A 57671-nucleotide genomic window follows, 5' to 3' on the forward strand; every position below is an offset into this window, starting at 1 on the left:
GGGCGGCGGGCCAACGCCCAGGGGCTCTCTTGCAGATCCCCTTTTTTTTACCCGGGGTTCAGCGTGCGGCGCGAGGCATCGCCGCAATGGCATCCACCGACTCTCGAATCAGCGCAGGGCCCTTGTAGATGAACCCCGAATAGATCTGCACCAGACTGGCCCCCGCGGCGATCTTCTCGGCGGCGTGTCGGCCTTCGGTGATCCCGCCTGCGGCGATGATCGGCAGACGCCCCGCGAGCTCACCGGCCAGGACCTTGACGATGTGCGTGCTTTTTTCCCGAACCGGCGCGCCCGACAAGCCGCCTGCCTGATCAGCATGCGGAAGGCCTTCGACGCCTTGGCGGCTAAGCGTGGTGTTGGTGGCGATGACTGCGTCCATACCGGACTCGATCAGGGCTGCGGCCACCAGCACGGTCTCTTCGTCGGTCATGTCCGGGGCAATCTTGATCGCCAGCGGCACACGCCTGCCATGCCGTTGCGTCAGCTCCTGCTGGCGCAGGCTTAGGGCCTGGAGCAGTTGCTTGAGCGAGTCGCCGAACTGCAGGCTGCGCAGCCCCGGCGTATTGGGCGAACTGACGTTGACCGTAACGTAGCTGGCATGGGCATAGACCTTGTCCAGACAGATCAGGTAATCGTCGACCGCACGCTCGACCGGCGTGTCGAAGTTCTTGCCGATATTGATGCCCAGAACGCCGCGATATTTTGCCGCTTCGACACGGGACACCAGGTTGTCGACACCCAGATTGTTGAAGCCCATGCGATTGATGATCGCCTCGGCGTTGGGCAAGCGGAAAATACGCGGTTTGGGGTTGCCCGGCTGCGGACGTGGCGTCACTGTGCCGATCTCGACGAACCCGAAGCCCAGTTGCGCGAAGCCATCGATGGCTGCACCATTCTTGTCCAGGCCGGCTGCCAGCCCCACAGGATTGGGAAATTCAAGGCCCATCACACTGACCGGCAACTTCGCCGGGGACTTGCTCAGCAGGCCATTGAGGCCCAGCCGTCCGCCTGCACCGATCAGGTCCAGCGACAGGTCATGAGAGGTTTCCGGGGAAAGTTTGAACAGTAACTGGCGGGCCAGGTTATACATGGCGGGATGGGCTCGTGAGCAGCTGAATTCAGGGTGGCGATTATAGACGTGTGCGGGCCTGTCAGGCGAGGCGCGCGACAAACTTGTTGCTCGCCCCTCCCCGGCGATGGCATATGCCTTGCTTGAAACCGCTATCGGCACTCACTCCAACGGCGGAGCGGTGCATGGACAACGGCGTCGCTTCGACACTTGCATTGCAATGGGTCGGACGACGCCTTTTTTCTGGACGGACCTTTGATGAAGCACGCGCGATGAACGAACGAACCGGTAATGCGCTGGACTGGGTGGCCGGTAGCGACGCCCCGGAAATGAACAGCCTGGACGTGGGCTTCATGGCATTGACCGACTGCGCCCCGCTGGTGGTCGCGGCCACTCAGGGTTTCGCCCAGCCTTACGGCCTGAGCCTGAACCTCGAGCGTCAGACCTCCTGGGCCGGGCTGCGCGACAGGCTGGTCAGCGGGCAGTTGCAGGCGGCACACAGCCTGTACGGTCTGATCTATGCGGTGGAACTGGGCATCAGCGGTGGCCCGGCGGCCGACATGGCCATCCTCATGGGGCTCAACCAGAACGGCCAGTGCATCAACCTGTCCCGCGAGTTGCAGCAGGCGGGCGTGATCACTCCTGAAGCACTGGACAAACGCGCGCACCAAAGCGGATCAAGGCTGACCTTCGCGCAGACCTTCCCCACCGGCAACCACGCCATGTGGCTCTACTACTGGCTGGCCAGTCAGGGCATTCATCCGCTCGATGATGTGACCAGTGTCGTGGTGCCGCCCACGCAAATGGCGCAACACCTGCAGGCTGGGCGCATCGACGGTTTCTGCGTCGGTGAACCCTGGGGTGCCAGTGCCGTTCAGCAGCAACTGGGCTTCACCATGGCGACCAGCCAGTCGATCTGGCCGGATCACCCGGGCAAGGTGCTGGGCTGTACCCGTGAGTTCGTCGAGCAGAACCCCAATACCGCCAGAGCGCTGATCATGGCCGTACTGGAAGCGAGCCGCTTCATCGAGGAAAACGATCATAACCGGCGCAGCACCGCACAACTTCTCAGCGGTGCCGATTACCTGGACACCTCAGTGGACTGCATCGAGCCGCGCCTGCTCGGTCAGTACAGCGACGGTCTCGGCAATCGCTGGCAAGACCCTCACGCGGTCAGCTTCCATGCCCAAGGACAGGTCAACTACCCCTGGCTGTCCGACGGCATGTGGTTCATGACCCAGTTCCGGCGCTGGGGCCTGTTGCGCGAAGACCCGGATTACCTGGCGGTCGCCAGTCGCGTCCAGCAACTCGACCTGTACCGTCAGGCGGCCAGCGCGCTGGGCATCGACGTACCCGCCGCAACCATGCGCAGCAGTCAGCTGATCGATGGCAGGATCTGGGACGGCAGCGATCCGGCGGGCTACGCGCGTAGCTTCAAGCTCCATTCGCTGGCCGACGACGCGCCCGCTGTGGCCAGTCGTTGACGGAGAACGTGACCATGCTGCGTATCCTGCTTATCAATGACACCGCCAAAAAGGTCGGTCGCCTCAAGTCAGCCTTGATGGAGGCCGGTTTCGAAGTGATCGACGAATCCGGCCTGATCATCGACCTGCCCGCACGCGTCGAAGCCGTGCGCCCGGACGTCATCCTCATCGACACTGAATCGCCAGGTCGCGACGTGATGGAGCAGGTGGTGCTGGTCAGCCGCGACCAGCCACGTCCCATCGTGATGTTCACCGACGAGCACGATCCAGGCGTGATGCGCCAGGCCATCAAGTCCGGGGTCAGCGCTTATATCGTCGAGGGGATTCAGGCACAACGGCTGCAACCAATTCTGGATGTGGCAATGGCCCGCTTTGAAAGCGATCAGGCGCTGCGTGCGCAACTGCATGCCCGCGATCAGCAACTGGCCGAGCGCAAGCGCATCGAGCTGGCCAAGGGGCTACTGATGAAGATGAAGGATTGCAACGAAGAAGAGGCTTATACGCTGATGCGACGTCAGGCAATGAGTCGTCAGCAAAAGCTGATTCAGGTGGCCGAGCAGATTATCGCAATGAGCGAACTGCTGGGCTGAAGCCAGGAAGAACGCCTGCCCGCACAGGCGTTCTTCACCGTTTACAGAGGCGCAGCCTGTCAGCTCAACTGCACATCCTTCATCGCCGGGACGTAGCCGTAGTCATACTCTTCCTGCACGAACGAGCGGTCGCCCTTCAACAGGATTCTGACCGTCGGCGCCTCGGTGCCGCCGATACGGTAGTCATCGCCGCTGGTGGGCACGCTGTCGATGAACGAAGTCACCAGGCCGTTGGGCATCACACAGTGGGAGTACGTCTGGAATGGCTGTGCAGGCGGATTGCCCAGCACCAGTCCGGAAGCGTTCATCGGCCGGTAAGGCCCGAACAAATGCTCGCCCACAAAACCGTAAACGCCGTCCGGCCCGGTCACACCGTCGGCATACGTAAACTTGTGACTAATGGTGAATAAATAATACTTGCCGTCCTGAAAGACATAATGCGGACGTTCAGTCTGGTCATTGACGCCCACCGCAGTCACCAATGGCGGTAGTATTTCCCACTCTTCTCCGCTGAGATCTTTCGCAACTGCCAGGCCGATACAGCCCACTTGAAAACGCGCACCCCCCACTTCTTCATGGCCGGGTGGCACCGGGCCAAGTTCTGCAGCGCCAACGGTATGCGTACCGCGTTCGCCGGCCACATTACCTTCAAAGACCATATACAACTTGCCATCATTGGGATCAATAAACGGACTCGGGTCGCGGAAGTTCCACGTCGAGTTCTGCGCTTCGGTTTGATAATAAGTGCCGTCGGCCTCGAACAGTTTTTTGACCTGGGTAAAGTCTTTCAACTCCACGCCCTGATCGGACGTCACAATACGGCCGCGCACTTTGGCAATGGTCGCCCCCGGTGTCACGCAGGTGTAGTAAAGATCGATATCACCCTTGTCATTCAATAATACCGGTGTGCCCGCCCACTCACGGGTGGTGGGCGACACGCCTTCGGCCATGACCCGGCCACCGAAGATCCAGTTCTTGCCGGTGCGCGAATACCAGTAGCACATGCGCGCCCGCCCGTGACGATCTTCCCAGTCGCGCTTGATGTCATAGCGGCCGTTGGCGCCGAGATACTGCGGGTCGTCGGGGTGGCGATCAGCCGTCAGTGTGACGATAACCGACCAGCCGTTGACTGAGACCACCGTGCCGTCAAGCTCTCGCAACGGCATGGTGTCCCAGATGAAGACCTTATCACTCATGACCGGAAAGTCCGCTTTTACCAATGGCTGCGTGGTGGTCGGGTCATTTTCATTGACCTTCAACGCATCGGCACGGGACCAGATGGTAGGTGCGTAATTGATGTTACTCATGATGATGATGTCCTTTGCTGGCGCCTGTACAAGCAGCGCGTATAGGAAGGCAACACGGCAGGCATGCGTGCAATGCCGAGGTGCAGAGTGTGTCGGGCATTCAGGTGTCGAGGACAGCCGGACGCCGATAAAAGAGCGAGTAGCCGATGACTTCTTTCGAAGTAAGCATTTATCGAGATTGACTGGCAAACTGCAACTACAGATTACCGGATTGAAAAGTGAAACTACCTTTTTTAATAAGCGTCACACGTCGCAACAGAAGCGATGCTCTCAGAGATGCCACGCAAAGTAAATTAAATATTTACAGCATTGCTATCGTACAACCGTGAGAGCTGCGCATTAAATTATATATATTAAGGCCACCATAGCTGCGTATCGAAACAGCATCACAATGACAGTACTTACACGCAAAACTGATGGCACATTAAATAATATTAAATAGTTTGAACTTTAATAAAATATACTTAAATCCTGTTAACTGCCTGTTTCTGTTGACTGATACGGACTGTGCAAGCCGTTATCTGGCTTTTCGCCGCCACGCCCTTTTTTGCAGCGCGCCTGATGGCCCACGCCCGGTTCGAGGTCATACATCAGTCTGCTCGCAGTCTCTGAAAGCCATACAACCTGCCTGCAACGTATGGCTGACGCGCCTGCACGACCATTGGCCCGTCTATTGCTAATGCAATCGCACCGGTAGCCAACGGCGGCTATCACCTTTTACGACAAAGACGTCGCTCATCTCTTTCCGCCCCGTGGACAGAGAGGCGACGTTTTTTGCGTTTTGGCCCCGGCGAAGGGGCCGGTGGAGTCGCCGTCATTCGGAACACTCCACCACAGCGTCTGAACCACCCGTGTCGCGGTCATGGCCCGACTGACTAACTAGCAGATGATGAGGTGTGCACATGGATACAAGCTTCTGGAAGGCAGGCCACAAACCGACCCTGTTCGCGGCCTTTCTCTATTTTGACCTGAGTTTCATGGTCTGGTACCTGCTGGGCCCACTGGCGGTACAGATTGCCACTGACCTGCACCTGACCACTCAGCAACGTGGCCTGATGGTCGCCACGCCGATTCTGGCGGGCGCGGTGCTGCGCTTTTTCATGGGCCTGCTGGCCGACCAGCTGTCGCCCAAAACCGCCGGAATCATCGGCCAGGTGATCGTTATCGGCGCGCTGCTGGGTGCCTGGCAACTGGGCATTCACACCTACGGCCAGGTGCTGGTACTGGGTGTGTTCCTCGGCATGGCCGGTGCTTCGTTCGCCGTCGCGCTGCCCCTGGCGTCGCAATGGTATCCGGCGCAGCACCAGGGCAAGGCCATGGGCATCGCCGGTGCGGGCAACTCCGGCACTGTACTGGCCGCGCTGATCGCGCCGGTGCTGGCCGCCAGTTTCGGCTGGGGCAACGTCTTCGGCCTGGCGCTGATCCCGCTGGTTCTGACCCTGATCGCCTTCACCCTGATGGCCCGCAACGCCCCGCAACGCAGCAAACCCAAATCCATGGCGGACTACCTCAAGGCGCTGGGTGACCGTGACAGTTGGTGGTTCATGTTTTTCTACAGTGTGACGTTCGGTGGCTTCATTGGCCTGGCCAGCGCCCTGCCCGGCTATTTCAACGACCAATATGGCTTGAGCCCGATCACTGCCGGTTACTACACCGCTGCCTGTGTGTTCGGTGGCAGCCTGATGCGTCCGTTGGGTGGTGCACTGGCCGACCGTTTCGGCGGGATTCGCACGCTGACCGTGATGTATGCGGTTGCCGCCATCGGCATTGCCGCCGTGGGCTTCAACCTGCCGAGTTCGTGGGCAGCACTGGCGCTGTTCGTGGCCGCGATGCTGGGCCTGGGGGCCGGCAACGGCGCGGTGTTCCAGTTGGTACCGCAGCGCTTCCGCAAGGAAATCGGGGTCATGACCGGCTTGATCGGCATGGCCGGTGGCATCGGTGGCTTCCTGCTGGCGGCGGGCCTGGGCAGCATCAAACAGAACACCGGCGACTACCAGTTGGGTCTGTGGCTGTTCGCCGGCCTGGCGATACTGGCCTGGTTCGGCCTGCTGAACGTCAAACGTCGCTGGAGAACCACCTGGGGTTCGGCCGCGGTCACGGCGGCCCGGGTCTGAAGCGCCGATGACCCTGCAACTGCAGTTTGCACAATTCAGCGCCAGCGGACCGCGAGCGGAGAATCAGGACGCCGTACGCCTGGTCACGCCAGTCCCGGCGCTGGCGGCCAGCAAGGGCTATCTGTTCGCCCTTGCCGACGGCGTCAGCCAATGTGCCGACGGCGCACTGGCCGCGCAGTCGACCCTGCAGGCGCTGGCCCTCGACTATTACGCCACGCCGGAAACCTGGGGCGTGGCGCAGTCCCTTGATCGCCTGCTGCTGGCGCAGAATCGCTGGCTGCTGGCCAACGGCCTGTTGACCACCCTCAGCGCTCTGGTACTGCGTGGCAGGCGCTTCACCCTCGCCCATGTCGGCGACTGCCGGGCTTACCGCTGGCACACCGGAACGCTGAAACGCATCAGTGAAGATCACGTCTGGGAACAGGCCGACATGCAGCATGTGCTCAAACGTGCGCTGGGCCTGGATCAGTACGTGGTCATGGATTACCTGGACGGCGAGCTGTGTGAAGGCGAACGCCTGCTGCTGGTCAGCGACGGCGTATGGGCGGCACTGGGCGATGCAAGTATCCGCTCGATTCTGGGCGAACAGCACGACCTCGACGCGGCAGTGAAAACCCTGGTCAGCGCGGCGCACCTGGCCGGCAGTCAGGACAATGCCAGCGCCCTGCTGATTCAGGTCGACACGCTCGGCGAGGACGATCTGGGCGATACGCTACTGCAATTGCAGCAATGGCCGCTGCCACCCGCACTCAAGGCCGATCAGACATTCGAAGGCTGGAAAGTCGTCAGCATCGTGGCGCAATCACGCCAGTCCATCGTTTATCGAGTCACCGATATCAATGAGCAGCCCTGGCTGCTGAAGACCCTGCCAGCCAGTCGTCATGACGAGACCGGTGCCGGTCAGGGCTTACTGCTGGAGGAGTGGTTTCTGCGTCGGGTCGCCGGGCGTTTTTTTCCCGAGATACACCCGCTGCCAGACCGTCAGCATCTGTATTACGTCATGCGCGAGTATCGCGGGCACACACTGGCCGAGCGCTTCACCGACAAAGGGCCGTTGCCGCTGGCCCAGTGGCAGGACTTGGCCACCCGACTGTTACGGGCCACGGGCCTGCTGCATCGACGCAACATCATCCATCGCGATATCAAACCGGAAAACCTGCTACTGGCCGACGACGGCGAGTTGCGCCTGCTGGATTTCGGCCTGGCGTTCTGCCCGGGCCTTTCGGCGGTCAACACCGAAGACCTGCCCGGCACACCCAGTTATATAGCACCGGAAGCCTTCAACGGCGCCGAACCGCATCCGCAACAGGACCTGTACGCAGCAGGCGTCACCTTGTACTACCTGCTGACAGGGCAATACCCTTACGGCGAGATCGAAGCCTTTCAGCACCGTCGCTTCGGCGCACCGATACCTGCCAGCCGTTACCGACCGGATCTGCCACAGTGGCTGAGCCAAAGCCTGGACAAGGCACTGCACGCCGACCCGAGCCAGCGTTATGAAACCGCCGAACAGTGGTTGCTGGAGCTGGAGCAGGCCGAGCATCGTCCGCTGGTGGCAAAGCCGCGTCCGCTGCTGGAACGCGAACCGCTGAAAGTCTGGCGAACACTGGCGTTGCTCTCTCTGCTGTTCAACCTGATGCTGGTGATCTGGTTGATGGGCCGCCACTGAGCCCTTGCGCGCCGCTTCTGTGCAACGCGCCTCAACGCAGTGCAGAAAGCGCCAGGGTTATCGACTGCACACCGCGCAGGCTGGCAAATCCGAGTTGGCACAAGCGCTGCATGGTCACTGGCAGATAATTCATAACACGCCGCCCTCAACGATGAAGGCTGCGTCTCCCGAGCGAACGGGACCGGACAAAGGCGTCCTCGTCAGGCCACTGACGGGACGCCTTTTTTTGTTTGCGCGAAACGTATCGAGCACGCGCTGCAGTGACTCGGAGGCAAGATGACCAAACTCAAACTGGTGATGATCGGCAACGGCATGGCCGGCGTGCGCACACTCGAAGAGTTGCTGAAACTGAGCGAAGACCTTTACCACATCACGGTCTTCGGCGCCGAGCCACACCCCAATTACAATCGCATTCTGCTGTCGCCGGTACTGGCCGGCGAGCAGAATTTCGAAGACATCGTGCTCAACGACCTCGACTGGTACGAACGCAACGGTATCCAGTTGTTGCTCAACCGTCGCGTGGTGAAGATCGACCGCATCAGACGCCTGGTGATCGCCGATGACGGCACCCAGGCCCATTATGATCGGCTGCTGATTGCCACCGGTTCGCAGCCGTTCATACTGCCGATCCCGGGCAACACGCTGAACGGTGTGATCGGTTATCGCGACATCGGCCACACGCGGCAGATGATCGACACCTCCGTCACGCACAAGCGCGCAGTCGTCATCGGCGGCGGACTGCTCGGCCTGGAAGCGGCCAACGGCTTGAGCCTGCGCGGCATGCACGTGACGGTGGTGCATAACGGCCAGACGCTGCTGGAGCGCCAACTGGACAAGACCAGCGGGCGCATGCTGCAAGCGGCGCTGGAAAAGCGCGGCCTGAGCTTTCGCCTCGACGAACAGACCAACGCCTTGCTCGGCGATGATCAGGGCCGGGTAACCGCGGTGCAATTCAACAATGGCGACAGGATCGACGCCGATCTGGTGGTCATGGCAGCAGGCATACGGCCCAACACCGAATTGGCCGAGCAAGCCGGCCTGCCCTGCAACCGTGGCATTCTGGTCAATGACACCTTGCAGACCTACGACCCGCGCATCTACGCGATTGGCGAATGTGTCAGCCACCGTGGCATCGCCTATGGGCTGGTGGCGCCGCTGTTCGAGCAGGCGCGGGTCTGCGCCAACCACCTCGCGCAACTGGGCTTTGCGCGTTATCCGGGCTCGGTCACCTCGACCAAGCTGAAAGTCACCGGTATCGACCTGTTTTCCGCCGGGGATTTCCTCGGCGGTGAAGGCACTGAAAGCATCACCCTTTCCGACCCCATCGGCGGTATCTACAAGAAGCTGGTAATAAAGAACGATGTACTGGTCGGCGCCTGCCTGTACGGCGACACCGCCGACGGCAACTGGTACTTGCAGCAGATCCGTGATGGCCAGGGTATCGACGCCATTCGCGACCACCTGATGTTCGGCAAACCCGTTGCTCCAGAGGCTGCCTGCGCATGAACAGCCTTGCCCTCCACACCCCCCGGGTCACGGCGTCTACCTGCTGCTATTGCGGCGTAGGCTGCGGCGTACTGATCGAGCATGACGGCGAGCATATTCTTGGTGTCAGCGGCGACCCGAAGCACCCGGCGAACTTCGGCAAGCTGTGCAGCAAAGGGTCGAGCCTGCACCTGACCGGCGACATTGAAGCCCGCGCGCTGTACCCGGAACTGCGCCTGAGCAAGAGCCTGGCGCGCAGCGTCACCGATTGGGATACCGCGCTGGAGCATGCGGCCAATGCGTTCGCCGAAAGCATTCGCGCACATGGCCCCGACAGCGTTGCCTTCTACATTTCCGGCCAATTGCTGACCGAAGACTACTACGCGTTCAATAAACTGGCGCGCGCACTGATCGGCACCAACAATATCGACAGTAATTCACGGCTGTGCATGTCATCGGCCGTGGCGGGCTACAAGCGCAGCCTGGGTGCCGATGCCCCACCGTGCAGCTATGAAGACATCGAACTGAGCGATTGTGTGATGATCGTCGGCAGCAACATGGCCTACGCACACCCGATTCTGTTTCGCCGTCTGGAAGAGGCAAAAAGCCGTCGTCCGCAGATGAAACTCATCGTCATCGACCCACGGCGTACCGACACCTGCGAACTGGCCGACCTGCACCTGGCGATTCAGCCCGGCACGGACGTCGCGCTGTTTCACGGCATCCTTCATATACTGATGAACGAACGGCTGATCGATCCGGCGTTCATTGCCGCGCACACGCAGGGCTATGAGGAACTGGCCACGCTGGCCCGTGACTACCCACCTGAATACGTGGCCGCCCTCTGCGGCATTACTCTGGAACAGCTGCACACCTGCGCCCGATGGGTGGGCGAAGCGCCGGCTTTTCTGTCGCTGTGGTGCATGGGGCTGAATCAGTCCACGGCCGGCAGCGCGAAAAACAGCGCGCTGATCAATCTGCACTTGGCGACCGGACAGATTGGCAAACCCGGCGCAGGTCCCTTCTCGCTCACCGGCCAGCCCAACGCCATGGGCGGACGTGAAACCGGCAGTCTGTCCAACCTGTTGCCTGGCCATCGCGACGCGGCAAATCCTCAGCATCGTCAGGAGGTTGCAGACTACTGGGGCGTCGATAGCCTGCCTGCCAATCCCGGCCTTTCAGCCATCGAACTGTTCGAGCAATTGCAGAATGGAACGATCAAGGCCCTGTGGATTGCCTGCACCAACCCGGCACAGTCACTGCCCGACCAGAACCGCATCAGGCAAGCGCTGGAAACCTGCCCGTTCGTGGTACTCCAGGAGGCCTTCAAGACCACCGAAACCGCGCGTTATGCCGATCTGTTGCTGCCTGCTGCCAGTTGGGGTGAGAAAGAAGGCACGGTGACCAACTCCGAACGACGCATCTCCAACGTGCGCAAAGCTATTCAGGCGCCCGGCGAAGCGCGCTCCGACTGGGCGATCACCGTGGATTTCGCTCAGCGCATGCAAAAACGCCTGCAACCCGGCGCACCCGCGCTGTTCGACTTCGCTACACCCAAAGCCTTGTTCGATGAGTTCAAGGGCCTGACGATCGGGCGCGATCTGGACATGTCAGGAATCGACCGCGAGCTCATCGATCAGCAGGGTCCGCAACAATGGCCCTTCCCGCGTGGCGCCAGCAGCGGCACGCCGCGCCTGTACAACAATGGCATCTTTCCCACCGATTCAGGTCGGGCGCAGTTTCTGTCCGAGCCTTACATCGCCGCCAGGGAAGTGCGCGATGCCGACTACCCGCTGACGCTCAACACCGGCAGGCTGCGCGATCAGTGGCACGGCATGAGCCGCACCGGCACTGCTGCCCGCTTGTTCGGGCATGTCAGTGAAGCGGTGCTGAGCCTCAATCCGCAGGACATGCTCAGCCATGACCTGCAGCCCGGCGACCTGGTCAAACTGATCAGTCGACGCGGCGAGTTGCTGTTGCCGGTCGGCAGTGAGGACAGCGTTGCAGTCGGCCAAGCCTTTGTGCCGATGCATTGGGGCGACAGGTTCCTCAAGGGGGGTGTCAACGTTCTCACCCAGCCAGCCTTCGACCCGGTTTCGAAGCAACCGGAACTCAAGCACGCCGGCGTCAGGATCGAAAAAGCCCGACTGCCCTGGCAGTTCTTTGCGCTGGTCGAGGGCAACGTGCAGCAACGGATGGAAAAGCTGCGCCCCTTGTGCGACACCTTCACCTATCTGAGCATGAGCCTTGCCGGACGCGAGCGACCGGCGCTGGTGATACGCGCCGCCAGCGCAGCAGCACCCGATTCAGCGCTGCTGCAGCAGATTGATCAAGTACTGGGCCTGGATGAAGGACCGGTCATGGCGTATGACGACCCCAAGCGCTCGATCGGCAAACGGGTACGGATCGACGGCGAACGTATTACTGCTGTTCGCCTGGCCGGTGAAACACTTGCCCGGCATTGGCTGCAGACGTTGTGGCTGGAAGAGCGCGTTGAGGCTTCGTTGCGGCGCTGGCTGTTGGCACCGTTGAGCAGCGAACCGGGCAAAGACTCGACACAGCCTCGCGACAAGACCTTGTGCAACTGCATGAACGTCAGCCAGAGCGCGGTAATGAGCGCTATCGAGCGTGGCCTGGACCTGAATCAACTCAAGACACAGTTGGGCTGCGGCACCCAGTGCGGCTCCTGCGTGCCGGAAATAAGACGACTGATCCATACCGTGGCGGTTACAGAATGAGGAATGCGGCATGAGCGCAAAAGTATGGCTGGTGGGCGCGGGCCCAGGCGACCCGGAACTGCTGACTCTCAAGGCAGTACGTGCCCTGGCTGAAGCCGACGTGGTGCTGATCGACGATCTGGTCAACCCCGCAGTGCTGGAACATTGTCCGGGAGCGCGGGTCATCGCGGTCGGCAAGCGCGGCGGTTGTCGTTCGACGCCGCAAGCGTTCATCCATCGCCTGATGCTGCGCTACGTACGTCAGGGCAAATGTGTCGTTCGCCTCAAAGGCGGCGATCCGTGCATCTTCGGACGTGGCGGTGAAGAGGCTCAATGGCTACAGGAGCGCGGTGTCGCCGTGGAGCTGGTCAACGGCATTACAGCGGGTCTTGCCGGCGCAACACAGTGCGGCATTTCGCTGACCCTGCGCGGTATAAGCCGTGGCGTAACGCTGGTCACCGCCCACACTCAGGACGACAGCACCCTCAACTGGCAGGCACTCGCGCAAGGCGGAACCACCCTTGTGGTTTACATGGGCGTGGCGAAACTGGCGGAAATTCGCGAGAGTCTGCTGGCAGGCGGAATGAGTGGCGAGATGCCGGTGGCGATGATCGAGAACGCTTCGCTGCCGTGGCAGCGCGAATGCCGCAGCACCCTGAATGCCATGCAACAGGACGCAGCCGCTTTCCAGTTGAAGAGCCCCGCCATCCTGGTGATCGGTGCGGTTGCCGCGTACAACAATGAGCTGATCGATCAAACCCTGATGGACCACGCGCAGTTGAATGCCGGCTGACCCCAGGCTCGTCTGAGCACACGCCCCGCCAAATCGCAGGCAAAGAAAAGCCCGGCCTGAGCCGGGCTTTTCAGTATAAGCGGCTAATTACTTAGCTTGAGCTTCTACTTCTGCTTCTACGCGACGGTTAACTGCGCGGCCAGCTTCAGTTGCGTTGTCAGCAACTGGACGGGATTCGCCGTAACCAACCGAGTTTACGCGGTTAGCGCCAACACCGTACTGGTTAACCAGAACCTGTTTAACGGCGTTTGCACGACGCTCGGACAGTTTTTGGTTGTAAGCGTCAGGACCGACGGAGTCAGTGTGACCTTCAACAGTGGTGGTGGTCTGTGGGTACTGCTGCATGAAGTCAGCGAGGTTCTTGATGTCGCCGTAGCTGTTAGGCTTGACTACGGATTTGTCGAAATCGAACTTCACGTCCAGCTCAACACGAACCACTTCGGCAACTGCTGGGCAGCCATCAGCGTCAACGGTAACGTTGGCTGGGGTGTCCGGGCACTTGTCGACGTTGTCGCACACGCCGTCGTTGTCGCTGTCGGAGCACACTTCAGCTACTGGAGCTGGCGCTGCTTCAACTTTCTTGCTGCCGCCGCCGAAGTTTACACCGATACCGACGCTAGGCGCCCACTCGGTGTTGCCTTGGTCGATGTTGTACTGAGCTTCAACGCCTGCACGGGCATAGAAGTTGTCAGTGAAGTACAGCTTGGCGCCGCCGCCGATGTTGGCGAAGGTGGAACCGTCACGGCCACGGCGAGCGTCTTGACCGATGCTCTGGTCAGAGAAACCGGCAGATACGTATGGACGCAGCATGTCACCTGGGTTGTTGAAGTGGTACAGAGCGTCCAGAGCAGTGTCTGCGCCCTTGATGTTCTTGCCGCTGTCGCTACGGACGTTGTGGACTTCGTCGTAGCCCAGACGCAGCTCAACATCGTCAGTCAGGAAGTAGCCAACGGAGCCGCCGAACAGGTTGCCGTCGTTTTTGAAGTTACGATCGCTGTCGTAGTACTCTTTCTTGGCGAAGCCTTCGATTTCGACCGCGCCTTGGCCTTGAGCCAGAGCGCCGAACGAAGTTGCGGCAACAATAGTACCAATGGCCAAGCCCAAGGTGTTTTTCAGTTTCATCCGTTAAATCCCCATCTGATGATTATTAAGCAGTCCCACACAGGGGGACAACTCAGCGGCAAGTCTACCAGACCTTGCCAGTTTGTTAGAGATATTTGCACCGTATTAAGTTTCGGCGATTCCCGCAAATTTCTCTCGTAATTTATCTAAAGCCCGCTTGTAACGCATTTTCGTTGCGCTCAAGCCCATGTGCATGATGTCAGCGATTTCCTGGAATTCAAGTTCTGCTACAAACCGCAGCACCAGAATCTCCCGATCGATCGGGTTCACATACACAAGCCAGCGATCAAGTCCGCCCCGTTCTTCAGGTTTGGGCGCCTTTTCTTCCGACGCTTCCTCAAGTGGATCCAGACTCAGCGCGTCCATCAAGCGACGCTTACGCCGTTCCTTCCTGTACTGCGTGATGCATTCATTGTAGGTGATGCTGTACAGCCAGGTTTTAAATTTAGATTTACCTTCAAAATTTTTCAACCCATACAACACTTTAAGCATCACCTCCTGACAGACATCGTCAGCATCGCGATCGTTCCCCAGATAACGTGCACAGACGTTAAAAAGTGTTCTCTGGTAACGGCGCATCAATTCTTCGTAGGCCCGCGTCACATTGAACAGCTCAACGTGGGCGCGCGCAACCAGCTCCTCATCTGAGAGCTCGCGTGGATCGTAGCGCGTCGAAAACGGTTGAGGTTTATTCAAAACAAATCTTGCCGACAGTCAGGTCAGTGTCCGCCATGGCCTGTATCGGCAACCTGGCGGCATACATTAGCAGGTTAACCGCTTAACGGCTGCTTACTCTCTGCTCGAGCAGGATGCGATTGGAAAACGACACCAGCTCCCCCTCGTCTGTCAGCAGCGTTGTCTTGACCGTACCGATTTCCTCGATCTGCCCTTCCGTATCGCCTATCTGTACCTGTTGGCCGACCTGAAACAATTCGCGGACGTAGATTCCGGCAATGATCTGCCCGGCAATTTCGCGACTTCCGAGGCCCAGGGCAAGCGCCACTGTCAGACCAACGGTAATCAACGCAATCACAATAACGTGGTTCAGCAGGTCGGTCTTGACCTCAAGCTGGCTGATGGCGACCGAAATACTGATGATAATGACCAGCCCCTGGGCAATTCGCCCCAGGCCGGCAGAGTAGTCGATCCCTACACCTTCGGCAGCACCGCGCACCAAACCATTGACCAGTTGCGCCAGCAGCACACCGACCAGCAGCACCAGCGCGGCACCAAATACCTTGGGCAAATACAGCGCCAGCATGTCCAGCGTCGCTGAGACCCGCTGCAGGCCCAAAGATTCAGCGGCCGATACGAGAAAGATAAGCAGAACGAACCAGTAGACGACCTTGCCGATCAGCGTGGAGACCGGCACCTTGACGCCAGCGCGGCCGATGATCTTGGTCAGGCCGGTACCGCCGACCAGACGATCAAGGCCCAGCTTGGCCAGTAATTTGGAAAGCAGTGCGTCGAGCAGTTTGGCGACGACAAAACCGAGCAGCACCACAACCAGGGCGCCGAACAGGTTGGGAATGAAGTTTGCGACTTTGGTCCACAATGCAGTCATTGCAGCAAGAAGGCTCTGGGTCCAGAGATTCAATTCCATGCTCAATCAGCCTTATCGATAGAACGCGCACCGTTCGAGGTGCGACGAGAAACGGGAGAGACGTGGGCCGAGCCGTTGTTCACGGCGATCATCAGCGCCTCCGACCAGCGGCCCAGCAAACCGAACAACACACCGGCGCCGACCTGGCGATTGGCGGTTTTCAGGACGCGTCCCAGACATGCGTCATCATCCCGGCTGGAGGATGAAGAATTGAGCATGTCGCGTAAAGATTCTTCAAACGGATCGTGCATCAGGCACCTCACGTAATGTCATTCAAAGACGCGACGCGAAAACAACAAGTCACACAGGCTCGCCAAATAACCATCACAGGCCCGCCCTATACCCAACGCAAACGGCGGAACAACCACCACTGCCCTGCGCCCAGCGCGACGATCAGCAGACAGGCCACCAGGAAGCCGTACGAACTGCTCGACCCCGGAATGCCGCCAACATTAATACCCAGCAGACCGGTGAGAAAACTCATCGGCAGAAAGATACAGGTAATGATCCCGAAGCGGTACATGGTGCGGTTCATGTGCTCGCGCAGGCGCCGGTCCTCGGACTCCAGCAGCAGCCCCACCCGCTCGCGGGTCAGCTCAAGCTCTTCCAGGTAACGGGTCAGGCTATTGTTCAGCTCATTCCAGTAGTCAGCGTCGTCATGCGCAAACCAGGACAGCTTGATGCGTGAAAGCTGGCCATAAATATCCCGCTGCGGCCCGAGGAACCGGCGCAGGCCGGCGGCGCGCCGACGAATATGCAGCAGCTTGCCGTGCTCGGGGCTGTACCATTCGTCGGCATCGTTCTTTTCTTCCTCTTCATCGACCGATTCGGTCAGCTCACCCACCAGATCCTGAACCTTGTCGGTGAGGTGCTGCGCCAGGTGCAGGATCAGCTCCGAGGCGCCCTTCGGGCCTTTGCCCTGCCCCAGCAGCTCAATCAGCTCCTCGGTGGCACGCAACGGACGCAGGCGCAGCGAGATGACTCGCTGCGCGGCGGCGAAGATACGCACCGAGACCATGTCTTCAGGTTCCGCACCGGGATTCAGATTCACGCCGCGCAGAAACAGCAGCAGTTCCTGCTCCGGCAACGGCAGCAAACGCGGCCGGGTGTTCTCTTCCAGCAACAGGTCGCAGGCAAACTCGCTCAGACCGCTGCCGGTGCGCAACCACGCATGTGTCTGCGGGTGACTACGATCCCAATGCAGCCACAGGCTTTCTTCTGGCTGCAATGCAAGGTCCTGCAACTCGGTTCGAGCGATGAAACGCGCCCCACCCTTACCGTCCAAAACGAGGGCATGAACCAGCCCCCACTGCGCGTTTGCTTCATCGAACATGGATACTTCGCTTATTCCGGCATGGTCAGGGGTGATGGGGAAATGATGACGCCATTGTTGTCGGCATACAGGTACTCACCCGGGCGGAACGTCACGCCGCCAAAGGTCACCGGCACATTCAGTTCGCCTATGCCGCGCTTCTCGGTTTTCTTCGGATGACTGGCGAGCGCCTGGACACCCAGGTCGGTCTGGGCGATGACATCCACGTCACGGATGCAGCCGTAGATCAACATGCCTTCCCAGCCGTTCTTGGCAGCCTTGTCTGCCAGCATGTCACCCAGCAACGCGCAACGCAGCGAACCACCGCCGTCGACGACGAGCACCTTGCCCTTGCCGTCGAGCTCGACCTGCTCCCTGACCTTGGAGTTGTCCTCGAAACATTTCAGCGTGACGATCTGGCCACCAAACGAATCGCGGCCGCCAAAATTGCTGAACATCGGCTCCACAACCTGGATCAGGTCCGGATAGGCGTCACACAGATCGGGGGTGAGGTAGTGCATGGGTCAACTCCTGTCATCGGCTATGGGGTCGCGATTGATACAGACGATTTATTGAAACAGACACGACCGGATGAGCATAACCATAGCGACTTTACCGGCTAACTGCCTACCGCGACCTGAAACTCTGCAACCTGTTCAGGAACGGAACGCTCACCCAGCCACTCGATCACTCGCGGCCAGACCTGCTGCTGCGCAGCCTTGCTGACCAGCATCTGCACATGGTCGAAATCCTCGCTGAAGCCGTATTCGCGGCCCAGGCAGAGGAATTGCCTGTGTGCGCTGCCGATCTGCTCGAACAGTTCACGGCAAGCCCACACCGGGTCCTGCTGGTCGCCGGCCGCAGCGACAGCCAGAAGCGGCACCTGAACCGCGCTCAACCCTGCCCACCAGTTGTTGTCACGCTCACCGAAACGTCCGAACAGCCCGTGCCAGCGCATGCTTTCCAGAACCAGACCGATCGGCTCGTCTTCCGGCCCGCGCTTGAAACGCGGGCCGGAAATATGTTCGAAGGACCTCAGCAGCAACTTCGCAGACCATTGCAGTGGCGGGACTTTCAGCGGCCAGTAGGTGCGGCTGACCTGGCTGCCGAACAGCGCCACGGACGCCGCAGTATCAGCACCCAGATACTGACCGCCCAAGGCTGCCGCCAGGCTGGTGCCGCCCAGCGAATGGCCGATCCAGTGCGGTATCTGCCCGCTTTGCTCGACGACGAATGCGGCAATGGCTGGCAAATCGAAACGCGCGTAGTCCGCCACGCAGTTGCTGCGGTAACTCAGGTTGCGAGCCGACAAGCCATGGCCGCGCATTTCGGGAATCCACACGTCATAGCCGGCCCGCGCCAGATACGCACCCAGACCGATGCCCTTGGGCGAATACCAGAAACGCCGGTTGGAAAAGCTACCATGCAGCAGTATGACTGGAGTACCACGCACATCGGGCTGATCGGCGCGCCCTAGCCGGGTCACCGCCAGTTCGACACTGGCGTCGGGACTGTTGGCAGGTTTGAGACGGTAGACGTCCTCGACCAGATCGCCACGACGCTCGGCGCTGATCAAGGCAACGGGAAAAAGCTGGCTGCTGCTCTGCATATCACTCTTTATCTGGCTTGACAGACGGGATGGAACCACGCGCTCCGGGATCTCGCGATGCGCCATAAAAAAGGCGGCTTCCGAAGAAACCGCCTCATTCAAACACCTGAACCACATGACGGCTCAGGCCGCGTTCGCGTCACACGGCGGCCCGCGCCTGCGAGGACCGCGCCTCAGGCGAGCCGCCTGTCAGACAGGCGACTGTGCTTCGGCGAGGAAGAACCAGGTCTCCAGTACCGAGTCGGGGTTGAGCGACACACTCTCGATGCCCTGATCCATCAGCCAGCGTGCCAGATCCGGGTGATCGGAAGGCCCCTGCCCACAGATGCCGATGTACTTGCCGGCCTTGTTGCACGCCTGAATGGCGTTGGACAGAAGCTTCTTGACCGCCGGGTTACGTTCGTCGAACAGGTGGGCGATCACGCCGGAGTCACGGTCGAGACCGAGTGTCAGCTGGGTCAGGTCGTTGGAGCCGATGGAGAAGCCGTCGAAGTACTCAAGGAACTCTTCCGCCAGAATCGCGTTGGACGGCAGCTCGCACATCATAATAATGCGCAGGCCGTTTTCGCCACGCTTCAAGCCGTTGGCGGCCAGCAGATCGATCACCTGACTCGCCTCACCCAGGGTACGGACGAACGGCACCATGATCTCGACGTTGGTCAGGCCCATCTCTTCGCGCACACGCTTGAGCGCACGGCACTCCAGCTCGAAACAGTCACGGAAGTTCTCACTGATATAGCGCGACGCACCGCGAAAGCCCAGCATCGGGTTTTCTTCTTCGGGTTCGTAAAGCTTGCCGCCAATCAGGTTCGCATACTCGTTGGACTTGAAGTCCGAGAGGCGCACGATGACCTTTTTCGGCGTGAACGCGGCGGCCAGGGTGCTGATACCCTCGACCAGCTTGTCGACGTAGAAACCGACCGGATCATGGTAACCGGCGATGCGCTTGTCGACGCTCTCCTTGATTTCCGGTGGCAGCACCGAATAGTTGAGCAACGCCTTGGGGTGCACGCCGATCATGCGGTTGATGATGAACTCCAGACGCGCCAGACCCACCCCGGCATTGGGCAATTGGGCGAAATCGAAGGCACGGTCCGGATTGCCGACGTTCATCATGATCTTGAACGGCAGATCAGGCATTGCATCGACCGAATTGGTCTTGATGTCGAAGCCCAGCTCGCCTTCGAAGATGTAACCGGTGTCGCCCTCGGCGCAGGAGACCGTGACGCCCTGGCCATCCTGAAGGGTCTGCGTGGCATTGCCGCAGCCAACCACTGCCGGGATGCCCAGTTCACGGGCGATGATCGCCGCGTGGCAGGTACGACCGCCACGGTTGGTGACGATTGCACTGGCGCGCTTCATCACCGGCTCCCAGTCCGGGTCGGTCATGTCCGACACCAGCACGTCACCGGGCTGGACCTTGTCCATCTCGGACACGTCCTTGACGATGCGCACCTTGCCCGCGCCGATGCGCTGACCGATAGCACGGCCTTCGACCAGCACCTTGCCGGTCTCCTTGAGCAGATAGCGTTCCATGACGTTGGCCGATGCACGGCTCTTCACCGTTTCCGGACGCGCCTGGACGATGTACAGCTTGCCGTCGTCACCGTCCTTGGCCCACTCGATGTCCATCGGGCACTTGTAGTGCTTTTCGATGATCATCGCCTGTTTGGCCAGTTCGGACACTTCGGCATCGCTCAGACAGAAACGCGCGCGATCGGCAGGCTCGACGTCGATCACCTTGACCGAACGACCGGCCTTGGCTTCTTCGCCGTAAATCATCTTGATCGCCTTGCTGCCCAGATTGCGACGCAGGATCGCCGGGCGGCCAGCCGCCAGCGTGTCCTTGTGCACGTAGAACTCGTCCGGGTTGACGGCGCCCTGCACAACCGTCTCGCCCAGGCCGTAAGCACCGGTGATGAACACCACGTCGCGGAAGCCGGACTCGGTGTCAAGGGTGAACATGACACCGGCCGTACCGGTTTCGGAGCGCACCATACGCTGCACGCCCGCAGACAGCGCGACCAGCTTGTGGTCGAAACCCTGGTGTACGCGGTAGGAAATCGCACGGTCGTTGAACAGTGAAGCAAAAACTTCCTTGGCCGCGCGGATCACGTTCTCGACGCCGCGGATGTTCAGGAAGGTCTCTTGCTGGCCGGCAAACGACGCATCCGGCAAGTCTTCGGCAGTTGCGGAGGAACGCACGGCCACAGCCAGGTTCGGATTACCCGCAGACAGCTCGGCAAACGCAGTACGAATCTGGGCGTTGAGCTGCTCGGGAAACTCGGCTTCCATGATCCACTGACGAATCTGCGCACCCGTGCGGGCCAGCGCGTTGACATCGTCGACGTCAAGGGCGTCCAGCGCAGCATGGATCTGCTCGTTGAGGCCGCTGAGCTCGAGAAAGTCACGGTAGGCCTGGGCGGTAGTCGCGAAGCCGCCGGGCACCGACACACCAGCACCTGCGAGGTTGCTGATCATCTCGCCGAGGGACGAGTTTTTGCCCCCCACGTGCTCTACATCATGGACGCCGAGCTTATCGAGGGAAACTACGTACTCTACCAAGGTGATCTCTCCACTAACTGTGTTTGTTGTTGGGAAAAGCTCATTCACCTGCGCCACATGCGGTGTGGCTTCAGGCGTGTCTGCCCGGACGTACAGATCGGGCGTTGAAAACCGTGCTTCAAAACCAGGTGTGCAAAAAAGCTGCACCTGCGGGCTCTCATGGCAGGCCAGCACGCCTATGATAGCCAGAATTCGTCAACTGCTTAAGGCCTGGGGCAAAAATGAAACGATCCGCTTTTTTCATCTCGGACGGCACGGGTATCACCGCCGAAACCCTGGGCCAGAGCCTGTTGGCACAATTTGAAAACATTACGTTCAACAAGTTCACCAGGCCCTATATCGACAGTGTCGAGAAGGCGCGGGCGATGGTACAACAAATCAATAATGCCGCCGACAAGGACGATGTGCGGCCGATCATCTTCGACACCATCGTCAATCAGGACATTCGCGAGATTCTGGCGACGTCCAATGGCTTCATGATCGATATCTTTTCGACCTTCCTGGCCCCGCTGGAGCAGGAGCTTAGTTCACACTCGTCCTACTCCGTGGGTAAATCGCATTCCATCGGGCATAACTCCAATTACATGGAGCGCATCGAGGCGGTCAACTTCGCGCTGGACAACGATGATGGCGCACGGACGCATTATTACGACAAGGCCGACATTATCCTCGTCGGCGTCTCGCGCTGCGGCAAAACCCCGACCTGTCTGTACATGGCCATGCAGTTCGGTATCCGGGCCGCCAACTATCCGCTGACCGAAGATGACATGGAGAGGCTGCAGCTGCCTGCGGCGCTCAAGCAGCATCGCGAAAAGCTCTTCGGCCTGACCATCGACCCGGACCGTCTCACCGCGATTCGCCACGAGCGCAAGCCCAATAGCCGCTACTCCAGCTACGCGCAGTGCGAGTTCGAGGTGCGCGAGGTGGAAAGCCTGTTCCGCCGCGAGAACATCGCGCACATCAACTCCACGCATTTTTCGGTGGAAGAAATCTCCGCCAAGGTGCTGGTCGAAAAAGGCGTGGAGCGACGTTTCAAATAGACGCTGCGGTCACCCCGCCAAACTGACCACTTCACTCGCCTGACTGCGGCACACGTACCCAGCCTTCCATCAGCACTCGGGCGCTGCGGCTCATCAGGGCCTTGGTGACTTTCCAGTCATCGCCCTCCTGAACAGCCTGGGCGCCGACTCGCAAGGTGCCGGAGGGATGGCCAAAGCTGACCGCACTGCGCGCCTGACCGCCAGCGGCCAGATTGACCAGCGTGCCCGGAATGGCTGCTGCCGTACCGATGGCTACCGCAGCCGTACCCATCATCGCGTGGTGCAGCTTGCCCATCGACACGGCGCGCACCAACAGCTCGATATCCTGCGCAGCGACAGGCTTGCCACTCGACGCCAGGTAATCGGCAGGCGCCGCCACAAAAGCCACTTTGGGTGTGTGCTGGCGTGCGGCAGCTTCATCGATATTGCCAATCAGGCCCATCCGCACCGCACCGTAGGCGCGGATGGCCTCCAGACGGGCCAGCGCCTGCGGGTCAGCGTTGATATCGCCCTGCAACTCAGTGCCGGTGTAGCCGATGTCAGCAGCGTTGACAAAAATCGTCGGAATGCCGGCATTGATCATGGTCGCTTTCAGAAGGCCGATACCGGGCACTTCCAGATCGTCCACCAGATTGCCAGTGGGGAACATCGAGCCGCCCGCGCCCTCTTCGTCCGCCGCCGGGTCAAGAAACTCCAGTGGCACTTCGGCTGCCGGGAAGGTCACGCCATCCAGCTCGAAATCGCCGGTTTCCTGCACCGCGCCGTTGCAGATCGGCACATGGGCGATGATGGTCTTACCGATGTTGGCCTGCCAGATACGCACCACCGCAACGCCGTCCTGCGGAACGCGGTCAGGGTCGACCAGACCGCTCGTAATCGCGAATGGCCCCACGGCCGCTGACAGGTTGCCGCAATTGCCGCTCCAGTCGACAAACGGCTTGTCGATGGACACCTGGCCGAACAGGTAATCGACATCGTGGTCGGGCCTGCTGCTGCGCGACACAATCACGCTCTTGCTGGTACTCGACGTCGCGCCGCCCATGCCATCGATCTGCTTTTCATAGGGGTCAGGGCTGCCGATGACCCGCAACAGCAACGCATCCCGCGCCGATCCCGGAATCTGTGCGGCTTCAGGCAGATCCGTCAGCCTGAAAAACACACCCTTGCTGGTGCCACCACGCATGTAGGTGGCCGGGATGCGGATCTGGGGTAAATGCGCCATGAATTTGTTGTCCTGTTCAAAGAGCGCGCTGCGCGCTCAAAATCGGACGCAGAGCGTTCAGAACTGCATGCCCACGCGGAGCATGAGCACGATAGTGCTCTTGCGCACGCTTATCGTTCTTCACGCTCCAGCGTAGCTACGATGCAGTAGCCTCCAGAAAATCCTGAGCAAAACGCTGCAACACGCCGCCCGCCTCATAAATAGAAAGCTCTTCAGCAGTGTCCAGACGGCATGTCACCGGCACCTCGACGCGTTCGCCGTTACGGCGCTGAATCACCAGCGTCAATGTCGCGCGCGGTGTGCGCTGGCCGATCACATCGAAGGTTTCGCTGCCATCGATACCCAGAGTCAGACGGCTGGTGCCGGGCTTGAACTCCAGCGGCAGCACGCCCATGCCGACCAGGTTGGTGCGGTGAATACGCTCGAAACCTTCTGCAGCAATCGCTTCGACGCCCGCCAGCCTGACGCCTTTGGCCGCCCAGTCACGGGACGAGCCCTGCCCATAGTCGGCACCGGCAATAATGATCAACGGCTGCTTGCGCGCCATGTAGGTTTCGATGGCTTCCCACATGCGCGTGACCACGCCTTCGGGTTCGATGCGGGTCAGCGAGCCTTTCCTGACCTTGCCATCGACCACTGCCATCTCGTTGACCAGTTGCGGGTTGGCAAAGGTCGCGCGCTGGGCGGTCAGGTGGTCGCCCCGATGGGTCGCATAGGAGTTGAAGTCTTCTTCCGGCAATCCCATTTTCGCCAGGTACTCGCCCGCCGCACTGTCGAGCATGATCGCGTTGGACGGCGACAGGTGATCGGTGGTGATGTTGTCCGGCAGCACGGCGAGAGCCCGCATGCCCTTGAGCGTACGTTCTCCGGCCAATGCGCCTTCCCAGTAGGGCGGGCGACGGATGTAGGTGCTCATCGGACGCCAGTCGTACAGCGGCTCGACCTTCGGCCCGGTGTGCTCTTCGATGGCAAACATCGGGATATAAACCTGACGGAACTGCTCGGGCTTGACCGACGCCTGCACGACCGCATCAATCTCTTCATCGCTCGGCCAGATGTCCTTGAGACGGATTTCCCGGCCCTCGGCGACGCCCAGCACATCGTTTTCTATATCGAAGCGGATGGTCCCGGCAATGGCATACGCCACCACCAGGGGCGGCGAAGCCAGAAAGGCCTGTTTGGCATAGGGGTGAATACGCCCGTCGAAATTACGGTTACCGGACAAGACCGCCGTGGCGTACAGGTCGCGGTCGATGATTTCCTGCTGGATCAGCGGATCGAGCGCGCCGGACATGCCATTGCAGGTGGTGCAGGCAAAGGCCACGACGCCAAAACCCAGTTGCTCCAGCTCCGAGGTCAGCCCTGCTGCGTCCAGGTATAGCGCCACGGTTTTCGAGCCGGGTGCCAGCGATGATTTCACCCACGGCTTGCGCAGCAGCCCCAGGCGGTTGGCGTTGCGTGCCAGCAGACCGGCGGCAATGACGTTGCGCGGGTTGCTGGTGTTAGTGCAACTGGTGATCGCCGCGATGATCACCGCGCCGTCGGGCATCTGCCCCGGCACCTCGTCCCATTGCCCAGCAATACCTCTGGCCGCCAGATCGGCGGTGGCAACCCGCGCATGAGGGTTGGAGGGCCCGGCCATGTTGCGCACCACACTGGACAGGTCGAAACTCAGCACCCGCTCGTAGTGCACCTCGCTGAGGCTGTCCGACCAAAGGCCAGTGTGCCGGGCATACAGCTCGACCAGTTTGACCTGCTCGTCCTCGCGCCCTGTCAAACGCAGGTAGTCGATGGTTTGCGAGTCAATGGAGAACATCGCCGCCGTCGCGCCGTATTCAGGCGCCATGTTGGAGATCGTCGCCCGGTCGCCCAGGGTCAGGCTCGACGCGCCTGCGCCATAGAACTCCAGGTAAGCGCCAACCACCTTCTGTTGGCGCAGGTATTCGGTCAGCGCGAGCACTACGTCGGTGGCGGTGATGCCTGGCTGGCGGCGCCCGGTCAGTTCGACACCAATGATGTCCGGCAGGCGCATCCACGAGGCGCGCCCGAGCATGACGTTTTCGGCCTCGAGCCCGCCGACGCCGATGGCAATCACGCCGAGGGCGTCGACGTGCGACGTGTGGCTGTCCGTGCCCACCAGTGTGTCGGGAAAGGCTACGCCGTCGAGCACCTGCACCACCGGCGACATTTTCTCCAGATTGATCTGGTGCATGATGCCGTTGCCCGGCGGGATCACTTCGACGTTCTTGAACGCCTGCTTGGTCCAGTCAATGAAATGAAAACGGTCTTCGTTGCGACGGTCTTCAATGGCGCGGTTCTTGGCGAACGCCTGCGGGTCGTTACCGTCGGACTCCACTGCCAGCGAGTGGTCGACGATCAATTGCACCGGAACCACCGGGTTGACCAGCGCAGGATCGCCACCCTGCGAAGCGATCGCGTCGCGCAGTCCGGCAAGGTCGACCAACGCGGTCTGACCCAGAATGTCGTGGCAGACCACACGTGCCGGGAACCAGGGAAAATCCAGATCACGCTTGCGCTCGATGAGCTGGGTCAACGAGGCATTCAAGGTCGCCGGATCACAACGGCGCACCAGGTTCTCGGCCAGCACCCGCGAGGTGTAGGGCAGCGTGGCATAGGCGCCGGGCTTGAGCGCCTCGACGGCCGCCCGAGCGTCGAAATAATCCAGTCGGGTGCCAGGGAGCGGTTTGCGAAATTCACTGTTCATTGCGGGACTCGATCACGGAGTGTTCGGAATACGGGTGGGGAGCTCGTCGGCGGCTCCCCTGCCCCATTTTCAGCGCTGTTCCAAGGGTACGAACGCGCGCTGTTCGACGCCGATGTACTCGGCGCTCGGGCGAATGATGCGGTTATTGGCACGCTGTTCGAAAACGTGAGCGGCCCAGCCGGTCAGGCGTGAGCAGACGAAGATCGGGGTGAACAGCTTGGTCGGGATGCCCATGAAGTGATACGCCGACGCATGGTAGAAGTCGGCGTTGGGGAACAGTTTCTTCTGCTCCCACATGACCTTGTCGATAGCCTCGGAAACCGGGAACAGCACCGTATCGCCCACTTCGTCAGCGAGTTTCTTCGACCAGCCCTTGATCACCTCGTTGCGCGGGTCGGACTCCTTGTAGATCGCATGGCCAAAGCCCATGATCTTTTCCTTGCGTTCCAGCATGCCCAGCGTGCCTTTGGTGGCCTCTTCAGCCGAGGCGAAGCGCTGAATCATTTCCATTGCAGCCTCGTTGGCACCACCGTGCAGCGGGCCGCGCAAGGTGCCGATGGCGGCTGTGACGCAGGAATACAGGTTCGACAGCGTCGACGCGCAGACGCGGGCGGTGAAGGTCGAGGCATTGAATTCGTGCTCGGCGTACAGAATCAGCGAGACGTCCATGACCTTGCGGTGCAGTTCGCTGGGCGCCTTGTCGAGCAACAGGTGCAGAAAATGCCCGCCGATGGAGTCTTCTGCGGAGGTGCAGTCGATACGCTTGCCGTCATGACTGAAGCGATACCAGTAGCACATGATCGCCGGGAACGCTGCGAGCAGACGGTCGGTTGAGTCGCGCTGCTGATCGAAGCTGCGCTCCGGCTCCAGGGTGCCGAGCATGGAGGCACCCGTGCGCATGACATCCATCGGGTGAGTGTCGGCGGGTATGCGCTCCAGCACTTCCTTCAAGGCCTGCGGCAGGTCGCGCAGGCCCTTGAGTTTGTCCATATAGGCAGACAATTCGGCTTTATCAGGCAGTTCGCCGTACAGCAGCAGATAGGCAACTTCTTCAAAGCGAGCTTCGGCGGCCAGATCGCGCACATCATAGCCGCGATAGGTCAGCCCGGCACCGGCCATGCCCACCGTGGACAACGCCGTCTGCCCGGCCACCTGCCCGCGTAGTCCGGCACCACTCAATACTTTTGCTTCAGCCATGGTTTTCTCCAATTTTGTTTTTGTATGACTGGACGCGGAGCGCGGGGACGAGTGTCAGCCTGCCCCTTTCAGCCCTTCTTCTGCGCAAACAGCGCATCCAGCTTCTTCTCGAATGTGTGGTAATCGATCGCGTCATACAGCTCCATGCGCGTCTGCATGCTGTCGATCACGTTTTTCTGGCTGCCGTCACGGCGGATCGCGCCGTAGACATTTTCCGCAGCCTTGTTCATCGCACGGAATGCGGAAAGCGGGTACAGCACCAGCGACACGTCCGCCTCGCGCAGCTCATCGACCGTAAACAACGGCGTGGCGCCAAACTCGGTGATGTTGGCGAGGATCGGCACGCCTGCACGGTTGGCGAATTGCTTGTACATTGCCAGTTCGGTGATGGCCTCGGGGAACACCATACCCGCGCCGGCTTCAATACAGGCAGCGGCACGCTCCAGCGCCGACTCCAGCCCTTCAACCGCCAACGCATCGGTACGCGCCATGATTACGAAGCTGTTGTCAGTCCGGGCATCCACGGCAGCCTTGATCCGGTCGACCATTTCCTGCTGAGAGACAATTTCCTTGTTGGGACGATGCCCGCAACGCTTGGCACCCACCTGATCCTCAATGTGAATCGCCGCCGCTCCGGCCTTGATCATCGAGCGCACGGTACGCGCCACATTGAAAGCCGAAGAACCGAAACCGGTGTCGACATCCACCAGCAACGGCAGGTCGCAAACGTCGGTGATACGCCGCACATCGATCAGCACGTCTTCAAGACCGGTGATTCCCAGGTCCGGAATGCCCAGTGATCCCGCCGCGACTCCGCCGCCAGATAGATAAATGGCCTTGAACCCGGCACGTTTGGCGAGCAGTGCGTGGTTGGCATTGATCGCGCCGACCACTTGCAGCGGCTGTTCGCTGGCGACTGCGTCGCGGAAACGCTGGCCGGGAGTGCTGTTGTTATGACTCATTGTGTACCTCGGTCGGAAGTCGTCTGGGAAGCCGCCTGATAATGGCGCTCGATGTTGCGTCTGGACGCGCCGATATGGCGGCGCATCAACAATTCGGCCAGCTCACCGTCGCGGTCGGCGATAGCGTCGAGAATGCGGTGATGTTCGGCAAAAGCCTGGCGAGGCCGGTTGGGCGTGGTGGAATACTGAATGCGGTACATGCGCACCAGCTGGTAGAGCTCACCACAGAGCATCTGGCTGAGGGTGCGATTGCCGCTGCCCTGGATGATGCGGTAGTGGAAGTCGAAATCACCCTCTTGCTGGTAATAGCCGATACCTGCCTGAAAGGCGGCATCGCGCTCATGGGTATCCAGAACGCCGCGCAGCTCGTCGATTTCGGCCTGGGTCATGCGTTCGGCGGCCAGACGACAGGCCATACCCTCCAGTGACTCGCGAATTTCATAGAGTTCGATCAGTTCGGCATGACTGAGCGACACCACCCGGGCGCCCACATGCGGCACACGAACCACCAGTCGCTGCCCTTCGAGCCGGTGAATCGCCTCACGCAGCGGCCCGCGACTGATGCCATAGGTGCGAGCCAGTTCCGGCTCGGAAATCTTGCTGCCGGGGGCAATCTCGCCTTTCACGATAGCCGATTGAATGCGTCGGAAAACGTTCTCGGAGAGGGTTTCCGAGTCGTCGGCAACCGTCATTGTTTTTTCGACCACATTCAGCATTGTCGACACCTCACGGCTATATGCGCTCAAATCTAGTCATATTTAGTCAATCCGTCAAAGCCAAACCCAGCATTGTCGACAATCAGTCAAAGCGGGTGAACTCTGCTCGACAAAGCAACCTGAACAGCTACACAGGTTGATCACTGGCAGCCGCAGGGCTTCATGCTAGAATGCGTCGCGTCCGTACAGCGCGCTCCGCAGCGGAGCCAGCGACTGCGAACCGCATGCCCTACCATCATCAGGTCAATTCCATTTGCGCCCTGACCCTGAAGTTGTTCGCTCATCGCGCCAGGATTTATGAGACTGACTACCCTCCCCACACTGCTCAGCCTTCTGTTTTTGCCCGGCCTGACCCTGGCCGCCAACAAGACAGTCTATGGCTCAACGAATACGCCCGGCTGATCGAAATCGATATCGAGATCGCCGCCAAGCTCGACACCGGTGCCAAGACCGCCTCGCTGAGCGCCCGCGACATCAAACATTTCAAGCGCGATGGCGAAAGCTGGGTGCGTTTCTATCTGGCCAGCGACAGCAAGCATGTACACCCCATCGAACGCCCCCTGGCGCGGGTCAGCAAGATCAAGCGGCGTGCCGACGATCTCGACCCGGATGACGACAATCGCTATTCGTCACGCCCGGTGATCAGCCTCGATATCTGCATGGGTGAATCTTTACGCACCATAGAAGTGAACTTGACTGACCGAAGTGCTTTCCAATACCCGCTTTTGATCGGCTCCGAAGCCTTGAAACGCTTTGATGCGCTGGTCGATCCAAGTCTTAAATATGCGGCAGGGAAGCCCGGCTGCGCTTCCGTCGCTCAAAACGCAGAGTAAATCCATGCGCTCTCTTACACTCCATCTGAAGATCCTGATCACTGCCCTGGTGACCCTCGGCATCGCGATCACGGCCTATCAGATTCTGGCGCTGGGCATACCCGTCAGCGAAGACGAAACCGATGACCTGTGGAATATCGACGCCAAAGTCGAATTCGTCGCCAATCCCAAGGATTCGGTGAAGGTACAGATGTTCGTGCCGCCGCTCGCCCACGACTACATCAGCCTCAATGAAAGCTTCATCTCGAACAATTACGGCGTCAGCGTCAACCGCGCCGACGGCAACCGCAAGGTCACCTGGTCGGCCCGTCGCGCCACCGGCAACCAGACCCTCTACTACCGACTGGTGCTGACCAAGCGTTACAGCGGTGAAAAACCCAAGGTCAAAGGGCCTATCTTTCGCGACAGCATGACCGTCGAAGGCCCGGAAAAGATCGCCGCCGAAGCACTGCTGGCGCCCATTCGCCAGCATTCGGCGGACGTGGAGACCTTCATCACCGAGGCCATCAAGCGCGTCAACAACCTGAATGACGATAACGTGAAACTGCTGCTGGCCGGTGATAACTCGGCGTCCAACAAGGCTCGGGTCACCGAACTGCTGCTGTCGATCGCCCACGTACCGCTGGAAAAAGCCCACACCATTCGCCTGGATGCCGAGCAGCAGACACCGGAACTCTGGCTGCGCAGCTTCAACGGCAAGGAATGGCTGTACTTCAATCCCGACACCGGCGAAGCCGGCCTGCCGGATGACCGCCTGCTCTGGTGGACCGGCGAGGAAGGCCTGGTCAGCGTCGAAGGCGGCAAGAAGGTGCAAGTCACGTTCAGCCTCAACAACAGTGAAATGAACGCGATGCGGCTCGCCAAACTGACCGACGCCAGCACCGATTCGGACTTCCTGGCCTATTCGCTGTACGGCTTGCCGCTGCAAACCCAGCAGACCTTCATGATCATGGTCATGATCCCAATTGGCGTGCTGGTCATCCTGATCCTGCGCAACCTGATTGGCCTGCAGACACTGGGCACCTTCACCCCCGTGCTGATTGCGCTGGCATTCCGTGAAACGCAACTGGGCTTCGGCATTGCACTGTTTACCGTGATCACGGCGCTGGGCCTGTCCCTGCGCTCGTATCTGGAGCACCTGAAACTGCAAATGCTGCCGCGCCTGTCGGTGGTACTGACCTTCGTCGTGGTACTGATCGCGGCCATCAGCCTGTTCAGCCACAAGCTCGGGCTGGAGCGCGGCCTGTCGGTTGCGCTGTTCCCGATGGTGATTCTGACCATGACCATCGAGCGCCTGTCGATCACCTGGGAAGAGCGTGGTGGCAGCCATGCCATGAAGGTCGCCATCGGTACGCTGTTCGCCGCGTCGCTGGCGCACCTGATCATGAGCGTGCCGGAACTGACCTATTTCGTCTTCACCTTCCCCGCAGTGCTGCTGATACTGGTCGGCTTCATGCTGGCAATGGGCAGATACCGTGGCTACCGGCTGACAGAACTGATGCGCTTCAAGGCATTCCTGAAAGAGGAAAAGGCCAAGTGATCGGCTGGTGGAAGACCTGGAAGGCGCTCGAAGCGCGCGGCATCATGGGCATCAATCGACGTAACGCCGACTATGTGCTCAAGTACAACAAGCGCAGCCTCTATCCGATCGTCGATGACAAGATCATCACCAAGGAGCGGGCCATCGCCGCAGGCATTCATGTGCCGGAGATGTACGGCGTGATTTCCACGGAAAAGGAAATCGACAGGCTCGACGAGATCATCGGCGCGCACCGCGACTTCGTGATCAAACCTGCACAGGGCGCAGGCGGCGATGGCATTCTGGTGATCGCCGACCGTTTCGAGGAACGCTTTCGCACCGTCTCGGGACGCATCATCAGCCACTCGGAAATCGAGCACCAGGTGTCCAGCATTCTCACTGGCCTGTATTCCCTGGGCGGTCACCGCGACCGGGCGCTGATCGAGTACCGGGTCGTACCGGACCCGATCTTCAAAAGCATCAGTTACGAAGGTGTACCGGACATCCGCATCATCGTGCTGATGGGTTATCCGGTGATGGCCATGCTGCGCTTGCCTACCCGTCAATCAGGCGGCAAGGCTAACCTCCACCAAGGCGCCATTGGCGTAGGTGTGGACCTGGCCACCGGTGTCACCCTGCAAGGCACGTGGCTGAACAACATCATCAGCAAGCACCCGGACACCACCCACTCGGTGGATGGCGTGCAATTGCCCAACTGGGACGGCTTCATGAAGCTTGCCGCCGAGTGCTACGAGTTATGCGGTCTGGGCTATATCGGCGTCGACATGGTGCTGGACCAGGACAAAGGCCCGCTGATTCTGGAGCTCAACGCCCGTCCCGGCCTAAACATCCAGATCGCCAACGACAGTGGCTTGACCCATCGCACTCAGGCCGTCGAGGCGCGTCTGGAGCAACTGGCTCTTGAAGGACGCCACGAATCGGCGCAGGAGCGGGTCAGCTTTGTCCAGGACCTGTTCGGTCACGTGCCCGGCGCCTGAACCGACATACCGCTAGGACTGCCGCACCGGCAAGGCTACAATCGCCAGCCGCGTTTCCAAGACCGATATTCGACGATGCCGATCTGCTCGATACACCCCCTGCCCTACAGCGCCGACCCGATCGCGTTCTTTGCGCGAATCCGCGAAGCGCCGGGTGCGGTGCTGCTCGACAGCGGCAGGCCGACAGCCGTTCGGGGCCGACATGACCTGCTCAGCGCATGGCCGCTGGAGGAACTGAGCGTTACCGATGACGAGGACGGAGCCACCTATCTCCAGCGCTTGCGCGACAGTCTCGAGGCGCTCGGCACAGCACAGCTGCCTGACGGATGCGAACTGCCCTTCGCTGGCGGCCTGATCGGTTATCTGAGCTATGAATTCGGTCGACGCCTGGAGCCTTTGCCGGATCAGGCCATTGACGACCTGCAACTGCCCGAGGCCCGTCTGGGGCTCTACGCCTGGGCGCTGATCAGTGATCATCAGGAGCAGACAAGCCAGCTGATTTTTCACCCATCCCTGGCCACACGCGAGCGCAAACGGCTGATTGAGCTGTTCTCTGTCGATGTCCCTGAGCCGCACGCGGAGTTCCGCCTCAGCCAGCCGTTTCAAGCCAGCATCAGCGCGGATCACTATCGCCAGGCTTTCCAACGAATTCAGGCCTACATTCAGGCTGGTGACTGCTATCAGGTGAACTTCGCACAACGCTTTCAGGCGCAGTGCGCTGGTGACCCGTGGGCAGCTTATTGTGCACTGCGAGCGGCTTGCCCGACGCCGTTCGCCGGCTACCTGAGCCTGCCGGGAGCCGATGCGATTCTGAGTCTTTCGCCGGAGCGCTTCGTGCGGGTCAGCGCCCGGCAGGTCGAAACCCGCCCGATCAAAGGCACTCGCCCCCGTAGCGCGGACCCCGCGCAGGATGCCGCCTTCGCCGCCGAACTGCTGGCCAGCGAGAAGGATCGCGCAGAAAACCTGATGATCGTCGATTTACTGCGTAACGACCTGGGCCGCAGTTGCCGCATCGGCTCGGTGAAAGTCCCCGAGCTGTTCAGCCTCGAAAGCTACCCCAATGTGCACCATCTGGTGAGCAGCGTGACCGGCGAGCTGGCCGCTGGCAACGATGCACTGGACCTGATCGGCGGCAGCTTCCCCGGCGGCTCGATCACGGGTGCGCCGAAAATCCGCGCCATGCAGATCATCGACGAGCTGGAGCCGACCCGTCGCAGCCTGTATTGCGGCTCGCTGATGTACCTGGACGTGCGCGGCGAGATGGACAGTTCGATCGCTATCCGCAGCCTGCTGGTCAAGGACGGACAGATTTCCTGCTGGGGTGGTGGCGGCATCGTCGCCGATTCCGACTGCGACGCCGAGTATCAGGAAACTTTCACCAAGGTTCGTGTGCTACTGGAGACGCTTGAGGCGCTCTGAGATCCGGCTTCTGTGGGAACGAAGCGCCGGGAGTTCGCCCCGCCTAAAGCATCAGATCCCGATTCGAGGCCTTGATGAATTCCTTTTTCAGGTCATCGAACGTGTGCACCGCCGGAAACTGCGGGAATTCGCGGATCACGTTATTGGGAGCGTGGAACAGGATACCGGCGTCGGCCTCGCCCAGCATGGTCGTGTCGTTGTACGAATCACCGGCAGCAATGACCCGGTAATACAGGCTCTTGAAGGCCAGCACCGACTGACGCTTGGGGTCTTTCTGGCGTAACTGGTAACTGACCACCCGATCGGTCTCGTCAGTGATCAGACGATGACACAGCAGGGTCGGAAAACCCAGTTGACGCATCAGTGGCTGAGAGAACTCATAGAAAGTGTCCGAGAGAATCACCACCTGAAACCGCTCACGCAGCCAGTCGACAAACTCCACGGCGCCCTCCAGCGGCTTGAGGGTGCCGATCACTGCCTGAATGTCCGCCAGTTTCAGACCTTGCTCATCAAGAATGCGCAGGCGCTGCGTCATCAGCACGTCGTAATCGGGAATGTCCCGCGTGGTGGCACGCAGCGATTCGATACCGGTTTTTTCGGCAAAGGCGATCCAGATTTCCGGGACCAGTACCCCTTCGAGGTCCAGACAGGCAATTTCCACAACACACTCCTCAGACCATTCACGCTCGACGCAAGCAGCACTCTAGCCGCTGGCAACGGCCACTGAACAGCGGATTTTGTTACCATTGCCGCCATCACGAGCGCTTAAGCGCCACTCTTGCATTTTAGGAAGCCGCCTGATGAGCCAACCTTTCGACGTCGCTGAACTGGCGACGACCTATGCGAACAAGTCTGCACAAGACATTCTGAAGCTGGCCTTCGAACACTTCGGCGACGACCTGTGGATCTCGTTCAGCGGTGCCGAGGACGTGGTTCTGGTCGACATGGCCTGGAAGCTGAACAAGAACGTCAAGGTCTTCAGCCTGGACACCGGGCGCCTGCACGCGGAAACCTATCGTTTCATCGAACAGGTCCGCGAGCACTACAAGATCGAGATCGAGATCGTTTCGCCCGACCACAGCAAACTTGAACCTTTCGTCAAGGAAAAAGGCCTGTTCAGCTTTTACCGGGATGGTCACGGCGAATGCTGCGGCATCCGCAAGATCGAGCCGCTGCGTCGCAAACTGTCTGGCGTCAGCGCCTGGGCCACCGGCCAACGCCGTGATCAGAGCCCCGGCACGCGCAGTGCCGTTGCTGCAGTGGAAGTCGACAGCGCATTTTCGACGCCCGAGCGCACGCTGTACAAATTCAACCCGTTGGCACAGATGAGCAGCGAGGAAATCTGGGGCTACATCCGCATGCTGGAGCTGCCCTATAACAGCCTGCACGAGCGCGGCTTCATTAGCATCGGCTGCGAACCCTGTACCCGCCCGGTACTGCCGAACCAGCACGAGCGCGAAGGTCGCTGGTGGTGGGAGGAGGCCACGCAGAAGGAATGCGGGCTGCATGCGGGCAACCTGATAGCGCGCAACTGACGCAGCCAGAGGCACGCCTCGACCTGCAAGCTACAAGTCAACGCGCGTCCAGCGCTGACTTGCAGCTTGCCGCTGCTCCTAGTGCACCGGCAACTCGACGTTGGCAAACAGCTCTTCCATTTCCTGCTTGTTATGGCACTGAATCGCCTTGGCCATGACTTCGCGGGTCAGGTGCGGTGCGAATTTCTCGATGAAATCGCACATGAAACCACGCAGGAAGGTGCCGCGACGGAAAGCAATTTTTGTCACGCTGGACTCGAACAGGTCACTGGCATCGAGCACCACCAGGTCGCTGTCCACTGCCTCGTCTATCGCCATTCTTGCCACGATGCCCACGCCCAGATTCAGCCTGACGTAGGTCTTGATCACGTCGGCATCCGCCGCCGTAAACACGACCTTGGGCACCAGCCCGCGATGGCTGAACGCCTCGTCCAGCTTGGAACGGCCGGTAAAGCCGAAGACGTAAGTCACGATCGGGTATTCGGCGAGCAATTCCAGCGTCAGCTTCGGTGCCTTGGTCAACGGGTGCCCCTGCGGCACGACAATGCAACGGTTCCAGCGATAGCACGGCATCATCACCAGATCGCTGAACTGCTCGAGGGCCTCGGTGGCGATGGCAAAATCAACCGTCCCGTCAGCCGCCATTTCGGCGATCTGCATCGGTGAGCCCTGATGCATGTGCAGCGCGACATCTGGGTATTGCTTGATGAAGTTGCTGATTACCGGCGGCAAGGCATAACGCGCCTGGGTGTGAGTGGTGGCGATCGACAGCGTGCCCTTCTTCTCGTTGGAGAACTCCTGGGCAATCTGCTTGATGCTCTCGACCTTGCGCAGGATCTCGCCCGCTGTGGTGATGATGCGCTCGCCTGCCGGTGTCACACGCGTCAGGTGCTTGCCACTGCGGGCGAAAACCTCGACGCCCAGCTCGTCTTCAAGCAGGCGGATCTGCTTGCTGATACCGGGCTGGGAGGTGTAAAGGCTCTGGGCCGTCGCGGAAACGTTGAGGTCGTGGTGCGCCACTTCCCAAATGTAGCGCAGTTGTTGGAGCTTCATATGTATCCCTCAAAGCAGATAAACCCTATGGGTATCGGCGACGGTATATAACTGGATTAATGGTGAGACGAATAATTCTAGAACTTTTTATCACCTTTGTAAGGTGATCGCACGCTCGATTTCATTAAAACCACCAATTGGACCTTCCCTCTACCCCCGCCCCTTTTTCAACATCATCGGAACCATGTAGACCGGCACGTCGGAAAACTGCAGGACCCTGGCAGCCGTGCGGCCTATAGAGGTGCCCTCTTCCATCCTGCGGCTGTGACTACCGACCACCAGCAAATCCACATTCAGCCTGTGCGCCTGTTCGAGAATCACGCTGGCAGGCTCGCCCTGAACGACACGCACCGTACGAATCAGGGAAAGGTCCGAGTGCCCTTCGCCCAGTTCGTCACGAAACCCGTCGAGCATTCGTTGCTCTATTCCACTCAGAAACGCATTCACACCCTTGCCGCGAAGCTCTTTCAACGCTTCCTCGCCCAGGTAACTCTGCAGCACCGACTCGGCGAACAGGCCCAAAGGCTCGACGACATGGATAACGTACAGCTCGGCGTTGAACGTTCGAGCCAGCGCCAGCGCGTGCTGCGTTACATAAGGCGCGTACAGACCGAGGTCTGCGGCATACAGCATCGAACGGACCATACAACCTCCCATACAACCGGAATGGCGGAGATTGACTCAGCGTAGCAGCGCATCCTCGGCTGCGACGGCGGACTTCTCAGCCCCCGTCGGCAAGTGGCACTATTTCGTTGCTGATGCCGTGCGGAACGTGCCCCGTCGCCACCACATCACGCGCCTTCTCGCAATGGCCGGGCTGATCGTCGAAAAACACATCGGCGGCGAACGCTTCAAGAAAGGCCGACTTTTGCAAGCCACCGAGAAACAGCGACTCGTCCAGACGAATGTCCCATTCGCGCAAGGTGCGGATCACGCGCTCGTGGGCAGGTGCCGAGCGAGCCGTGACCAGCGCGGTGCGAATCGGGCAGCTCGCGTCGGGAAACTCGCGCTGCAGTTGATTGAGTGCGGCGAGAAACGGCTTGAAGGGACCGCCGCGCAACGGCTCGCGAGCCCACTCACGCTCGCTGGCCTGAAAGGCCGCAAGCCCGCCGCTCTGGTACACCCGCTCTGATTCGTCGGAAAACAACACGGCGTCGCCATCGAAGGCAATCCGCAGCTCGGCGCTGGCTGCACGCCGTGCGCCACCCGAAAGGATGGTCGCGGCCGCAAACCCCGCATCCAGGGCGCTGCGCACATCCTCGGCATGCGTGGAGAGAAACAGGTGGCAGCCAAACGCTGCGAGATACGGGTAAGGACTGCGTCCGCCAGCAAAGGCGGCGCGGCTGATGTCGAGGCCATAATGCTGAATCGAGTTGAAGACCCGCAGGCCGGTATCGGCACTGTTGCGTGACACCAGCACCACTTCGACGCGCGCCTTTTGCAGACTGGCATTGAGGCTCAGGAGTTTTTCGACCAGCGGGAACGCATCGCCCTGCGCGAGAATTTCATCCTCATGCTCGATCTGATACTTGCGGTAGGCCTCGACCCCATCGGCCATGTACACCTCATGACTGTCGCGCAGATCGAACAGCGCGCGCGATGAAATCGCCAGTACCAGCTTGTGGTCTTCAGCTTCTGTCATGAATCACTCCTTGCTTGCCGGGTGGTTGCCCCGATCAATGAACGCCAGTGCCTGATAAAGCGCCCGCACGCGAGGCATGTCAAACCCGGCGGCAAGCGCCGCTGCAAGGGGCCGGGCATAAATGGCGTCCAGCTCCAGCGGGCGTCTTTCGGCCAGGTCGTGGTACATGCTGGGCCTGTAATCCGGCATGCTTTCGGTCACTGTAAACAGATGCTGCGCGAAACCCGGCGGCAAAGTCTGCCCACAGGCCTCGGCGCCCTGCACGACCTCGTCCATCAGCGCCCGGATCAAGGCCTGGCTGTCCGGATCGGCCATCAATCGCCCGGTACTGGTCTGCAACAAAGCCGACAGCCCGTTATAGGGCACATTCCAGACCAGCTTCTGCCAGCGGGCCTGCTGCAGATTGGCCATGACCGGGGCGTCGATGCAGGCCGTGTTGAACAGAGCCGCACAGGCTTCGACGACCGCCATGCGGCTCGCCTCATCGGCTGCCGGGCCGCTGTGATAGCCGATGCTGACCGCGCCGAAAGCTTCATGGGCAACGACGCCGGGCGCAACCCGGTTGACGCAGACGAAACACAGCCCGCCGAGTATATGCAGGCTGTCGGGCAGGACATTACGCAGTTGGTCTTCGACAGCCAGACCGTTCTGCAACAGCAGCACGCTGGCATTCGGCGCAGCCGCCTGGCGAATGATCGGACCGAGCGCGGCATTGCCGGTGCTCTTGGTGCCGACCAGCAGCCAGTCACAAGGCGGCATTTCAGCCGCCGAGCGATACGCCTGAACGGGCTTGAGGGACAATTCGCCATGCACGGCGCTTTTGACCTGCAAACCTTCGCGCGCCACCGTGTCAAACTCGCTGCGCAGCAGAAAATGCACATCGTATCCGGCACGCGCCAGCATCAGTCCGTAAAAGCCACCGATGGCACCCGTACCTATGATGCCGACGCGCGGACGACGAGAATCAACACTCATGACCTCTCCCTTGACTGTCTCGCTATTTGCGGCCGTACACTATCCGTCGCAGCGGATTGTCTTGCAATAAGGCAGCGCATCTTGGCCAAAGACCTGGCCGATACCTCGTTTACTTATTGTCGAACAACGCGATAACGCGCTAAGGTTCGGCTCCCCGCTGCGCTCAAACCTGCTGGGCACCGCCGCACGGGGGACCGTTGGCGGCCAGTACCCGCGACCTGATGAGTAACACGATGGCTGATTTACCGATTGACGACCTCAACGTTGCCTCCAACGAGACTCTGATCACTCCGGATCAGCTCAAGCGCGACATCCCCCTGACCGATGCTGCCCTGCAGACCGTCAGCCAGGGTCGCGAAGTGATTCGCAACATTCTCGATGGCCATGATCACCGCCTGTTCATTGTGATCGGCCCGTGCTCGATCCACGACCTGAAGGCAGCCAAGGAGTACGCCGAGCGTCTCAAGGCGCTGGCGGCGGAAGTATCCGACACGCTGTATCTGGTGATGCGCGTCTACTTCGAGAAGCCACGCACCACGGTAGGCTGGAAAGGTCTGATCAACGACCCGTACCTGGATGACTCGTTCAAGATCCAGGACGGCCTGCACATCGGTCGCCAGCTACTGCTGGATCTGGCCGAAATGGGGCTGCCCACCGCCACCGAAGCCCTGGACCCGATCTCTCCGCAGTATCTGCAGGACCTGATCAGCTGGTCGGCCATCGGCGCGCGCACCACAGAATCCCAGACTCACCGTGAGATGGCTTCGGGCCTGTCCTCGGCAGTCGGCTTCAAGAACGGGACCGACGGCGGCCTGACGGTTGCCATCAACGCCTTGCAATCGGTGTCGAGCCCGCATCGTTTCCTGGGTATCAACCAGGAAGGCGGCGTGTCGATCGTGACCACCAAAGGCAATGCCTACGGTCATGTGGTGCTGCGCGGCGGCAACGGCAAGCCCAACTATGACTCGGTCAGCGTCGCGCTCTGCGAACAGGCCCTGAACAAGTCCGGCATTCGTCCGAACATCATGGTCGACTGCAGCCATGCCAACTCCAACAAGGACCCGGCCCTGCAACCGCTGGTGATGGAAAACGTCGCCAACCAGATCCTGGAAGGCAACGAATCGATCATTGGCCTGATGGTCGAGAGCCATTTGAACTGGGGATGCCAGGCGATTCCCAAGGACCTGTCAGAATTGCAGTACGGCGTGTCCATTACCGATGCCTGCATCGATTGGGAAAGCACCGAAAAGACCCTGCGCAGCATGCATGCGAAACTCAGGGATGTGCTGCCAGCTCGCAAGCGCAAGTGATTGCCTGGCCGACTGCACCGCTATAACGAAAACGCCGAGCAAATGCTCGGCGTTTTTTTATGCTTGCTGTCGGTAGCTATAGGTCGTCAGAGCTTGGCCGCCTGCGACTGCAGATCATGCAACTCCATATAACGCTCTACATAGGAGCAGGACGGTATGACGGAATAGCCCATGCTGTCGGCATAATCGAGCGCCTCCTTGGTCAGCGCCGCTGCAATTCCGCGACCTCGCAAGGCGTCCGGCACAAAGGTCCGATAGAAATCCAGGGTCTGCTTGCCGAGATCCATGTAGGTCAGATAAGCACGGTGGCCGTCGATAATGATTTCGAAATGGTGGCCGACTTCGTCATGGTGGATGGACAACGCCTCGCTCATCGCTACTCCTCGCGGGTCTTGGAATTTGACCCCTACCTTACCGGTCTTTTTCAGGTGAAGGAACATCTACGCCACCCAGTGTCTGTTTTCGACACCGGTAGAGCACTGCCGATCTCGACGGACATCACATTGAGATAGTAGGCGCCATTAGCGACTATGCTCAAGCGCGGTCGATGTAAAAACACCTTTAAATGTTCGCGTGCCGACCGACAGTCGATCAGGCCAGGGCTGATGAGAACTGTCGGGAACGCTTCAGCACGGCATGGGTCCCGTTAAAGTGGATAGTTTTTGTACAGAACGCTTGAGAAGTAACGCGGAACGCTTTCAAAGCGAGGAATTTTAGCAGCTTCTTGCACCGGGTCCGTTTACTTACTACAAACAATGGGTACTATGTACGCCGGTCGTTTTCTCATTTTCGAGAGATGACTAATTTGAAAAAAATTCCTTGAAGGTGAACACGATGAACAACGTTCTGAAATTCTCTGCTCTGGCTCTGGCCGCAGTTCTGGCTACCGGTTGCAGCAGCGTATCCAAAGAAACCGAAGCTCGTCTGACAGCTACCGAAGACGCAGCAGCTCGTTCGCAAGCACGTGCCGACGAAGCCTACCGCAAGGCTGACGAAGCTCTGGCTGCTGCTCAAAAAGCTCAGCAAACTGCTGACGAAGCCAACGAGCGCGCTCTGCGCATGTTGGACAAAGCCAGCCGCAAGTAATAATCCCCCGGGGTTATTGAAAGCCGACCCGGCAACGGGTCGGCTTTTTTTTGCCTGTTGTCTGGCTGAGTGATTGCCTGCAGAAGCCTGAATGACTCCAGGGACAGGGCTAAGACCCGATGACTTTTCTTTTGACTATCATGCCAACGCTGAGCATTGGCACGAGAGCAACTGCCGGCGACGATTTACTGAAAAATCACCGGTTCTTCAGCACTCGCAGGCGCTTTGCCCGGCTCTGCGATCTCCACCGGTATGCCGTCTTCGGCCGCGACTACATCACGCACCACGTCCCAGTTCATGCGCAGGTTATTGGCCAGATCGTCACGCTTGAGCAGCGCATTGATCACCGCCGTGTGCTTGTCGACCACCGACGGGTTGCCCAGGTCATCAACCGGCGTGTGCGCTTCCAGGTAAACCTTGCCGCCGCTGATCCCGAACTTGTAAGGCTCGCTGATGATGCGCACCGTCGTACCAACCGGGGCCATGTCGGCCAGTTCCAGCACGTTATTGTTATACATGCGGAAACAACCATGACTGGTGCGCATGCCGATGCCGAACTTCTTGTTCGAGCCGTGGATCAGGTAGCCGGAAAGCCCGAGGCCGAATTTGAACGGCCCCAGCGGGTTGTCCGGACCGGCCGGCACCACGTCTGGCAGCGGATCACCATCGGCCGCATGCTCGGCCTTGATCGAGGCTGGCGGCGTCCAGGTCGGGTTCGGCGTCTTGGCCGTCACCTTTGTCACGCCGATCGGCGACCCCCAGCCTTCACGACCGACACCCAGCGGATAGGTGTGCACGACATTCTGACCCTTGGGGTAGTAATACATGCGGTATTCGGCAAGGTTGATGACAATCCCTTCGCGCGGCCCCGGCGGCAGAATGAAACGGGTCGGCAGCACAATGTCCTTGCCTGCACCCGGCAGCCAGGGATCGACACCAGGGTTGGCGGCGATCATTTCCAGGTAGCCCAGATCATATTGGGTGCCAAGGTCGGCGAAGGTGTCTTCGTATTTGGCCTTGATGACCTGCACCTGCCCCACGATGTCTTCGCCGGGCGGCGGCAACGGAAACTCCAGTGCATGGACAGAGCTCGCCGCGCACAGAGCAGCAAGCGACAGACAGCGGGTAACGGCTGGAATGCGCGACAACATCCGGGAAGATCCTTCGGGTAACGACTAAAGAGATGGAAACAAGAACTGAAGTGTACACCGGCCCTTGCCGGATCGGGGATATCTGCGGTTGCCCTTCGGGCAGTCATGACAGCTAGAGTTCAGGCCAGATCGGGTTCATCCCTCTGCGCTGCGCATCCATGATGGCCTTGCACAGTGGACACAGACGCTCATCGCGCATGGCCTGCAGTTCGACGGCGCGCATTTGCGGCTGGGCCGGCAACAACGTGCCACATAATGTACGGTCGATCGAGCCGCCCAGCTCCAATTGGCGAGCGATCAAATGGACGCGCACTTCCTGACAGGCGAACAGATCCAGCTGCTCATCGGGTTCAAGCATTTGATAGGCATACAGGGACCAGGCGGGACGCGGCATGGGGGGGCTCCAGATCGGGGGCGCCACATTAGCCGAAAGCCCCCGCCCGGGAAAGCCTCAAAGCAGCGGTTTCAGGCTCGGCCAGACATTTTCCAGCAACTTGCCCTGAGCAGCGGCGGCCGGATGCAGACCATCGGCCTGCATCAGTTCAGGCACCCCGCCTACACCTTCGAGAAAGAATGGCACGAAGGGGACCTTTTTCTCCTTGGCCAGGTTGCTGTAAACCTCTTCAAAGGCCTTGGTGTAGCGTGGCCCGTAGTTGGGCGGGATACGCATGCCCAACAACAGCACTTTGGCACCCGCCGCCTGCGAGCGGTCGATCATCGATGAAAGGTTTTGTTGCAATTGAGCAGGCTGCTGACCGCGCAGGCCATCGTTGCCCCCCAACTCCAGAATAACCAGCTCCGGCTTATGCTCTGCAAGCAGCGCAGGCAAACGCGCCTGGCCGCCTGCACTGGTGTCGCCACTGATCGAGGCATTGACCACCTTGTCGTCGAATCCCTCCTTGCCCAGACGCTGTTCCAGCAGGCTGACCCAACCCACGCGGGTATCCAGCCCGAAAGCCGCACTGATACTATCCCCAACGATCAATACCGTGCCCGCCAACGCGCCCTGTGACAGCAGCAGTAACCCCAGGCCAGCACTTAAAAACAACGCACGCATCGGATTCTCCATGAGTGAAAGTATTCTCAGTGCCCAAAGCCTCAGCAAAGTAGTCCCCAGCACCGAAGGTGACCTGACCATCCTGCACGAACTCTCCCTGGAACTAAACAAGGGCGACACGCTGGCCATCGTCGGCGCCTCCGGTTCGGGCAAATCCACCCTGCTCGGTTTGCTCGCCGGACTGGACCTGCCGAGCGCCGGTTCGGTCATCCTTTCAGGCCGCAATCTCAGCGAGCTGGATGAAGACCAGCGCGCCAGAGTGCGGGCCGAGCACGTCGGGTTCGTGTTTCAGTCGTTCCAGTTGCTCGACAGCCTGAACGCGCTGGAAAACGTCATGCTGCCGATGGAGCTCGAAGGCCGCAAAGACGCCCGCGAAAAAGCCCGCGATCTGCTGCAACGGGTGGGCCTTGGCCAGCGCCTGACCCATACCCCGCGTCAGTTGTCCGGTGGTGAACAGCAACGGGTCGCCATTGCCCGCGCCTTCGCTGCCGACCCCGACGTGCTGTTCGCCGACGAACCCACCGGCAACCTCGACAGCCACACCGGCGAACGTATCAGCGACCTGCTCTTCGAACTGAACAAGGAGCGCAACACCACGCTGGTGCTGGTCACTCACGATGAGCGTCTGGCGCATCGCTGCCGTCGCCTGATCCGTCTTGAAGGGGGCCGACTGGTCGCCCCGCTGGAGCCTTGATGGCACGTTTGCCTTTTGCCCGCCTGCTGAGCCTCGCTATCCGCCAACTGATGCGCGATGCCCGCGCCGGAGAGTTGCGGGTGTTGTTCTTTGCCCTTCTGGTCGCTGTGGCGGCGAGCACCGCCATCGGTTATTTCGGCGCCCGTCTGAACGGCGCGATGTTGCTGCGGGCGACCGAGTTCCTGGGCGCAGATCTGATCCTTGAAGGCTCGAGCCCGGCGCGTGCCGAGCAGGTCGAAGAAGGCAAACGCCTGCAACTCAAGCATGCGCAGATCGTGGTCTTTTCCAGCGTGATCGCGACCGACTCGGGCATCCAGCTGTCGAGCATCAAGGCGGTGGACGACGCTTACCCATTGCGCGGCGAACTGAAAAGCGCCGCAGACCTGTACCAGCCGGAACAGGCTGGCAGCGGCCCGCAACCGGGTGAAGCCTGGGTCGAGGCACGCCTGCTTCCTGCGGTCGACCTGAAGGTGGGAGACGACCTCGACGTCGGCTCCAAAACCTTGAAACTGACCCGCATACTGACTTATGAGCCAGACCGGGCAGGCAACTTCTACAGCCTGACCCCGCGCGTGATGATCAACCTGCAGGACCTTGCCGCCACTGGCGTGGTGCAACCGGGCAGCCGGGTCACCTATCGGGAGATGTGGAGCGGCCCGCCGGAAGCACTGGCGGCCTATCGCAAAGCCATCGAGCCGGGTCTTGAGCCGCATCAGGAAATCAAGGACGCCCGCGATGGCAGCCAGCAGATTGGCGGCGCACTGGGCAAGGCCGAACGTTATTTGAATATGGCCAGTCTGGTTGCCGTCTTACTGGCGGGCGTTGCCGTGGCGCTATCGGCATCCCGATTCGCCGCACGGCGCTTCGATGCCAGCGCCCTGCTACGCTGCCTGGGGCTGTCGCGCGGTGAGGCGATGACCCTGTTCAGCCTGCAACTGGCGATCATCGGCTTGCTGGCCAGCCTGAGTGGTGCCTTGCTGGGTTGGCTTGCACAACTCGGGCTGTTCGCGCTGCTGCAAAATCTGCTTCCGGCAACCGTTCCGCCAGGCGGCGTGCTGCCTGCGCTGGCCGGCATGGGCACCGGGCTGGTAGCACTGGCCGGTTTCGCCCTGCCGCCGCTGGCTGCACTGGGTCGCGTGCCGCCGCTGCGTGTTCTGCGCCGCGACATGCTGCCGATCCCCGCCAGCTCCTGGCTCGTGTATGGCGCGGCGCTGCTTGCGCTGGGCCTGATCATGTGGCGTCTGAGCCTGGATCTGGTGCTGACCTTCGCCCTGCTGGGTGGCGGTATCGTCGCCGCGCTGCTGCTCGGCAGTCTGCTGTTACTGGCGCTCAACAGCCTGCGCCGTCTGCTGTTCGGCGCCTCGCTGCCCTGGCGACTGGGCCTGGGGCAACTGCTGCGTTACCCGCTGGCCGCTGCCGGACAATCACTGGCTTTCGGCCTGATCCTGTTGTCGATGGGCTTGATCGCCCTGCTGCGCGGTGAGCTGCTCGACACCTGGCAAAATCAGCTGCCCAAGGATGCGCCGAACTATTTCGTGCTCAACGTACTGCCAGCCGATAAAGAAAACTTCGCCCAGACCCTGAGCAAGCTGTCCACTCACGCTGCGCCCCTTTACCCGGTGGTGCCAGGACGCCTGACCAGCATCAATGGTGAACCGGTCAGTAACTTCGTGACCAAGGATTCGCGCGGTGAAAATGCCACGCGTCGCGACCTGAGCCTGACCTGGGCCGCCGAGCTTCCCGAGGGCAATACCCTGACTGCCGGTAACTGGTGGAAGGCGTTGCCTGACTCCGGGCAACGTGATGCAACGCCCAGTGTCTCGATCGAGGCCAAACTGGCCGACAGCCTGAAAATCAAGCTGGGCGACCGCCTGAGTTTCATTGTCGGCGGACTGACCCGCGAAGCCGTGGTGACCAGCCTCAGGAATGTGAACTGGGATACCTTCCAGCCCAACTTCTTCATGATTTTCCAGCCCGGCACCCTCGCCGACTTGCCGACCACCTACCTGACCAGCTTCTACCTGCCACCCGGCCAGGACAAGCAGATCGTCGAGCTGTCGCGCGCCTACCCGTCCATCAGCATTCTGGGTGTAGAGGCTTTGCTGGCACAGGTACGCAGCATCCTCGATCAGGTCACCCTGGCCGTGCAGTTCGTCCTGCTGTTCGTGCTGGCCGCGGGTATCGCCGTGCTGTTTTCCGGATTGCAGGCCACGCTGGATGAACGCATCCGGCAAGGCGCACTGCTGCGGGCACTGGGCGCAGAGCGAGCACTGCTGATCAAGTCGCGACGCATCGAATTCGGTTTGCTGGGCGCCGCGAGCGGTGTATTGGCGGCACTCGGTTGTGAGCTGGTGAGCTTTGTACTGTACCGCTACGCCTTTTCGCTGGAATGGCAACCGCATCCGTGGCTATTGCTGCTCCCGGTGATCGGTGCCCTGCTGGTCGGCGGTGCCGGTGTATTCGGCACCCGCCGCGCATTGAACGTCAGTCCGCTGACCGTGCTACGCGAGGGTTGAGGCTACTCACCATCCAGTGGGAGCGAGCTTGCTCGCGAAGAGGCCGGTACAGCCTTCAGAAATAGGGCGTTTGGACCAACGTCTTCGTGAGCAATGCGGATCGCCGCCCCGGTCACTCGCACAGAGATCTGCACCCTGCCTGACGCTACGGTTTTAGCCTCACTCTCCGGGCTCATCAGGAGTTGTGTATAGCGATGAGCGCATGAGAATGCAGGTCCGGGCGCTCTGCGTCCGGCCTCACTTCTCGTAATCAATCGAGTTCACGAACCACAGCTTCTCGCCTTCGGGCGTATTGACCAGCACCTCGTCGCCGACTTCCTTCTTCAGCAAGGCGCGCGCCATGGGCGAGTCGATGGAGATGTAGTCGTTGCGCCCATAGATTTCGTCATAGCCGACAATGCGGAATTTCTTGAGATCGCCCGCTTCGTTTTCGATCTCGACCCAGGCACCCAAGAACACCCGCCCTTCCTGCTCCGGCGAATACTGCACGACACGCATGTCTTCGAGGCGCTTGCGCAGGTAGCGCACGCGTCGGTCGATCTCGCGCAGCAGCTTCTTGTTGTACTGGTAATCGGCGTTTTCGCTGCGATCCCCGAGCGATGCCGCCCAAGCGACCTTTTGCGTAATGTCAGGCCGGTGCTCTCGCCACAGGTAGTCGAGCTCTTTCTTCAGGGCTTCATGCCCGTCACGGGTGATGATCTTTGTACTCAAGCGGTTTCTCCGGCCCTGCGAAAATCAGTTCGACAGGCGACAAAGACTCAACGTCGCGCCACCTCGTGCTGGATGCAGCCGTCGTAATAGACCTTGGTCACCGCATCAGGCTTGAGCCGCGACTCGCTGTCGTAGGTCTGTTCCGTGATACGCAATGCCATGGGCCGCATCCATTGTTTGGCAAACTTGCGCGCCTGCAGCTTCTGCCGCGCCCCATAGCGGGTAACGCCTGACAACTTGGAGGCCTGCGCACCGCCCGCAATGGCCGAGCCCCAACGACAAAGATAACGCTCGTTTTCCGTCGCGTTTCTGGCCTGTACGGAGAAAGCCAGCCCGGAAAGCGTCAGGCACGCCAGAGCACAATAGACCAAACGCATGCGAAAACCACCTAATCCTTTGATAAGGCGGCGATTTTGCCTGTCCGTTCACGCGTCGGGGGCCAGCAATATGCCTTCTATGCCAATTGGCTGACTCAGGCCATTCAACCCAGCGTAATCAAGCCCTGCCGGGCAATGCGGGTCAGGTCACTAATCACCTGCCCGACATCATCTGCCTGCGGCGATTGCACCACGGCGAGGTCGAATTGATCGTCGGCAAAATGGCTCAGAGACTGGTGGGTCTCGACGAACTGAATCAGAAACGCACAGGAACCGCCACGCCGACGGGGCCAGCCGTCGAGATATCGCAACAGCGTGGGCTGATGGGAGCCGCTGAGAAGGATTTTCGGGTTCTTGCGTGACAAGACCGTGCTGATCGGGGAAAGACGAATGAGGGGGCGCAGGTTGTTCATGGTTGTTTCTCTGCCTCGCAAGATCCGCTGGGCAGCGGTGAGAGGCAACACCGAACCAACGTTTTAGCGGTATTTGGACAAGGCCTCAGCCTTGCCAGGCGCCCCGCAAGTAGTTGTTAAATCGGCGCTTGAGCACGCATCCTAGAGAAACGTCCCATTCATTGTCAATTGCCATTCATGGCGGGTGCCTGCAAACGCGCAAGGCCCGCCACAAGAGCGGGCCTTGCAGAGCAAGCGTAGCCGGTTATCGGGCGATGATACGGTCCAGCGACAACTTGCCTGCACCTTCGATGAGTACCGCCACGGCACCGCCGAGCAGTGCCAGCGCGTACTCGTAGCCGTTTTTGGCCATGAAGAAACCGTTGTGGATGTGAACGGTGAAGATCGCCACCAGCAACAGCAGGATCACCACGACCGCAGCCGGACGAGCCAGCAGCCCCAACAACAGACCCAGACCGCCAAAGAATTCGGCGCTGCCTGACATCAGCGCCATCAGGTAACCCGGCGTCAAGCCCAGGCTTTCCATGTACTGCGCAGTGCCTTCCAGGCCATAACCGCCGAAGGCGCCGAACAATTTCTGGCTGCCGTGCGCGATGAACGCGATACCGACGATGACGCGCAGGACAGTCAGGCCGTAACCGGCGCGAGTGGTGAGGACCGACTTGATCAATGTGTTCATGGGCGACTTTCCGTGAGTGATGAGTGATTAACAACGAGTGGCGCCATGATAATCAAATTCACTCATGTAAAAACCGCAAATAACGGCGCATACAAATCGAATAAATCGATCTTTAGCGTTTTACCGCAGGTTTCGTGCCGCTCTTCTCCAGCGAGTCACGCTCGCGGTTGAAAGCCAGGTAGTACTTGTTCACGCTGTTCACGAACGCAACGACATTGGCACCGCCCTGCTCCATTGCCACACGTTCGGTCTGGAAGAACCACTGGTTGGGGTTTAGCCCGCGACGCCGCGCTTCCTCGCGCATGCCCTGCACGCGCTCGGGCCCCAGGTTATAGGCGGCCATCACGAATGCCATGCGCTCGCGTTCGTTGACCCGGTTACTGGAGAAATACTTGCGCTGGATCAGCGCCATATAGCGCGAGCCGGCACGGATATTGTCGTCAGCGCTCTGGATACTCGGTACGCCAACGCTTTTCGCCGCCGACGGAGTGATCTGCAACAGCCCTGTCGCGCCGCCGCTGCCCTTGGCAGTCGGGTCGAGTCTGGATTCCTTGAACGCGAGGGCAGCCAGGTCCAGCCAGTCCATGCCCTGCGCATCGGCATGGCGCTGCAGCATCGGACGCAGTTGTTCCAGGCGCTGCAGGTTGTTGCGCACCAGCGGGTTGTTGACCTTGTAGGTGTTCTTGTACGCCTTGGCCAACACCTGATCCTGCTGGGCCGAGGGCTTATAGCCTTTGAGGAAATCATCGACACTGGCCCGCAGCTGGGTGGCATTGTCACGCACGAACCAGCTGATATCCCCGTGGGTCTGCAAGGTAAGGCCGCGGTCGATGCGCAGTTTGGGCATGATCTTCGCCCAGCGCTCGGCAATCGGCTGCTCGACCAGCGTCATCGGGTAAATCCCGGCCTGGACCATTTCCAGCACATCCTCGACGGCCAGACTGGGGTCGACCCATTCGATTTTTGCCAGGGGCAGCTTGCGCAGCTCCAGTTGTCGATTGACCTGATGCAGGGCCTCGTCGGCCGCACTGCCGGTGGGCAGGCTCAGGGTCTTTCCGGACAATTGCTCCACACGGCGCACACTGCGCTGACCACTAACACCGACCAGCACCAGAGGCACGTCATGCACGATCGGTGCGCTGGCCTGAATACCCTTGGCGTCGCTGACATCGAGCAGTTCCCCCGGCGCGATCATGTCGCCTTCTCCGCGCTGCAAGGCGGTGAGCAACTGGTTCTTGGCCTTGGGGATGACCTTGATCGTGACCCTCTGCCCCGCTCGGGCATGGCTGTTGAGGTACTGCTCAAAGGCTTGCAGGCGATGGTATTCGATGCCGATTTCCTGGCCCTTGACGTCACCGGAGCTTTTACGGCTCTGATTGACCAGCACGCGCAGCACCTTGCTGCTGCGAATCGCCGGCAAATCGCGCACCTGCACAGTGTGCTGCACCACCTCGGGACCGGTCTGACGAGCAGAAACCTGCAGGGGCAGCAGCGGTAACAGGCACATCAAAGACACAAGCGCGGATCGGATCATTCACTTCCCCAGGGCAATGCCGGAAAAAATCAGGAAAAAGGAAATCTTGAGGTCACGCAGCAGCATCGAACAGCGAAGGAAATCGTTGAACCCTCAGGTTCAATCGCTTGAATACCCAGCGTTTTCTTGTTGTGGCCAGAGCTCTGGTATGCTCGACAGCCTTCAGCTGGAGGTAGCACCATGCAACTCATCGACATCGGCGTCAATCTGACCAACGCAAGCTTCGCCTCGCAGCGACAGGCGGTACTCGACCGCGCCTATGCCGCAGGCGTCCAGCAACTGGTGGTGACCGGCACCAGTGTCGAGGGCAGCGAACAGGCCCTGCAGTTGTGTCACGAGCTGGATGAGAGCGCGCAACGCCTGTTCTGCACGGCAGGTATCCATCCGCATTCGGCGAGCGATTGGACCGGCGACACCGAGAAACAGTTGCATGCCCTGCTCAAGGAAAATCGCGTTCGCGCCGTGGGTGAATGCGGCCTGGATTACAATCGCGATTTCTCGCCTCGCCCTCAGCAGGAAAAGGTCCTCGAAGCGCATCTGGCCATGGCCGTGGAACTGCAATTACCGGTGTTCCTCCACGAACGCGACGCCAACCAGCGGCTGCTGGAAATTCTGCGCGACTACCGCGACCGCCTGCCCGCGGCAGTCGTGCATTGTTTCACCGGTGAGCGCGCCGCGCTGTTCAGTTACCTGGACCTTGATCTGCATATCGGCATCACCGGCTGGATCTGCGACGAGCGACGCGGCACCCACCTGCACGCACTAGTGGGCAACATCCCTCGCGGCCGGCTGATGCTGGAAAGCGATGCGCCCTACCTGCTGCCACGCAGCCTGCGTCCCAAGCCGAAAAACGGTCGCAACGAGCCGGCTTACCTGCCGGAAGTCTTGCGCGAAGTAGCCTTGCACCGGGGCGAAACGCAGGAAGACCTCGCACGCCACAGCACAGATTGCGCACGGCAGTTTTTTGCCTTGCCAGTGCTGAAAACAAACCCGGAGGATGAAAATCTGCAGCTTTCTTGACCCGCATCAAGAGTCTCTTCGTTGGCTGAGGCACAGTGATGGCATCTTGCTGCTATCTCAACCGATCACCGAAGAAGACCACTCATGGGCTCATGGCTTGGCAACCTGTCACTGAAATATAAGTTCTGGGCCGTCAACGCGGTCGCTTTCGTCACCACCCTGTTGCTGGTGCTGTACGCCATGCAAACTGAACAACACGCGCGCACGGATGCGTCGCGCCAGGCAGCACAAGCGCAGGCGCGGCTGCTGACCGACTGGCCCGTCGACACGGCCCTGCCCTCCAGTAATGTCTTGCTGACGTACCGACAGGGTCAGACACCCGTTTTGGATGGCCTTGCGCTGCCGGAACTGGCTGACGCCAGCGACTGGGTTGCGCTGAACAAGCCCGCTGGCGATCGATGGCTGAGCGGTGCGCAGATCATCACCCGGGGCGCCGAGCAACGGATTGCGCTACTGGCATTCACCCCGACCTTCATGCACGTCATGCTGGATCGCTTCACGCACTACGCGATTGCGGTTTTCGTGCTGATGTTATTGATGCTCTGCGCTTCGCAACTGCTGATCCGCTTTCTACTCAGCCAGCTCAACGCGCTCAAGGATGTGATGCTGCATGTGGAAAAAAGCGGCGACCTGGCGGCCCGTGTTCCCAATCGCAGTGACGATGAGGTCGGACAGATGGCCAAGGCCTTTAATGCCATGCAGGTAATGCCATGCAGGCCGGTTATCAGCGAGTGGTCAATACCGTTTCACAAACCGCTGGCCGCCTTGATCAGGGTGCCGCGCACCTGGCGGCGGGCATGAAGGAAGTGCGCCAGGGCATGCTCGGCCAGCAAAGCGAAACCGACCAGGTGGCCACAGCCATCAACGAGATGACCGCTACGGTTCATCACATTGCCCAGCACGCCACGGCTACCCGTGATCAGTCGCAGACCGCCGACGCGCTGGCGGGCAGTGGCAAAGTGGTGGTCGACCGCGTGCAGGTGTCCATCGCAGGGCTGTCCAGCGGCGTGCAGCAGACGGCGGAAATGATCCAGCGCATGGCCGAAGACAGCCAGAAGATCAACGGTGTGGTCAACGTGATCCACAGCATCGCCGAGCAGACCAACCTGCTCGCCCTCAACGCAGCCATCGAAGCCGCACGCGCCGGGGAAATGGGTCGGGGTTTTGCCGTGGTCGCCGACGAGGTACGCAATCTGGCCAAGCGGGTGCAAACCTCCACTGATGAAATCACCACGATGGTCTCGACCCTGCAAAGCGGCACCCGCGATGCGGTGGATTTCATGCAGGAAAGCTCGTACAAGGCCGACGAATGCGTGCAGCAGGCGCGGGAAGCCGGCGATGCACTGGCGGCGATTGCCGGTGCCGTGGCGCAGATGCGCGAAAGCAACACGCAGATCGCCGTCGCGGCTCAGCAACAAAGTCAGGTCGCCGAGGAGATGAACCGTGCGGTGGTGAGTATCCGCGATGTCACCGAACGCACGGTGATCCAGACGGTTGACTCGGCCAGCACCAGTGACGAACTGGCCACGCTGGCAGGCGAACTGAATGCCGCCATTGGCCAGCTCAAGCTGTAACAGGCTATCGCCACGATAGACAGGCTTGACTCGTCAGCCATCGGCGCGCGGGCCTATCCTTCAGGCATTGAACGACGCTTTACGCGTTACCTGAAGAGGACCGCATCATGAACAAGCCACTTTCCGATCTGCAGTTGAATCAATGGCGTGACAGCAACGACAGTCAGGAGCACTCGACCAGTCTGGCCCTGTACCTGATCGCCGTACCGCTGTTCATTCTGGCGGCCCTGCTGATCCTCAACGGTCTGTTTTCCGAAAGCCTTTCATCGGTTGCCATCGGCGTGATCGGCCTGATGGCGGCGCTGGGTTTTCAGCGCCAGGACGCCGCTCGGGCCGCTCGCAAACCTTGATCCGGTTGCCGGTCAGCCAAACACGGTGACCGTCTGGCGACTGATTGCGATCAGCTCGCCGTCGGGGCTCCACAATGCCGCGGCGGTGTGACCATAACCATCGCGGGCATGCTCGATGACTGCGCGATAGCAGCACCATTGCAGGGTATCCAGCGACGGCTGGGGCTGGACGAACTCAATGGTCCAGGTCAGTGAACTGCCGGGTGCCGGCTTGTCCAGGTGCGGCAACACCGCAGGCGGCCAGGTGTCCACCAGGGCCAGAATATGCGCTTCGCTCATGGGCGTGGCGTGCGGCTCATCGCGAAAGCGCACGTAGCCGCCTATCGCCGGCGATTGGGTGTTACTGAAAGGCATACCGCCCAACGCCCAGCGGATGTCCATGAAACGCAGGTAATCAGGCATCACGCCGCTGGCGAACGGTAGCTCCGGGCATTGTTCGACCGGTTTGAGGACCGGCGCGGCTTCTGCGGCAAAGGTGATCATTGATTCTCGAGGGGCACCGAAGCTCCCTTGTATCTGGGTCATTACCTGACCATTCTGCACTGCGCGCCCCGGCACCTGACTGACTGCCTTGCCATGGCGCAGGATGTCGACCTCGAAAGCAATCGGCACCCCGGGCGCCGCCGGCCCGACAAAGGTGATCGCCAGCGAACGAACCGGCCGCCCTTCCGGCACCTGTGCACGCATCGCTTCGTAGGTCAGCGCAGCCATCAGCCCGCCAAAGCAGGCACGCCCCTGAGACCATTCGGCAGGGATCGTGACAGCGCGAGGATCACGACGCAGCGCATCGATCAGTTCAGAAAAGGTCATGTTCACTCCACACGTCAACACACAAGTGGATGGATGATAACCATCCTCTTAGTTATCGACAGGCCGCATAATGGCCATTTTTGCGGCCTGAATGACATGCCTCACGATAAATTACCGGATCAGAAACAGGCCTTGGCCAGGCGTTTGAGCGACGCTTCGGCCTTGCGTTCGGCACGTACTATGCCGATTTGCCAGCCCGGCACGCAGGGTGCCAGATCAGGTTGTTCCGCAGCCTGCGCCAGCCATTGCAGATGATCATGCCAGTCGCCCAGTTCGCCTTGTGCGGATTTGAGCCGGGCTTGCATGTTTTTCCGCTGATGACTGAGTTGCGGATAGGCTTCGGCAGCGTAGCGCACGCGCTTGATCAGCAAACGCAGGTCATGCCGATCGTGTCCCGGTTCAGCGATGGCCACACGCAGCTTGTGCCATTGCTTGTCCATGCGTTTTTCAATGGTCTTGCGCAGACCCCGCAACATGCCCTGGCGCTGTTGCAGACGCAGCATTTCCGGGAACCGGTCAATCAGCTTGAGCAGACGGGTCAGCTCGGACGAGCTGGCGACCTCGGGGCAGGCGGTTTCCAGGTAGCGGTTGCGTGTGAACGCGGCCTCGTTCAGACCCTGCTCTTCAAGAAACCCGGCGAGCACCTGCATGTCACGCAGCGGCGTGGTCAGTTGGCCGACCGCCTTGGCCGCCTCTTCCAGCTCTGCCGCACTCGGGTTTTCCCGCAGGGGCCGCAATACGCTGCGCAGACGGCGCACCGTGGTACGTAAATCGTGCAGCGCTTCGCTGTCAGTCGAAACGGCAAGGCGTGCCTGACACGCGAGTAATTTGACATCCAGCGCCAGCACTTCGGCGACCAGATGATCCACCATTGAAGACATGCAATTCCCCTTCGACAAACTGATTCATGAATGCCTGTCCCTGACGGCTGACAACCTCCATGGCAAACCCCGACGCAACGTGCTCAGCGCCTGCCTCAAGCGGCTCGCCGAAGCCAGCCGCCCAGCGTAGCGCTGCGCCTGAAATTCGCGGATGAAACCTTCAATGGCCTCGGCATGCTGCGGAAAGTAGAGTACCGCCCTGCGGCAGAATGCGTCAGCGCCTTCACCCGGCACACGACGCAGACCATGACGGGCGAGCAAGCGTTCAAATGCGTTGAACACGCGCAACTGCGAGTCGCTTTCGCGTTGCCAGGGTTTGAACAGCCATAACGCCACCAGCCCCAGTGAAAACAGGGTTCCCAGGACAAAAACCGGCGCCTGGAAGCCTGAAAACCAGCGACCGAGAATTTGTAACTGCTGTTGTCCCTGATAGCCCAGTACCCAGCGCTGCCAGCCGTAATTGAGGTTATCCCAACTGAGGCGCAGGGCGTTGACCCAAGCCACGTTACGGTAGCGCAACGCTGAATAGGGAGAGTCCTGAAGAAACGCTTCGTCCGCCGCCAGCGCCTGCTCCAGACCTTGCTCGATACGTTGCGGCGCCACGGCGGCAGTAGGGTCGACGCTGCGCCAGCCCACGCCTGGCTGCCAGTATTCCACCCAGGCATGCGCATCGAACTGGCGAACAGTCAGGTACTGCCCGTCGGGGTTCTGCTCACCGCCCTGATACCCGGCCACCACCCGCGCCGGAATGCCTGCCGCGCGCAGGACAAAGGTCATGGCACCGGCGTAGTGGGCGCAAAAACCCTGACGACTGGCAAACAGGAATTCATCGATGCTGTCATTGCCCAATGGCACCGGTTTGAGGGTGTAGTGAAACGGCTGATCGCTGAAGTAGCCGAGCAGCGCCGCGACCATAGCGTCTGATGTGGTGTAGCGCCGGCGCAGTTCATCGGCCCATTGCCGCGCCTGATCATTGCCCTTGGCAGGCAGTTGCAGGTCCTGACGCTGGATCTGCTCGCTGGACAGCGGATCACGGACGCTCTGCGGCCATGAGTTGACGGCGTACAACAACGACTGCTCGATGGGGCGTCTGCGCTGCAGGCGGAAGTCGCTCATCTGCCGCACGTCCGGCAACGTGGTTTCTGCAACGTCGAGGCTCGGCAACCAGGGCCGGCCGCTGGCTTCCATGACAACGCTGTAGGCCAGCGGCTCACCGCGTTTCTCCCACTGCGCAATCTGCACGGTCTGGGCACGTGCCGACTGCGACCAGCGACGTCCATCGAACTGCTCAAGGGTCAAACCGCGCCAGTAAAGCTGATTGCGCGCCGGGATCGGCCCTTCAAAACTGGCGCGGAACACCAGTGCAGGCGATTTGCTCAGTTCCGCCATGTCGCCGGGTGCCATGTTGTCCGACAGGCCGGTGACGCCTTTGTTACTCGGCTGCGGCAGCGACCAGAGCGGGTCCAAGCGCGGAAAGAATAGAAACAGCAGGAGCATCAATGGCAGTGCCTGCGCCATCAGCTTGAACGCCAGCTTGAGCGTGTCCGCCGACCTGCCGGCCAGGTCTGTGTGTTGCAGGCCGATCAACGCAGCCAGCAGCGCGCTGACCGGCAGCAGACTGAAGAGCGCCCACAGCAGGTTGTCTTCGAACAGATAGCCAACCGCCACGCAGAAGAAACCGAGGAAAATCAGCACGCGCGCGTCACGGCGACTGTTCATTTCCAGCATTTTCAGAACGAATGCAGCCACCAGTAACGCAGCCCCGGCATCCAGCCCGACCAGGCTGCCGCGCGCCAGATAAACGCCACCTGCGGTGCCCACCAACAGCCCGGACTTGACCAAGGTGCCAGGCAAACGCACGCGCATCCGGAACGCCTGCACGCGCCACACCGTACAGCCGAGCCAGAGGATCGTGATTGACACCGGCACATGCAGCGCGAACGGCAACACCACCAGTGCCTGCGCCACCAAGAGCCAGGTAAGGCTGACACGCGGAATGGGCGCGGATTGAACTGTCTTGACCTTGTCGTTCATGATCGATGGCCGTACAGCGCAAGGGCGCGCAGACAGACTTCGCGGTGTGCATCGCCGCTGTCCACCGCCGACAAAAAGCCCGGTAACCGCAGGGCAAACGGCTGCTGCCGCTGCGACAGCTCCAGCACCCAGTAACACAGGCGCGACAGGCGCTCTTCGATATCGCCGCCCAGCGCCATGAAGTCCAGGCACAGGTCAT

General features: G+C 60.3%; 50 protein-coding genes and 3 pseudogenes (1 of these 53 only partly in view). 20 read left to right on the forward strand and 33 right to left on the reverse strand.

Going from position 1 to position 57671, the window contains the following annotated elements:
- Positions 1-58 precede the first annotated feature (58 nt).
- Entirely contained in the window at positions 59-1090 is a 1032-nt protein-coding gene (locus PCPL58_RS17955) for a quinone-dependent dihydroorotate dehydrogenase (RefSeq protein WP_003346110.1), read from the reverse strand.
- A 251-nt stretch (positions 1091-1341) separates the two neighbouring features.
- Here PCPL58_RS17955 and PCPL58_RS17960 point away from each other — a divergent pair, with 251 nt between their 5' ends.
- Both PCPL58_RS17960 and PCPL58_RS17965 read left to right on the forward strand, forming a co-directional pair.
- The gene (locus tag PCPL58_RS17960) at positions 1342-2553 is read left to right on the forward strand and encodes a CmpA/NrtA family ABC transporter substrate-binding protein (RefSeq protein WP_065350071.1); all 1212 of its coding nucleotides are present in this window, start codon (positions 1342-1344) and stop codon (positions 2551-2553) included.
- Between the two features lie 14 nt (positions 2554-2567).
- Positions 2568-3143 (forward strand): ANTAR domain-containing response regulator, encoded by a 576-nt coding sequence (locus PCPL58_RS17965; protein WP_065350072.1) that lies wholly within the window; start codon positions 2568-2570, stop codon positions 3141-3143.
- A 59-nt stretch (positions 3144-3202) separates the two neighbouring features.
- On the opposite strand, the gene PCPL58_RS17970 is transcribed toward PCPL58_RS17965, so the two are convergent.
- Positions 3203-4450: a glycoside hydrolase family 68 protein gene (locus PCPL58_RS17970; RefSeq protein ID WP_003433034.1), complete on the reverse strand. Its 1248-nt coding sequence runs from the start codon at positions 4448-4450 to the stop codon at positions 3203-3205.
- A gap of 902 nt (positions 4451-5352) precedes the next feature.
- Between PCPL58_RS17970 and PCPL58_RS17975 the strand changes: the two genes are divergently transcribed.
- The 5 genes and pseudogenes from PCPL58_RS17975 to cobA all read left to right on the forward strand — a co-directional run bounded on the left by PCPL58_RS17975 (position 5353) and on the right by cobA (position 13228).
- The gene (locus tag PCPL58_RS17975) at positions 5353-6564 is read left to right on the forward strand and encodes a nitrate/nitrite transporter (protein WP_003433035.1); all 1212 of its coding nucleotides are present in this window, start codon (positions 5353-5355) and stop codon (positions 6562-6564) included.
- Positions 6565-6571: 7 nt separating this feature from the next.
- On the forward strand, positions 6572-8233 hold the full coding sequence (locus PCPL58_RS17980; protein WP_003366867.1) for a bifunctional protein-serine/threonine kinase/phosphatase: 1662 nt from the start codon (positions 6572-6574) through the stop codon (positions 8231-8233).
- 276 nt (positions 8234-8509) lie between these two features.
- Positions 8510-9709: pseudogene (locus PCPL58_RS17985) on the forward strand (NAD(P)/FAD-dependent oxidoreductase); the annotation flags it as partial.
- Between the two features lie 26 nt (positions 9710-9735).
- Positions 9736-12456 carry a nitrate reductase gene (locus PCPL58_RS17990; RefSeq protein WP_065350073.1) on the forward strand — a complete coding sequence of 907 codons (2721 nt, stop codon included), beginning with the start codon at positions 9736-9738 and terminating at the stop codon, positions 12454-12456.
- Positions 12457-12466: 10 nt separating this feature from the next.
- Positions 12467-13228 (forward strand): uroporphyrinogen-III C-methyltransferase, encoded by a 762-nt coding sequence (gene cobA / locus PCPL58_RS17995; RefSeq protein ID WP_003366857.1) that lies wholly within the window; start codon positions 12467-12469, stop codon positions 13226-13228.
- An 87-nt stretch (positions 13229-13315) separates the two neighbouring features.
- On the opposite strand, the gene PCPL58_RS18000 is transcribed toward cobA, so the two are convergent.
- The 8 genes from PCPL58_RS18000 to ppsA form a co-directional block, all read right to left on the reverse strand.
- Positions 13316-14350, reverse strand: a complete 1035-nt coding sequence (locus tag PCPL58_RS18000) for an OmpA family protein (protein ID WP_003366856.1) — start codon at positions 14348-14350, stop codon at positions 13316-13318.
- A 105-nt stretch (positions 14351-14455) separates the two neighbouring features.
- The gene (sigX, locus tag PCPL58_RS18005; RefSeq protein ID WP_003315686.1) at positions 14456-15046 is read right to left on the reverse strand and encodes an RNA polymerase sigma factor SigX; all 591 of its coding nucleotides are present in this window, start codon (positions 15044-15046) and stop codon (positions 14456-14458) included.
- An 82-nt stretch (positions 15047-15128) separates the two neighbouring features.
- Positions 15129-15953 carry a mechanosensitive ion channel family protein gene (locus PCPL58_RS18010; protein WP_003315687.1) on the reverse strand — a complete coding sequence of 275 codons (825 nt, stop codon included), beginning with the start codon at positions 15951-15953 and terminating at the stop codon, positions 15129-15131.
- A 2-nt stretch (positions 15954-15955) separates the two neighbouring features.
- Positions 15956-16204 (reverse strand): CrfX protein, encoded by a 249-nt coding sequence (locus tag PCPL58_RS18015; RefSeq protein ID WP_065350074.1) that lies wholly within the window; start codon positions 16202-16204, stop codon positions 15956-15958.
- 86 nt (positions 16205-16290) lie between these two features.
- Positions 16291-17286, reverse strand: coding sequence for a zinc transporter ZntB (locus PCPL58_RS18020; RefSeq protein ID WP_003366851.1), 996 nt, complete (start codon positions 17284-17286; stop codon positions 16291-16293).
- A gap of 11 nt (positions 17287-17297) precedes the next feature.
- Complete coding sequence (gene rraA / locus PCPL58_RS18025; RefSeq protein WP_003366849.1) at positions 17298-17786, reverse strand: ribonuclease E activity regulator RraA; 489 nt, start codon at positions 17784-17786, stop codon at positions 17298-17300.
- Positions 17787-17884: 98 nt separating this feature from the next.
- Complete coding sequence (locus PCPL58_RS18030; protein WP_003433044.1) at positions 17885-18874, reverse strand: alpha/beta fold hydrolase; 990 nt, start codon at positions 18872-18874, stop codon at positions 17885-17887.
- A gap of 189 nt (positions 18875-19063) precedes the next feature.
- The gene (gene ppsA / locus PCPL58_RS18035) at positions 19064-21439 is read right to left on the reverse strand and encodes a phosphoenolpyruvate synthase (RefSeq protein WP_065350075.1); all 2376 of its coding nucleotides are present in this window, start codon (positions 21437-21439) and stop codon (positions 19064-19066) included.
- Positions 21440-21660: 221 nt separating this feature from the next.
- Between ppsA and ppsR the strand changes: the two genes are divergently transcribed.
- Positions 21661-22479, forward strand: coding sequence for a posphoenolpyruvate synthetase regulatory kinase/phosphorylase PpsR (gene ppsR, locus PCPL58_RS18040; protein WP_003347114.1), 819 nt, complete (start codon positions 21661-21663; stop codon positions 22477-22479).
- A gap of 31 nt (positions 22480-22510) precedes the next feature.
- Here ppsR and prpF read toward each other — a convergent pair whose 3' ends face one another.
- From prpF to PCPL58_RS18065, 5 genes are all read right to left on the reverse strand, one after another.
- Complete coding sequence (gene prpF, locus PCPL58_RS18045; RefSeq protein ID WP_065350076.1) at positions 22511-23701, reverse strand: 2-methylaconitate cis-trans isomerase PrpF; 1191 nt, start codon at positions 23699-23701, stop codon at positions 22511-22513.
- Positions 23702-23837: 136 nt separating this feature from the next.
- Positions 23838-26426 carry a Fe/S-dependent 2-methylisocitrate dehydratase AcnD gene (gene acnD / locus PCPL58_RS18050; protein ID WP_065350077.1) on the reverse strand — a complete coding sequence of 863 codons (2589 nt, stop codon included), beginning with the start codon at positions 26424-26426 and terminating at the stop codon, positions 23838-23840.
- A gap of 69 nt (positions 26427-26495) precedes the next feature.
- On the reverse strand, positions 26496-27623 hold the full coding sequence (prpC, locus tag PCPL58_RS18055) for a bifunctional 2-methylcitrate synthase/citrate synthase (protein WP_065350078.1): 1128 nt from the start codon (positions 27621-27623) through the stop codon (positions 26496-26498).
- 68 nt (positions 27624-27691) lie between these two features.
- The gene (gene prpB, locus PCPL58_RS18060) at positions 27692-28585 is read right to left on the reverse strand and encodes a methylisocitrate lyase (RefSeq protein ID WP_065350079.1); all 894 of its coding nucleotides are present in this window, start codon (positions 28583-28585) and stop codon (positions 27692-27694) included.
- Positions 28582-29301 (reverse strand): GntR family transcriptional regulator, encoded by a 720-nt coding sequence (locus PCPL58_RS18065; RefSeq protein ID WP_003433052.1) that lies wholly within the window; start codon positions 29299-29301, stop codon positions 28582-28584. The genes prpB and PCPL58_RS18065 overlap by 4 nt, the downstream gene beginning before the upstream one ends.
- Positions 29302-29598: 297 nt before the next feature.
- Between PCPL58_RS18065 and rloA the strand changes: the two are divergent.
- From rloA to pabB, 4 genes and pseudogenes are all read left to right on the forward strand, one after another.
- A pseudogene (gene rloA / locus PCPL58_RS18070) lies at positions 29599-30134 on the forward strand (retropepsin-like aspartic peptidase RloA).
- Positions 30135-30138: 4 nt separating this feature from the next.
- Positions 30139-31674, forward strand: a complete 1536-nt coding sequence (rloB, locus tag PCPL58_RS18075; RefSeq protein WP_003433053.1) for an osmotic stress tolerance membrane protein RloB — start codon at positions 30139-30141, stop codon at positions 31672-31674.
- Positions 31674-32651, forward strand: coding sequence for an alpha-L-glutamate ligase-like protein (locus PCPL58_RS18080; RefSeq protein WP_161428781.1), 978 nt, complete (start codon positions 31674-31676; stop codon positions 32649-32651). The genes rloB and PCPL58_RS18080 overlap by 1 nt, the downstream gene beginning before the upstream one ends.
- 75 nt (positions 32652-32726) lie before the next feature.
- Positions 32727-34070, forward strand: a complete 1344-nt coding sequence (gene pabB / locus PCPL58_RS18085) for an aminodeoxychorismate synthase component I (protein ID WP_065350080.1) — start codon at positions 32727-32729, stop codon at positions 34068-34070.
- A gap of 43 nt (positions 34071-34113) precedes the next feature.
- Here pabB and thrH read toward each other — a convergent pair whose 3' ends face one another.
- Positions 34114-34731: a bifunctional phosphoserine phosphatase/homoserine phosphotransferase ThrH gene (thrH, locus tag PCPL58_RS18090; RefSeq protein ID WP_054081877.1), complete on the reverse strand. Its 618-nt coding sequence runs from the start codon at positions 34729-34731 to the stop codon at positions 34114-34116.
- Positions 34732-34870: 139 nt separating this feature from the next.
- On the opposite strand from thrH, the gene PCPL58_RS18095 reads away from it, so the two are divergent.
- Positions 34871-35605, forward strand: coding sequence for a phosphoadenylyl-sulfate reductase (locus PCPL58_RS18095; protein WP_003366821.1), 735 nt, complete (start codon positions 34871-34873; stop codon positions 35603-35605).
- A 78-nt stretch (positions 35606-35683) separates the two neighbouring features.
- Here PCPL58_RS18095 and cysB read toward each other — a convergent pair whose 3' ends face one another.
- The 4 genes from cysB to PCPL58_RS18115 form a co-directional block, all read right to left on the reverse strand.
- Positions 35684-36658 (reverse strand): HTH-type transcriptional regulator CysB, encoded by a 975-nt coding sequence (gene cysB, locus PCPL58_RS18100; RefSeq protein WP_003315705.1) that lies wholly within the window; start codon positions 36656-36658, stop codon positions 35684-35686.
- Positions 36659-36808: 150 nt separating this feature from the next.
- Positions 36809-37303, reverse strand: coding sequence for a universal stress protein (locus tag PCPL58_RS18105; RefSeq protein ID WP_044308264.1), 495 nt, complete (start codon positions 37301-37303; stop codon positions 36809-36811).
- A gap of 76 nt (positions 37304-37379) precedes the next feature.
- On the reverse strand, positions 37380-38300 hold the full coding sequence (locus PCPL58_RS18110) for a 5'-nucleotidase (RefSeq protein WP_003347087.1): 921 nt from the start codon (positions 38298-38300) through the stop codon (positions 37380-37382).
- A gap of 3 nt (positions 38301-38303) precedes the next feature.
- Positions 38304-39275, reverse strand: coding sequence for a putative 2-dehydropantoate 2-reductase (locus PCPL58_RS18115; protein WP_065350081.1), 972 nt, complete (start codon positions 39273-39275; stop codon positions 38304-38306).
- Between the two features lie 233 nt (positions 39276-39508).
- Here PCPL58_RS18115 and PCPL58_RS18120 point away from each other — a divergent pair, with 233 nt between their 5' ends.
- On the forward strand, positions 39509-40585 hold the full coding sequence (locus tag PCPL58_RS18120; protein ID WP_003366814.1) for a 3-deoxy-7-phosphoheptulonate synthase: 1077 nt from the start codon (positions 39509-39511) through the stop codon (positions 40583-40585).
- 86 nt (positions 40586-40671) lie between these two features.
- Here PCPL58_RS18120 and PCPL58_RS18125 read toward each other — a convergent pair whose 3' ends face one another.
- Entirely contained in the window at positions 40672-40959 is a 288-nt protein-coding gene (locus PCPL58_RS18125; RefSeq protein ID WP_003315710.1) for a GNAT family N-acetyltransferase, read from the reverse strand.
- Between the two features lie 460 nt (positions 40960-41419).
- On the opposite strand from PCPL58_RS18125, the gene oprI reads away from it, so the two are divergent.
- Positions 41420-41671, forward strand: coding sequence for an outer membrane lipoprotei OprI (gene oprI / locus PCPL58_RS18130; RefSeq protein ID WP_002553018.1), 252 nt, complete (start codon positions 41420-41422; stop codon positions 41669-41671).
- Positions 41672-41856: 185 nt separating this feature from the next.
- Here oprI and PCPL58_RS18135 read toward each other — a convergent pair whose 3' ends face one another.
- From PCPL58_RS18135 to PCPL58_RS18145, 3 genes are all read right to left on the reverse strand, one after another.
- On the reverse strand, positions 41857-42822 hold the full coding sequence (locus PCPL58_RS18135; protein WP_003433060.1) for a L,D-transpeptidase family protein: 966 nt from the start codon (positions 42820-42822) through the stop codon (positions 41857-41859).
- Positions 42823-42934: 112 nt separating this feature from the next.
- Positions 42935-43216 (reverse strand): hypothetical protein, encoded by a 282-nt coding sequence (locus tag PCPL58_RS18140; RefSeq protein WP_003315714.1) that lies wholly within the window; start codon positions 43214-43216, stop codon positions 42935-42937.
- Between the two features lie 57 nt (positions 43217-43273).
- On the reverse strand, positions 43274-43879 hold the full coding sequence (locus tag PCPL58_RS18145) for an arylesterase (protein ID WP_003366808.1): 606 nt from the start codon (positions 43877-43879) through the stop codon (positions 43274-43276).
- A 10-nt stretch (positions 43880-43889) separates the two neighbouring features.
- On the opposite strand from PCPL58_RS18145, the gene PCPL58_RS18150 reads away from it, so the two are divergent.
- Complete coding sequence (locus PCPL58_RS18150; protein WP_003366807.1) at positions 43890-44573, forward strand: ABC transporter ATP-binding protein; 684 nt, start codon at positions 43890-43892, stop codon at positions 44571-44573.
- Positions 44573-47089 carry an ABC transporter permease gene (locus PCPL58_RS18155; RefSeq protein ID WP_065350082.1) on the forward strand — a complete coding sequence of 839 codons (2517 nt, stop codon included), beginning with the start codon at positions 44573-44575 and terminating at the stop codon, positions 47087-47089. The genes PCPL58_RS18150 and PCPL58_RS18155 overlap by 1 nt, the downstream gene beginning before the upstream one ends.
- 237 nt (positions 47090-47326) lie before the next feature.
- On the opposite strand, the gene greB is transcribed toward PCPL58_RS18155, so the two are convergent.
- The 5 genes from greB to PCPL58_RS18180 all read right to left on the reverse strand — a co-directional run bounded on the left by greB (position 47327) and on the right by PCPL58_RS18180 (position 50803).
- Positions 47327-47800 carry a transcription elongation factor GreB gene (gene greB / locus PCPL58_RS18160; protein WP_065350083.1) on the reverse strand — a complete coding sequence of 158 codons (474 nt, stop codon included), beginning with the start codon at positions 47798-47800 and terminating at the stop codon, positions 47327-47329.
- A 47-nt stretch (positions 47801-47847) separates the two neighbouring features.
- Positions 47848-48177, reverse strand: coding sequence for a hypothetical protein (locus PCPL58_RS18165; protein ID WP_003316621.1), 330 nt, complete (start codon positions 48175-48177; stop codon positions 47848-47850).
- 104 nt (positions 48178-48281) lie between these two features.
- Positions 48282-48590, reverse strand: a complete 309-nt coding sequence (locus PCPL58_RS18170; protein ID WP_003366800.1) for a hypothetical protein — start codon at positions 48588-48590, stop codon at positions 48282-48284.
- Positions 48591-48834: 244 nt separating this feature from the next.
- Positions 48835-49269, reverse strand: a complete 435-nt coding sequence (locus PCPL58_RS18175; RefSeq protein WP_003366798.1) for a DoxX family protein — start codon at positions 49267-49269, stop codon at positions 48835-48837.
- A 112-nt stretch (positions 49270-49381) separates the two neighbouring features.
- Positions 49382-50803 (reverse strand): MltF family protein, encoded by a 1422-nt coding sequence (locus tag PCPL58_RS18180; RefSeq protein ID WP_065350084.1) that lies wholly within the window; start codon positions 50801-50803, stop codon positions 49382-49384.
- Between the two features lie 180 nt (positions 50804-50983).
- Between PCPL58_RS18180 and PCPL58_RS18185 the strand changes: the two genes are divergently transcribed.
- The 3 genes and pseudogenes from PCPL58_RS18185 (at position 50984) to PCPL58_RS18195 (ending at position 53747) form a co-directional block, all read left to right on the forward strand.
- The gene (locus PCPL58_RS18185) at positions 50984-51823 is read left to right on the forward strand and encodes a TatD family hydrolase (RefSeq protein WP_065350085.1); all 840 of its coding nucleotides are present in this window, start codon (positions 50984-50986) and stop codon (positions 51821-51823) included.
- 84 nt (positions 51824-51907) lie between these two features.
- Positions 51908-53397: pseudogene (locus tag PCPL58_RS18190) on the forward strand (methyl-accepting chemotaxis protein).
- Positions 53398-53504: 107 nt separating this feature from the next.
- Complete coding sequence (locus PCPL58_RS18195; protein WP_044308255.1) at positions 53505-53747, forward strand: hypothetical protein; 243 nt, start codon at positions 53505-53507, stop codon at positions 53745-53747.
- A gap of 12 nt (positions 53748-53759) precedes the next feature.
- On the opposite strand, the gene PCPL58_RS18200 is transcribed toward PCPL58_RS18195, so the two are convergent.
- From PCPL58_RS18200 to PCPL58_RS18215, 4 genes are all read right to left on the reverse strand, one after another.
- Positions 53760-54557, reverse strand: a complete 798-nt coding sequence (locus PCPL58_RS18200) for an acyl-CoA thioesterase (RefSeq protein ID WP_065350086.1) — start codon at positions 54555-54557, stop codon at positions 53760-53762.
- A gap of 119 nt (positions 54558-54676) precedes the next feature.
- Positions 54677-55429 (reverse strand): CHAD domain-containing protein, encoded by a 753-nt coding sequence (locus tag PCPL58_RS18205; protein WP_065350087.1) that lies wholly within the window; start codon positions 55427-55429, stop codon positions 54677-54679.
- Between the two features lie 33 nt (positions 55430-55462).
- Entirely contained in the window at positions 55463-57472 is a 2010-nt protein-coding gene (locus tag PCPL58_RS18210; protein WP_065350088.1) for a transglutaminase TgpA family protein, read from the reverse strand.
- Positions 57469-57671: the 3' end of a DUF58 domain-containing protein gene (locus PCPL58_RS18215; RefSeq protein WP_032609408.1), read on the reverse strand. Its footprint extends 781 nt past the window's final position; the window shows 203 of its 984 coding nt (coding positions 782-984); the start codon falls outside the window, past its right edge — the gene reads right to left on this strand; the stop codon is at positions 57469-57471. Before PCPL58_RS18215 ends, PCPL58_RS18210 begins: the two co-directional genes overlap by 4 nt.

Source organism: Pseudomonas cerasi (assembly GCF_900074915.1).
GTDB classification, from domain to species: domain Bacteria; phylum Pseudomonadota; class Gammaproteobacteria; order Pseudomonadales; family Pseudomonadaceae; genus Aquipseudomonas; species Aquipseudomonas cerasi.

Bases quoted from the DNA above. Each gene is read 5' to 3' on its own strand.
- PCPL58_RS18210 (WP_065350088.1), bottom strand. From the start codon at position 57,472: ATGAACGACAAGGTCAAGACAGTTCAATCCGCGCCCATTCCGCGTGTC.
- PCPL58_RS18200 (WP_065350086.1), bottom strand. From the start codon at position 54,557: ATGACCTTTTCTGAACTGATCGATGCGCTGCGTCGTGATCCTCGCGCT.
- pabB (WP_065350080.1), top strand. From the start codon at position 32,727: ATGCCGATCTGCTCGATACACCCCCTGCCCTACAGCGCCGACCCGATC.
- PCPL58_RS18105 (WP_044308264.1), bottom strand. From the start codon at position 37,303: ATGGTCCGTTCGATGCTGTATGCCGCAGACCTCGGTCTGTACGCGCCT.
- PCPL58_RS18065 (WP_003433052.1), bottom strand. From the start codon at position 29,301: ATGCTGAATGTGGTCGAAAAAACAATGACGGTTGCCGACGACTCGGAA.
- PCPL58_RS17955 (WP_003346110.1), bottom strand. From the start codon at position 1,090: ATGTATAACCTGGCCCGCCAGTTACTGTTCAAACTTTCCCCGGAAACC.
- PCPL58_RS18120 (WP_003366814.1), top strand. From the start codon at position 39,509: ATGGCTGATTTACCGATTGACGACCTCAACGTTGCCTCCAACGAGACT.
- ppsR (WP_003347114.1), top strand. From the start codon at position 21,661: ATGAAACGATCCGCTTTTTTCATCTCGGACGGCACGGGTATCACCGCC.
- oprI (WP_002553018.1), top strand. From the start codon at position 41,420: ATGAACAACGTTCTGAAATTCTCTGCTCTGGCTCTGGCCGCAGTTCTG.
- acnD (WP_065350077.1), bottom strand. From the start codon at position 26,426: ATGAACAGTGAATTTCGCAAACCGCTCCCTGGCACCCGACTGGATTAT.
- PCPL58_RS18000 (WP_003366856.1), bottom strand. From the start codon at position 14,350: ATGAAACTGAAAAACACCTTGGGCTTGGCCATTGGTACTATTGTTGCC.
- PCPL58_RS18145 (WP_003366808.1), bottom strand. From the start codon at position 43,879: ATGCGTGCGTTGTTTTTAAGTGCTGGCCTGGGGTTACTGCTGCTGTCA.
- PCPL58_RS18170 (WP_003366800.1), bottom strand. From the start codon at position 48,590: ATGAACAACCTGCGCCCCCTCATTCGTCTTTCCCCGATCAGCACGGTC.
- PCPL58_RS18095 (WP_003366821.1), top strand. From the start codon at position 34,871: ATGAGCCAACCTTTCGACGTCGCTGAACTGGCGACGACCTATGCGAAC.
- PCPL58_RS18115 (WP_065350081.1), bottom strand. From the start codon at position 39,275: ATGAGTGTTGATTCTCGTCGTCCGCGCGTCGGCATCATAGGTACGGGT.
- PCPL58_RS18165 (WP_003316621.1), bottom strand. From the start codon at position 48,177: ATGCGTTTGGTCTATTGTGCTCTGGCGTGCCTGACGCTTTCCGGGCTG.
- PCPL58_RS18015 (WP_065350074.1), bottom strand. From the start codon at position 16,204: ATGCACGATCCGTTTGAAGAATCTTTACGCGACATGCTCAATTCTTCA.
- prpC (WP_065350078.1), bottom strand. From the start codon at position 27,623: ATGGCTGAAGCAAAAGTATTGAGTGGTGCCGGACTACGCGGGCAGGTG.
- PCPL58_RS18125 (WP_003315710.1), bottom strand. From the start codon at position 40,959: ATGAGCGAGGCGTTGTCCATCCACCATGACGAAGTCGGCCACCATTTC.
- PCPL58_RS17970 (WP_003433034.1), bottom strand. From the start codon at position 4,450: ATGAGTAACATCAATTACGCACCTACCATCTGGTCCCGTGCCGATGCG.
- prpF (WP_065350076.1), bottom strand. From the start codon at position 23,701: ATGGCGCATTTACCCCAGATCCGCATCCCGGCCACCTACATGCGTGGT.
- cobA (WP_003366857.1), top strand. From the start codon at position 12,467: ATGAGCGCAAAAGTATGGCTGGTGGGCGCGGGCCCAGGCGACCCGGAA.
- cysB (WP_003315705.1), bottom strand. From the start codon at position 36,658: ATGAAGCTCCAACAACTGCGCTACATTTGGGAAGTGGCGCACCACGAC.
- rraA (WP_003366849.1), bottom strand. From the start codon at position 17,786: ATGCACTACCTCACCCCCGATCTGTGTGACGCCTATCCGGACCTGATC.
- prpB (WP_065350079.1), bottom strand. From the start codon at position 28,585: ATGAGTCATAACAACAGCACTCCCGGCCAGCGTTTCCGCGACGCAGTC.
- rloB (WP_003433053.1), top strand. From the start codon at position 30,139: ATGCGCTCTCTTACACTCCATCTGAAGATCCTGATCACTGCCCTGGTG.
- PCPL58_RS18135 (WP_003433060.1), bottom strand. From the start codon at position 42,822: ATGTTGTCGCGCATTCCAGCCGTTACCCGCTGTCTGTCGCTTGCTGCT.
- PCPL58_RS18140 (WP_003315714.1), bottom strand. From the start codon at position 43,216: ATGCCGCGTCCCGCCTGGTCCCTGTATGCCTATCAAATGCTTGAACCC.
- PCPL58_RS18150 (WP_003366807.1), top strand. From the start codon at position 43,890: ATGAGTGAAAGTATTCTCAGTGCCCAAAGCCTCAGCAAAGTAGTCCCC.
- PCPL58_RS17960 (WP_065350071.1), top strand. From the start codon at position 1,342: ATGAACGAACGAACCGGTAATGCGCTGGACTGGGTGGCCGGTAGCGAC.
- PCPL58_RS18175 (WP_003366798.1), bottom strand. From the start codon at position 49,269: ATGAACACATTGATCAAGTCGGTCCTCACCACTCGCGCCGGTTACGGC.
- PCPL58_RS18030 (WP_003433044.1), bottom strand. From the start codon at position 18,874: ATGCAGAGCAGCAGCCAGCTTTTTCCCGTTGCCTTGATCAGCGCCGAG.
- PCPL58_RS17980 (WP_003366867.1), top strand. From the start codon at position 6,572: ATGACCCTGCAACTGCAGTTTGCACAATTCAGCGCCAGCGGACCGCGA.
- PCPL58_RS17990 (WP_065350073.1), top strand. From the start codon at position 9,736: ATGAACAGCCTTGCCCTCCACACCCCCCGGGTCACGGCGTCTACCTGC.
- PCPL58_RS18110 (WP_003347087.1), bottom strand. From the start codon at position 38,300: ATGACAGAAGCTGAAGACCACAAGCTGGTACTGGCGATTTCATCGCGC.
- PCPL58_RS18010 (WP_003315687.1), bottom strand. From the start codon at position 15,953: ATGGAATTGAATCTCTGGACCCAGAGCCTTCTTGCTGCAATGACTGCA.
- PCPL58_RS18020 (WP_003366851.1), bottom strand. From the start codon at position 17,286: ATGTTCGATGAAGCAAACGCGCAGTGGGGGCTGGTTCATGCCCTCGTT.
- PCPL58_RS17965 (WP_065350072.1), top strand. From the start codon at position 2,568: ATGCTGCGTATCCTGCTTATCAATGACACCGCCAAAAAGGTCGGTCGC.
- PCPL58_RS18195 (WP_044308255.1), top strand. From the start codon at position 53,505: ATGAACAAGCCACTTTCCGATCTGCAGTTGAATCAATGGCGTGACAGC.
- PCPL58_RS18205 (WP_065350087.1), bottom strand. From the start codon at position 55,429: ATGGTGGATCATCTGGTCGCCGAAGTGCTGGCGCTGGATGTCAAATTA.
- PCPL58_RS18155 (WP_065350082.1), top strand. From the start codon at position 44,573: ATGGCACGTTTGCCTTTTGCCCGCCTGCTGAGCCTCGCTATCCGCCAA.
- PCPL58_RS17975 (WP_003433035.1), top strand. From the start codon at position 5,353: ATGGATACAAGCTTCTGGAAGGCAGGCCACAAACCGACCCTGTTCGCG.
- PCPL58_RS18185 (WP_065350085.1), top strand. From the start codon at position 50,984: ATGCAACTCATCGACATCGGCGTCAATCTGACCAACGCAAGCTTCGCC.
- PCPL58_RS18180 (WP_065350084.1), bottom strand. From the start codon at position 50,803: ATGATCCGATCCGCGCTTGTGTCTTTGATGTGCCTGTTACCGCTGCTG.